The sequence below is a fragment of the Leucobacter celer subsp. astrifaciens genome (genome assembly GCF_001273835.1).
In the GTDB taxonomy this organism is placed as follows: Bacteria; Actinomycetota; Actinomycetes; order Actinomycetales; family Microbacteriaceae; genus Leucobacter; species Leucobacter celer.
The window spans coordinates 1-57062 of the sequence record NZ_JHEI01000133.1; the positions used below are offsets into that span (position 1 = coordinate 1).

Annotated in this window: 50 protein-coding genes, 2 tRNA genes and 1 pseudogene (1 of these 53 running past the window's edge); 29 read left to right on the forward strand and 24 right to left on the reverse strand. The window is 69.8% G+C overall.

The window, feature by feature from the left end:
* Window positions 1-53: 53 nt before the first annotated feature.
* On the reverse strand, window positions 54-908 hold the full coding sequence (locus tag AMS65_RS02485) for a hypothetical protein (RefSeq protein WP_157502023.1): 855 nt from the start codon (window positions 906-908) through the stop codon (window positions 54-56).
* Here AMS65_RS02485 and AMS65_RS02490 point away from each other — a divergent pair.
* From AMS65_RS02490 to AMS65_RS02520, 7 genes are read left to right on the forward strand one after another with little or no spacing between them, the layout of a single operon-like run.
* Entirely contained in the window at window positions 894-1877 is a 984-nt protein-coding gene (locus AMS65_RS02490) for a hypothetical protein (protein ID WP_241489311.1), read from the forward strand. The two genes, AMS65_RS02485 and AMS65_RS02490, sit on opposite strands and share 15 nt — an antisense overlap.
* The gene (locus AMS65_RS02495; RefSeq protein WP_053382607.1) at window positions 1877-2920 is read left to right on the forward strand and encodes an HAD-IIA family hydrolase; all 1044 of its coding nucleotides are present in this window, start codon (window positions 1877-1879) and stop codon (window positions 2918-2920) included. Before AMS65_RS02490 ends, AMS65_RS02495 begins: the two co-directional genes overlap by 1 nt.
* A 37-nt stretch (window positions 2921-2957) precedes the next feature.
* On the forward strand, window positions 2958-3152 hold the full coding sequence (locus tag AMS65_RS02500; protein WP_053382608.1) for a hypothetical protein: 195 nt from the start codon (window positions 2958-2960) through the stop codon (window positions 3150-3152).
* Window positions 3142-4062 (forward strand): TlyA family RNA methyltransferase, encoded by a 921-nt coding sequence (locus AMS65_RS02505; RefSeq protein WP_083451425.1) that lies wholly within the window; start codon window positions 3142-3144, stop codon window positions 4060-4062. Before AMS65_RS02500 ends, AMS65_RS02505 begins: the two co-directional genes overlap by 11 nt.
* The gene (locus AMS65_RS02510; protein ID WP_053382609.1) at window positions 4059-4991 is read left to right on the forward strand and encodes an NAD kinase; all 933 of its coding nucleotides are present in this window, start codon (window positions 4059-4061) and stop codon (window positions 4989-4991) included. Before AMS65_RS02505 ends, AMS65_RS02510 begins: the two co-directional genes overlap by 4 nt.
* A complete protein-coding gene (gene recN / locus AMS65_RS02515) occupies window positions 4988-6676 on the forward strand; it encodes a DNA repair protein RecN (protein WP_053382610.1) in 1689 nt (562 codons plus the stop codon). The genes AMS65_RS02510 and recN overlap by 4 nt, the downstream gene beginning before the upstream one ends.
* Window positions 6677-6706: 30 nt before the next feature.
* Window positions 6707-7966, forward strand: coding sequence for an AI-2E family transporter (locus AMS65_RS02520; protein ID WP_053382872.1), 1260 nt, complete (start codon window positions 6707-6709; stop codon window positions 7964-7966).
* Window positions 7967-8015: 49 nt separating this feature from the next.
* Here the strand turns inward: AMS65_RS02520 and map are convergent, their stop codons facing one another.
* Window positions 8016-8798, reverse strand: a complete 783-nt coding sequence (map, locus tag AMS65_RS02525; RefSeq protein ID WP_053382611.1) for a type I methionyl aminopeptidase — start codon at window positions 8796-8798, stop codon at window positions 8016-8018.
* A 73-nt stretch (window positions 8799-8871) separates the two neighbouring features.
* Between map and AMS65_RS02530 the strand changes: the two genes are divergently transcribed.
* Complete coding sequence (locus AMS65_RS02530; RefSeq protein ID WP_053382612.1) at window positions 8872-9198, forward strand: helix-turn-helix domain-containing protein; 327 nt, start codon at window positions 8872-8874, stop codon at window positions 9196-9198.
* A 67-nt stretch (window positions 9199-9265) separates the two neighbouring features.
* Here the strand turns inward: AMS65_RS02530 and zapE are convergent, their stop codons facing one another.
* Window positions 9266-10312, reverse strand: a complete 1047-nt coding sequence (gene zapE, locus AMS65_RS02535; RefSeq protein ID WP_053382613.1) for a cell division protein ZapE — start codon at window positions 10310-10312, stop codon at window positions 9266-9268.
* Window positions 10313-10850: 538 nt separating this feature from the next.
* Between zapE and AMS65_RS02540 the strand changes: the two genes are divergently transcribed.
* The 3 genes from AMS65_RS02540 to AMS65_RS02550 are packed head-to-tail and all read left to right on the forward strand — an operon-like array spanning window position 10851 to window position 14303.
* Window positions 10851-12563: a CTP synthase gene (locus AMS65_RS02540; RefSeq protein ID WP_053382614.1), complete on the forward strand. Its 1713-nt coding sequence runs from the start codon at window positions 10851-10853 to the stop codon at window positions 12561-12563.
* Window positions 12564-12573: 10 nt separating this feature from the next.
* Window positions 12574-13221: an NUDIX domain-containing protein gene (locus AMS65_RS02545; RefSeq protein ID WP_053382615.1), complete on the forward strand. Its 648-nt coding sequence runs from the start codon at window positions 12574-12576 to the stop codon at window positions 13219-13221.
* Window positions 13221-14303 carry a site-specific tyrosine recombinase XerD gene (locus AMS65_RS02550; protein ID WP_053382616.1) on the forward strand — a complete coding sequence of 361 codons (1083 nt, stop codon included), beginning with the start codon at window positions 13221-13223 and terminating at the stop codon, window positions 14301-14303. The genes AMS65_RS02545 and AMS65_RS02550 overlap by 1 nt, the downstream gene beginning before the upstream one ends.
* 207 nt (window positions 14304-14510) lie before the next feature.
* On the opposite strand, the gene AMS65_RS02555 is transcribed toward AMS65_RS02550, so the two are convergent.
* Window positions 14511-15440, reverse strand: coding sequence for a DMT family transporter (locus AMS65_RS02555; protein WP_075200828.1), 930 nt, complete (start codon window positions 15438-15440; stop codon window positions 14511-14513).
* Between the two features lie 72 nt (window positions 15441-15512).
* Here AMS65_RS02555 and AMS65_RS02560 point away from each other — a divergent pair, with 72 nt between their 5' ends.
* From AMS65_RS02560 to der, 8 genes and pseudogenes are all read left to right on the forward strand, one after another.
* Window positions 15513-16433, forward strand: coding sequence for a LysR family transcriptional regulator (locus AMS65_RS02560; protein WP_053382618.1), 921 nt, complete (start codon window positions 15513-15515; stop codon window positions 16431-16433).
* Between the two features lie 34 nt (window positions 16434-16467).
* Window positions 16468-17322 (forward strand): ParA family protein, encoded by an 855-nt coding sequence (locus AMS65_RS02565; protein ID WP_053382619.1) that lies wholly within the window; start codon window positions 16468-16470, stop codon window positions 17320-17322.
* A 14-nt stretch (window positions 17323-17336) separates the two neighbouring features.
* Entirely contained in the window at window positions 17337-18299 is a 963-nt protein-coding gene (locus AMS65_RS02570; protein ID WP_083451426.1) for a segregation and condensation protein A, read from the forward strand.
* Window positions 18292-19053, forward strand: coding sequence for an SMC-Scp complex subunit ScpB (gene scpB / locus AMS65_RS02575; protein ID WP_241489312.1), 762 nt, complete (start codon window positions 18292-18294; stop codon window positions 19051-19053). Before AMS65_RS02570 ends, scpB begins: the two co-directional genes overlap by 8 nt.
* A 133-nt stretch (window positions 19054-19186) precedes the next feature.
* Window positions 19187-19996, forward strand: a pseudogene (locus tag AMS65_RS20300) (pseudouridine synthase); the annotation flags it as partial.
* 374 nt (window positions 19997-20370) lie between these two features.
* The gene (locus AMS65_RS02585; protein WP_083451427.1) at window positions 20371-21513 is read left to right on the forward strand and encodes a prephenate dehydrogenase; all 1143 of its coding nucleotides are present in this window, start codon (window positions 20371-20373) and stop codon (window positions 21511-21513) included.
* Window positions 21498-22286 carry a (d)CMP kinase gene (gene cmk / locus AMS65_RS02590; RefSeq protein WP_083451428.1) on the forward strand — a complete coding sequence of 263 codons (789 nt, stop codon included), beginning with the start codon at window positions 21498-21500 and terminating at the stop codon, window positions 22284-22286. The genes AMS65_RS02585 and cmk overlap by 16 nt, the downstream gene beginning before the upstream one ends.
* Complete coding sequence (gene der / locus AMS65_RS02595; RefSeq protein ID WP_193787001.1) at window positions 22286-23866, forward strand: ribosome biogenesis GTPase Der; 1581 nt, start codon at window positions 22286-22288, stop codon at window positions 23864-23866. The genes cmk and der overlap by 1 nt, the downstream gene beginning before the upstream one ends.
* A 356-nt stretch (window positions 23867-24222) precedes the next feature.
* Here the strand turns inward: der and AMS65_RS02600 are convergent, their stop codons facing one another.
* Entirely contained in the window at window positions 24223-26766 is a 2544-nt protein-coding gene (locus AMS65_RS02600) for a S8 family serine peptidase (RefSeq protein ID WP_053382621.1), read from the reverse strand.
* A 283-nt stretch (window positions 26767-27049) separates the two neighbouring features.
* Here AMS65_RS02600 and AMS65_RS02605 point away from each other — a divergent pair, with 283 nt between their 5' ends.
* Window positions 27050-30859 carry an S-layer homology domain-containing protein gene (locus AMS65_RS02605; protein WP_157502025.1) on the forward strand — a complete coding sequence of 1270 codons (3810 nt, stop codon included), beginning with the start codon at window positions 27050-27052 and terminating at the stop codon, window positions 30857-30859.
* 158 nt (window positions 30860-31017) lie between these two features.
* Window positions 31018-31932 (forward strand): DUF817 domain-containing protein, encoded by a 915-nt coding sequence (locus AMS65_RS02610; protein ID WP_394324715.1) that lies wholly within the window; start codon window positions 31018-31020, stop codon window positions 31930-31932.
* A gap of 59 nt (window positions 31933-31991) precedes the next feature.
* On the opposite strand, the gene AMS65_RS02615 is transcribed toward AMS65_RS02610, so the two are convergent.
* From AMS65_RS02615 to AMS65_RS02625, 3 genes are all read right to left on the reverse strand, one after another.
* Complete coding sequence (locus tag AMS65_RS02615) at window positions 31992-32420, reverse strand: DUF4190 domain-containing protein (RefSeq protein ID WP_083451430.1); 429 nt, start codon at window positions 32418-32420, stop codon at window positions 31992-31994.
* A gap of 497 nt (window positions 32421-32917) precedes the next feature.
* Window positions 32918-34471: an MFS transporter gene (locus AMS65_RS02620; RefSeq protein ID WP_053382623.1), complete on the reverse strand. Its 1554-nt coding sequence runs from the start codon at window positions 34469-34471 to the stop codon at window positions 32918-32920.
* Window positions 34468-35169, reverse strand: a complete 702-nt coding sequence (locus AMS65_RS02625; protein WP_075200800.1) for a TetR/AcrR family transcriptional regulator — start codon at window positions 35167-35169, stop codon at window positions 34468-34470. The genes AMS65_RS02620 and AMS65_RS02625 overlap by 4 nt, the downstream gene beginning before the upstream one ends.
* Window positions 35170-35348: 179 nt before the next feature.
* On the opposite strand from AMS65_RS02625, the gene rraA reads away from it, so the two are divergent.
* Both rraA and AMS65_RS02635 read left to right on the forward strand, forming a co-directional pair.
* Entirely contained in the window at window positions 35349-35819 is a 471-nt protein-coding gene (gene rraA, locus AMS65_RS02630) for a ribonuclease E activity regulator RraA (protein WP_053382624.1), read from the forward strand.
* Between the two features lie 13 nt (window positions 35820-35832).
* Window positions 35833-36561: a lysoplasmalogenase gene (locus tag AMS65_RS02635; RefSeq protein WP_053382625.1), complete on the forward strand. Its 729-nt coding sequence runs from the start codon at window positions 35833-35835 to the stop codon at window positions 36559-36561.
* Here the strand turns inward: AMS65_RS02635 and AMS65_RS02640 are convergent.
* The gene (locus AMS65_RS02640; RefSeq protein ID WP_053382626.1) at window positions 36530-37420 is read right to left on the reverse strand and encodes an NUDIX domain-containing protein; all 891 of its coding nucleotides are present in this window, start codon (window positions 37418-37420) and stop codon (window positions 36530-36532) included. The genes AMS65_RS02635 and AMS65_RS02640 overlap by 32 nt on opposite strands.
* A 310-nt stretch (window positions 37421-37730) precedes the next feature.
* On the opposite strand from AMS65_RS02640, the gene AMS65_RS02645 reads away from it, so the two are divergent.
* From AMS65_RS02645 to AMS65_RS02660, 5 genes are all read left to right on the forward strand, one after another.
* Complete coding sequence (locus AMS65_RS02645) at window positions 37731-38168, forward strand: pyridoxamine 5'-phosphate oxidase family protein (RefSeq protein ID WP_053382627.1); 438 nt, start codon at window positions 37731-37733, stop codon at window positions 38166-38168.
* Window positions 38169-38404: 236 nt separating this feature from the next.
* Window positions 38405-38752 (forward strand): YciI family protein, encoded by a 348-nt coding sequence (locus AMS65_RS02650; RefSeq protein ID WP_053382628.1) that lies wholly within the window; start codon window positions 38405-38407, stop codon window positions 38750-38752.
* A gap of 41 nt (window positions 38753-38793) precedes the next feature.
* Window positions 38794-40086 (forward strand): RNA polymerase sigma factor, encoded by a 1293-nt coding sequence (locus AMS65_RS02655; protein WP_053382629.1) that lies wholly within the window; start codon window positions 38794-38796, stop codon window positions 40084-40086.
* A gap of 85 nt (window positions 40087-40171) precedes the next feature.
* Window positions 40172-40239 (forward strand) — tRNA-Pro (locus AMS65_RS19285).
* 13 nt (window positions 40240-40252) lie between these two features.
* Window positions 40253-40326 (forward strand) — tRNA-Pro (locus tag AMS65_RS02660).
* Window positions 40327-40555: 229 nt separating this feature from the next.
* On the opposite strand, the gene AMS65_RS02665 is transcribed toward AMS65_RS02660, so the two are convergent.
* The 7 genes from AMS65_RS02665 to AMS65_RS02700 form a co-directional block, all read right to left on the reverse strand.
* Complete coding sequence (locus AMS65_RS02665) at window positions 40556-41746, reverse strand: tyrosine-type recombinase/integrase (protein ID WP_053382630.1); 1191 nt, start codon at window positions 41744-41746, stop codon at window positions 40556-40558.
* A gap of 167 nt (window positions 41747-41913) precedes the next feature.
* The gene (locus AMS65_RS02675; RefSeq protein ID WP_053382632.1) at window positions 41914-42519 is read right to left on the reverse strand and encodes a hypothetical protein; all 606 of its coding nucleotides are present in this window, start codon (window positions 42517-42519) and stop codon (window positions 41914-41916) included.
* A gap of 5 nt (window positions 42520-42524) precedes the next feature.
* Window positions 42525-42980, reverse strand: coding sequence for a hypothetical protein (locus tag AMS65_RS02680; protein ID WP_053382633.1), 456 nt, complete (start codon window positions 42978-42980; stop codon window positions 42525-42527).
* 46 nt (window positions 42981-43026) lie between these two features.
* Window positions 43027-44868, reverse strand: coding sequence for a type IV secretory system conjugative DNA transfer family protein (locus AMS65_RS02685; RefSeq protein WP_083451432.1), 1842 nt, complete (start codon window positions 44866-44868; stop codon window positions 43027-43029).
* Complete coding sequence (locus AMS65_RS02690; protein WP_053382634.1) at window positions 44865-45401, reverse strand: hypothetical protein; 537 nt, start codon at window positions 45399-45401, stop codon at window positions 44865-44867. Before AMS65_RS02690 ends, AMS65_RS02685 begins: the two co-directional genes overlap by 4 nt.
* 81 nt (window positions 45402-45482) lie before the next feature.
* Window positions 45483-46490, reverse strand: a complete 1008-nt coding sequence (locus AMS65_RS02695; protein ID WP_083451433.1) for a DNA-processing protein DprA — start codon at window positions 46488-46490, stop codon at window positions 45483-45485.
* A gap of 123 nt (window positions 46491-46613) precedes the next feature.
* Window positions 46614-49259 carry an LPXTG cell wall anchor domain-containing protein gene (locus tag AMS65_RS02700; protein ID WP_053382635.1) on the reverse strand — a complete coding sequence of 882 codons (2646 nt, stop codon included), beginning with the start codon at window positions 49257-49259 and terminating at the stop codon, window positions 46614-46616.
* A gap of 110 nt (window positions 49260-49369) precedes the next feature.
* Here AMS65_RS02700 and AMS65_RS19290 point away from each other — a divergent pair, with 110 nt between their 5' ends.
* Window positions 49370-49993, forward strand: a complete 624-nt coding sequence (locus AMS65_RS19290; RefSeq protein ID WP_157502027.1) for a hypothetical protein — start codon at window positions 49370-49372, stop codon at window positions 49991-49993.
* A 22-nt stretch (window positions 49994-50015) separates the two neighbouring features.
* On the opposite strand, the gene AMS65_RS02705 is transcribed toward AMS65_RS19290, so the two are convergent.
* From AMS65_RS02705 to AMS65_RS02740, 8 genes are all read right to left on the reverse strand, one after another.
* On the reverse strand, window positions 50016-51509 hold the full coding sequence (locus AMS65_RS02705) for an ATP-binding protein (protein ID WP_053382881.1): 1494 nt from the start codon (window positions 51507-51509) through the stop codon (window positions 50016-50018).
* Window positions 51506-52321, reverse strand: a complete 816-nt coding sequence (locus AMS65_RS02710) for a hypothetical protein (protein ID WP_075200801.1) — start codon at window positions 52319-52321, stop codon at window positions 51506-51508. The genes AMS65_RS02705 and AMS65_RS02710 overlap by 4 nt, the downstream gene beginning before the upstream one ends.
* A 31-nt stretch (window positions 52322-52352) precedes the next feature.
* Window positions 52353-53828: an SCO6880 family protein gene (locus AMS65_RS02715; protein WP_053382636.1), complete on the reverse strand. Its 1476-nt coding sequence runs from the start codon at window positions 53826-53828 to the stop codon at window positions 52353-52355.
* Window positions 53829-53832: 4 nt separating this feature from the next.
* A complete protein-coding gene (locus tag AMS65_RS02720; RefSeq protein WP_053382637.1) occupies window positions 53833-55188 on the reverse strand; it encodes a conjugal transfer protein TrbL in 1356 nt (451 codons plus the stop codon).
* A gap of 15 nt (window positions 55189-55203) precedes the next feature.
* A complete protein-coding gene (locus AMS65_RS02725) occupies window positions 55204-55476 on the reverse strand; it encodes a DUF6112 family protein (protein ID WP_053382638.1) in 273 nt (90 codons plus the stop codon).
* A gap of 83 nt (window positions 55477-55559) precedes the next feature.
* Window positions 55560-55826: a DUF6112 family protein gene (locus AMS65_RS02730; RefSeq protein WP_053382639.1), complete on the reverse strand. Its 267-nt coding sequence runs from the start codon at window positions 55824-55826 to the stop codon at window positions 55560-55562.
* On the reverse strand, window positions 55823-56998 hold the full coding sequence (locus tag AMS65_RS02735) for a M23 family metallopeptidase (protein WP_053382640.1): 1176 nt from the start codon (window positions 56996-56998) through the stop codon (window positions 55823-55825). The genes AMS65_RS02730 and AMS65_RS02735 overlap by 4 nt, the downstream gene beginning before the upstream one ends.
* Window positions 56999-57001: 3 nt before the next feature.
* On the reverse strand, window positions 57002-57062 hold the end of the coding sequence (locus AMS65_RS02740) for a hypothetical protein (RefSeq protein ID WP_053382641.1). Its footprint extends 608 nt past the window's final position; the window shows 61 of its 669 coding nt (coding positions 609-669); its start codon lies off the right edge, out of view; the stop codon is at window positions 57002-57004.

The following is a 57062-nucleotide window of genomic DNA, read 5'->3' on the forward strand; positions in this document are numbered from 1 at the left end:
GACACCGCCGGACACCTTTTCGAGGGTCGTACAGTGAACGCCAGAGCTGGCGCTCACTGTGCGGCCCTCTTTTCATTTGTAGACTCGAATAGCTCAATAGCGCACTTCCGGAGGCACCCATGAATGATCGACCCCAGCGGGACGAATCCGCGGATCGCGGCCCCCGGAAGAAGTACGACGGCTCGAAGCGTCCCGGTTCCTCCCGCCCCCAGGGCGATCGAGGCCGGGACGATCGCCGCGGCGGCAGCGGCGATGGCAAGGGGCGTCCGCGGCCGCAGAACGAGCGGAGCGACGGCGGACGCGACGGATACTCCCGCGGCGGTGGCGGATACGAGGATCGTCGGTTCCGCCGGGAATACGGGGATCGAGACGATCGCCAGCCCCGCAACGACTCGGGGAACCGTGACGACCGTCGGCCTCGCCGCGAGTACGAGGCTCGGGACAGCAACCGCTCCCGGCGTGAGGGCGATGACCGTCGTCCGCGCAGCGACTCCGGGAACCGGGATGATCGGCGCCCCCGCCGGGAGTACGGCGACCGCGACAACAACCGGCCCCGTCGCGATTACGGGGACCGGGATAACAACCGTCCCCGGCGTGAGGGTGACGACCGTCGTCCGCGCAGCGGCGATGGGAACCGTGACGATCGCCGTCCGCGCAGCGACTCCGGGAACCGCGACGATCGGCGTCCGCGTCGCGAGTACGGCGACCGCGACGATCGCCGGCCCCGCCGTGAGGGCGAACGGCAGGGAGGCGCTCGCGGTTTCGATCGTCCGCGTCGCGATGACCGGCAGCAGTACGGTCGCGGGGGTACCCGTGGCGGTGGCCGGAGCGACCGCGGCGGGAGCAACCGCGAGTACACTGAGGCCGAGCGTCTGCAGCACGAGCTGCGACCCGTGCGCGCCGAGCACCAGGATCCGGTCATCCCCGACGAGGTGCAGGCGAAGGATCTGCACCCGGCGGCGCGCAACGAGCTGAAGACCCTGCAGGCCGATATCCAGGATCGCGTGGCGCGCCATCTGGCCATGGTCGCCCTGCTGATCGACGACGACGTGGAGCTCGCGCACCAGCACGCGCTCTCCGCCAGCCGTCGCGCGGGGCGCATCCCCGTGACGCGCGAGACGCTCGCGATCACTGCGTACCGGATGGGCGATTTCGCGCTCGCACTGCGCGAGCTGCGCACCTACCGCCGTCTGAGCGGCCTGGACGGTCACGTCGCGCTGATGGTGGACTGCGAGCGCGGGCTCGGGCGCCCCGAGAAGGCGATCGAGACCGGCCTCGAGATCGACAAGAAGCAGCTCGACACCGAGCAGCGCGTGCACCTCGCCATCGCGATGTCCGGCGCCCGTCTCGATCTCGGCCAGACTCAGCAGGCCCTGTTCGAGCTCGAGATTCCCGAGCTCAACCCCAAGAAGGCCTTCTCGTGGAGCCCGGACCTGTTCGCGGCCTACGCAGCCGTGCTCGAGGATCTGGGCCGCGATTCCGAGGCCCGGACCTGGCAGCAGCACACGAACCGCGCCGCAGCCGCGCTGCAGGATCATCTCGGTGCGCTCGACGAACTCGAGGTGCTCGAGATCCACGAGTCCCGAGAGGAGCTCGAGGAGGATCGCGAGGCGGACGCCCCGGAGGAACCGCAGCCCGCAACCCCTGAGGCCGGGGACGCCGACGAGGAGCTCGACGACGCATCCGCGAACGATGTCGCCGATGCCGATGCCGATGCCGATGCCGATGCCGAGACCGATGCCGATGCCGAAGCCGACATCACGGCTGAGGCGGCCCCCGGCATCGAGGACGACATCGCCGCGGAGGTCGACGAGCTGCTGGCCGAGGCCGGCATCATCGAGGATCCGGAGGAGCGGAAGACCGGGAAGGACGCGTAGTGGGACTGTTCGGGAAGAAGACCTCGGAGCTCGGTCCCGCCCCGATCGCCGAGCGGGAGCTGCTGCTCGCCGATCTCGACGGGGTCGTCTATCGCGGGCCCGGCGCGATCCCGGGCGCGATCGAGCAGCTCAACCGGGCGAGCGAGACGGCGCAGCTCGCGTATGTCACCAACAACGCCTCGCGCACCGACCGCACCGTCGCGGAGCACCTCAGGGAACTGGGGCTGCGTGCGGAGCCGCGCGATGTCGTGACTTCCCCGCAGGCGGCTGTGGCGCTGCTCGCACGCACCGTTCCCGCCGGCTCGCGCGTGCTGGTGGTGGGCGGTGACGGACTGGTTGACGAACTCGGCAAAGCGGGTTTCGAGGTGACCCGGAGCGCCGACGATGAGCCCGCCGCGGTGGTGCAGGGCTTCGCACCGCATGTGGGGTGGGAGCACCTCGCCGAGGCGGCCTTCGCTCTCGCCGAGCAGCCGGGCCGCGATCCGCTGCCCTGGATCGCCACCAATACCGACTGGACGATCCCCGTCGAGCGCGGGCTCGCGCCGGGCAACGGCACGCTCGTATCGGCGGTGCACACCGCGGTGCAGCGCCTGCCGGTGTTCGCGGGCAAACCGGAGACCCCCATCTTCGAGGCGGCATTCGAGCGCTTCGGCACCCGCAACGCGCTCATGATCGGGGATCGTCTCGACACCGACATCAAGGGCGCCCGTGCGGCCGAGATCCCCTCGCTGCACGTGCTCACCGGCGTCGACCGCCCGAAGCAGCTCGTCGCCGCGTCGCAGGACATGCGCCCCGACTACATCGTCGCGTCGCTCGCCGAACTGCACGAGCCGTATCCCACGACCGAGCGCCTGAAGGACGGCACGATGCGGGTCGGCGCGGCGAAGGTGCGGATGGACGGCCACGTCGCCCAGGTCGTCGCCGAGGGCGACTCGCCGCTCGACCTGCTGCGCGCAGGCTGCGCGGCGATCTGGGCCTCGGGCCTCGCGATCTACGGGCTGAAGGTTCCCGAGATCCTCTACGAGGATCACTGGCGCTCCTGAGACGGCCGACGTCGGATGCGGCGGATAGGCTGTTCTCATGAGCGGAAACGAGGGTCGCGCGGTGCAACCGGCTGAGTCGGCCGAGCCGTCCGCGGCGCGCGACGAAGACGGCCTGCTCGGGCGCATCGAACTCATCGAGGCGCAGCCCCTGACGCAGCGCGCGGCCGGCTTCGAGCAGTTGCACGACGAACTGCTCGCCGAGCTGCAGCGAGGCGATCACGGTGGTTCCTGACGCGGCAGCCGGTCCCGGTGACCCGGAACGGGATCCTCGAGAGGCCGTCTGGGGTGGCGAGCCCGAGCGGCTCGACCGCGTGCTGCCGCAGCTGGGCCTCGCCCGATCCCGCAGCCGCGCCGCCGAGCTCATCGCGAGCGGCGGTGTGCTGCTCGACGGGGTTCCCGCGGCGAAGGCCGGGGTGCGCGTGGACTCCGGATCCCGCGTCGAGGTCACCGCTGCGGACCGCTATGTGAGCCGGGCCGCGCACAAGCTCATCGCGGGGCTCGACGGGTTCGGCGTCTCGCCCGCGGGCAGGATCGCACTCGACGTCGGCGCATCGACGGGCGGTTTCACCCAGGTGCTGCTCGAGCGCGGCGCGGTCGCCGTGCAGGCGATCGATGTGGGCCGCGATCAGCTCGCTCCGGAACTCCGCGACGACCCGCGCGTGCGCCTCGTCGAGGGGTGCAACGCGCGGGAGCTCACGCCGGAGGGGCTTGCCGCCGACACCGGCATCGCGGAGCGGCCGAGCCTCGTCGTCGCCGACCTGTCGTTCATCTCGCTCACGCTCGTGCTGCCCGCGATCGCGCGCAGCGTGGCATCCGAGGCCGATCTGGTGCTGCTCATCAAACCCCAGTTCGAGGTGGGCCGGGTGCGAGACGGGGTGGTCACCGATCCCGGGCAGTGGGCCGAGGCGATCCGGATCGTGTTGCGGGCGGCGCTCGAGCTCGATCTCGTCGTGCACGGTCTCGCCGCGTCGCCGATCGCCGGCGGCAGCGGCAACCGCGAGTTCCTCGTGCACTTCGCGCGAGGAGAACGCGCGGGCGCTCAGACGCTCGATCCGACAGAATGGGAAGAGCGGATCGTGCTGCTCTGCGGAGCTCCGGCGCGAAACGCGCAGTCGAGTACGCGGACGGAGGGAGGATCATGACCACTACCCAGGGCAGCGGCGTGCGACGATTCCTCATCGTCTCGCACACGCACCGGGACGAGGCGGTAGCCGCGACGGTCGAGGCGGTGTCGGCCCTGCACGAGGCGGGGGTGCTCCCGGTGCTCGATGCGCAGGATCGCGAGGAGTTCGCGCCGCACATCGAGATCGAGCAGATCGCTCAGCTCGGCCGCGACGTCGCGGTGGACGAGCTCGAGGTCGCCATCGTGCTCGGGGGCGACGGCACGATCCTGCGCGCGGCCGAGCTGCTGCGCGGATCCGAGTGCCCCATCGTCGGGGTGAATCTGGGCCACGTCGGGTTCCTCGCGGAGATGGAGAGCTACGACCTCACGTCCACGATCGACCGGGTGCTGCGGCGCGATTACACGGTCGAGGAGCGTCTGACGATCGACGTGCGCGCCACCTGCGACGGGGAGGTGATCGCCGACACCTGGGCGCTCAACGAGGCGAGCGTCGAGAAGCGACGCCGCATGCTCGAGGTCGAGATCGGGGTGGACGGGCTGCCCGTCTCGTCGTTCGCGTGCGACGGCGTGGTGCTCGCGACCCCCACGGGCTCGACGGCGTACGCGTTCTCGGCCGGCGGCCCCGTGGTGTGGCCGAGCGTGCAGGCGATGCTGATGGTGCCGATCGCGGCCCACGCGCTGTTCGATCGGCCGCTGGTGACGGGAACGGACTCGGTGCTGAGCGTGCGCATCCTGCCCGAGAACATCGGGCCGGGGGTCATGTGGTGCGACGGGCGCCGTCGCACGGAGCTGCCGGCCGGTTCCATCGTGCAGGTGTCCCGTTCCGAGCATTCGGTGCGCCTGGCGCGACTCAACGAGGGCGTGTTCTCCGACCGTCTCGTGCGCAAGTTCCACCTGCCGGTCTCGGGCTGGCGCGGTTCGCGGCGCGAGGGCGAGGGCGTCGCGTGATCGAGGAGCTGCGGATTCGGGATCTCGGGGTCATCGCCGATGCGACGCTGCCGCTCGGCCCCGGCTTCACCGCGATCACGGGTGAGACCGGCGCGGGCAAGACCATGGTGGTGAGCGCGCTGGGCCTGCTCATGGGCGAGCGCAGCGATGCGGGCGCCGTGCGCGGCGGGGCGGCGCAGGCCCGGGTGGGCGGGGTCCTGCGCACCGAGGACCCGGTCGTGACGGGGATCGTCGAGGACATCGGCGGCGATGTGGAGGACGGCGAGCTGGTGCTGAGCCGCGCGGTGAGCGCCGAGGGGCGCAGCCGGGCGAGCGTCGGCGGGGCGAGCGCGCCGGTCGGCTCGCTCGGGCGGCTCGCGGAGCGGCTGTTCGCCGTGCACGGGCAGTCGGAGCAGCTTCGGCTGAAGTCGCTCGCGGCGCAGCGCGACACGCTCGACCGCTTCGGCGGCGAGGAGCTCGCCGCCGTGCTGAAGGAGTACCGCGGAGCGCACCGTGAGCGGCAGGAGCTCACCGAGCGCGTCACCGAGCTGACCGACGCCCGCGACGAGCGGGCCGCGGAGGCGGCGCGACTGCGCGGAGAGCTGGATGAGATCGCCGCGGTGGATCCCCAGCCGGGCGAGGAGGCGGAGCTCGCCCAGCGCATCGACCTGCTGAGCAACGTCGAGGCTCTGCGCTCGGCGACTCAGTCCGCGCACGAGGCGCTCTCGAGCGACTCGGACGACCCGATGAGCCGTGATGCCGGCGGCCTCGTGGACGAGGCCGTGCGCGAGGTCGAGCGGGTCGCCGACCACGACCAGCGGCTCGCCGCGGTGCTCGAGACGCTGCGCGGCGTCAGCTTCCAGGTGGCCGACGCGGCCCGCGAACTCGCGGCCTACGCCTCCGACCTCGATCAGGAGGGACCGGGCGAGCTCGCGGCCGCGAACGAACGGCTCGCGGCCCTGAACGCCCTGTTCCGGGTCTACGGAGCCGACTCGGTCGCGGTGATCGAGTACGCGGCCGGCGCGGCGCGGCGCCTGACCGAGCTCGACGGCGACGACGACCTCATCGACGAGCTCGCCGCGCGCCTGGAGGCGACGACGGAGCGCGAGCGCTCGCTCGCGGCGCGCCTCTCCGAGCTGCGCGGGGCCGCAGCGGCGCGCCTCTCCGAACTCGTCACGGTGGAGCTGCGCCAGCTCGCCCTGCCGGACGCCGAGTTCGTGGCGCGTGTGGCGCCGCTCGATGCGCTGGGCGCCTCGGGGGGAGACGAGGTGCAGCTGCTGCTGAGCCCGCATCCCGGCTCGGCACCCCGCCCCATCGCCAAGAGCGCCTCGGGCGGCGAGCTGTCACGCGTCATGCTGGCGCTCGAGGTGGTGCTCGCGGGCGCCGATCCCGTGCCGACCTTCGTGTTCGACGAGGTCGACGCGGGCGTCGGCGGCGCTGCGGCCATCGAGATCGGCCGCCGTCTGTCGCGCCTCGCGCGGACCTCTCAGGTGATCGTGGTGACGCACCTGGCGCAGGTGGCCGCGTTCGCGAACAACCACCTCCAGGTGGTCAAGGACTCCTCCGGCGGGTTCACCGAGAGCAGCTGCCGCAGGCTCGACGGCGACGAACGGCTGGCGGAGATGGCCCGACTGCTGTCCGGCCTCAGCGACTCGGGGAGCGCGCTCGAGCACGCCGCCGAACTGCTGGCGCTGCGCGATGCGTGAATGTCGCCGCCGAGTGCTACGCTCGCCAACATGGTGAAGTTGTTCGGACGAAGCACGCGCCGCGCCGCGAAGCCCGCTCTCGGCGATGACGCGGCGGCGAAGGCGGCGTACATCGACAATCATCCCGACGTGGTGCACGCGGACATCGAGCAGATGGACTCCGACACCCGGGAGATGTACCGCGATGCCCGCGAGGCTGCGGCGGACGCGCGGGAGGAGCGGGCGAAGGAGCACATCCGCGAGTTCGTCGTGCGCAGCCCGTTCCAGCTGGGCTTCACGGTCACGCTGGGTGTGCTCGTGGCGCTGCTGTTCGGTGCGATGGTCGATCAGCTCAGCACCATCATCATGTATGTGGCTGCGGCGCTCTTCGTCGCCCTAGGCCTCGACCCGGCGGTGCGCTGGCTCGAGCGAAAGGGCCTGAACCGGCCGCTCGGCATCGGCGTCGTGTTCGGCGGCTTCGTGCTGGTGATCGCCGGGCTCCTCGCGATCATCATCCCGATGATCGCGAATCAGATCTCGCTCCTCATGCGCAGCGCTCCGACGCTGTTCCGCGATGTCACCCAGCAGCAGTGGTTCCTCGACCTGCAGGAGCGCTTCGGCCAGTTCATCGACTTCGACGGCCTGCTGACGATGGGGCAGGATCTGGTGGGCGACCCGAGCAACTGGGCGCAGGTCGCGGGAGGCGTGTGGCAGGCGGGCATCGGCATCGCCAACGGCCTCACGGCCGGGTTGATCGTGCTGATCCTCACGCTCTACTTCCTCGCATCGCTGCGCACGATCAAGCGGGCCTTCTACTCGCTCGTGCCGCGCTCGGGCCGAGCGAAGGTGATGGACATCACCGAGCAGGTGACCAAGTCGGTCGGCGGTTACGTCAACGGCATGGTGGTGCTCGCCTTCATCAACTCGGTGCTCGGCTTCGTCATGATGACGATCGTGGGTGTGCCGTTCGCCGGCCTGGTCGCGGTCGGCGTCTTCCTGCTCGCGCTCATCCCGCTCATCGGCTCGGTCGCCGCCACGGTGCTGGTCTCGATCGTGGCGCTCTTCAACTCGCCCACCACCGCGATCATCGCGGCCGCCTACTACCTCATCTACATGCAGATCGAGTCGTACCTGCTCACTCCGCGCGTCATGAACCGCGTGGTGTCGGTTCCCGGATCGCTCGTGGTGATCGGCGCGCTCGCGGGCGGCACGCTGCTCGGCTTGCTCGGCGCGCTCATCTCCATCCCGGTCACGGCGATGGTGCTGATGATCATCAAGCAGGTCTGGGTGCCGCGACAGGAACTGCGCTAGGCGTCGAGGGCCCGGGCTCCTCGTTCCCCGGGCCTCACGGCCGCGTCCCTCACGGCCGGGTCTTCCGCGGCAGGGTGAGGATCTCGGCCCCGTCGTCGGTGATGGCGATCGTGTGCTCGCTGTGAGCCGTCCGGCAGCCGGTCGCGCTTCGGAGCGTCCACCCGTCGGCATCGGTGACGAGCTCAGCGGTGTCCGCCATGACCCAGGGCTCCAGCGCGAGTAGCAGGCCGGGGCGCAACCGGTAGCCGCGGCCGGGTCGCCCGGTGTTCGAGACGTGCGGGTCCTGGTGCATCGTCGAACCGATGCCGTGCCCGCCGAACTCGGTGTTGACCGAGTAGCCGGCGTCGCCGAGGACCGTGCCGATGGCGTGGGAGAGGTCGCCGATGCGGGCGCCGGGCCGGGCGGCGGCGATGCCCGCGGCCAGCGCGCGCTCGGTCGTCTCGATCATCCTGACGCTCTCCGGCGGTCTGGAGGCGCCCACGATGAAGCTGATGGCCGCGTCCGCGGCGACTCCGTCGTGGGAGACGGCGAGATCGAGGGTGAGCAGGTCGCCGTCGGCGAGCGGGTAGTCACGGGGTCTTCCGTGGAGCACCGCGTCGTTGACGGCCGTGCAGACGTAGTGGCCGAACGGTCCCCGCCCGAAGGACGGGGCGTAGTCGACGTAGCAGGATCGCGCCCCGGCCTCGGTGATCATGGTGCGGGCCAGGCGGTCGAGGTCGAGCAGGTTCGCGCCGACCGTGCTGCGGCTTCGGAGCGCCTGCAGGATGTCGGCGACCAGCGCGCCGGCCGTCCTGGCTCGGGAGAGCTCGTCCGGGTTCAGGATCTCGATCATGCGCCGCCTCTCTCGGGGACTGAATCTGCAATAACTATACCGGTAATAGTATCCCGGTACTAGAATCGGTGCCATGGTCAGATTGCCGCTCACCCCCGCCGAGATCGCGCGCGGGCAGCGACTCGGCGCTCTGCTGCGCCGCGCCAGGGGAGAGCGCTCGATGCTCGAGACCGCGCTCGGCGCGGGGATCTCGCCCGAGACCCTGCGCAAGATCGAGTCCGGCCGCATCGCTACACCGGCGTTCTCGACGATCGCCGCGATCGCCGCGGTGCTCGGTCTATCACTCGACGCGGTGTGGGCCGAGATCGATCTGCCCGACCCCGAGGCCGAAGCCATGCGCGAGGCCGATGCCCTGCGCGCGGCTCGCAACGTCCGGGTGATCGGCGCGCAGCGCCCCTGAGCAGCCCGGCTCTGAGGTGCCAGCCCCGGAGCTGCTCGATACCTGTGCAGCCGCTCGCCGGGTGTGGCTACGCGCCGCGCAGCAGCGCGAGCCGGCTCTCGGCGCGGAAGAGATCCGCCGGGGGATCCTCGATGTCCACCAGGCCGGCGCGGTCGGTCTCGGCGAGTACCGTCAGCGGCAGGTCGGCGTGGACCAGCACGTCGAGGAGGGCGACGAAGCGCTGACGGGCCTCCCGGCTCGCCCGGGAGAGCGGGGGAACTCCGCTCAGCACCCACGAGTCGAAGTTCGCGGTGAGATCCAGGTAGTCCTCCGCGATCGAGGTCGCCTCGAGCAGATCGGAGAAGTCGAACCAGATCTCGCTGCCGCGCGCCGCGAGCGCGTGCAGCGCACGGTGTCCGTGGAGCACCGTCGTCCGCTCGCCGGCATCGGGCAGTGCGAGCCCGGCCTCGCGGATCGCGCTCTCGTCGGACGACAGCAGCCAGCGACCGGATCCGAAGCCCGCCTCGCTGCGGGATCCGCCCGCGCGCCGGTAGTCCGCGCCCCCGTCGAGCACGCGCACGGCGAAGCGCTCGCGGATGATGCGGATGCCGGGCACGAAGACGTGATGGTAGACGGGGTTGGGCAGCAGCCCCTCCGGCTCGTAGTTCGAGGTGAGCAGGGTCGGCACACCGCGGCGGGTGAGCTCGTCGAGCAGGCGGTTCAGCAGGCTGGCCCCGCCGGGGTCGTGCACGTGCAGCTCGTCGAAGAAGAACAGCTGCGCCCCGCTCAGCAGCTCCTCGACGGTCTCCTCGATCGCAGCGCGGGCGCTCATCCGGGCGCCGAAGCGGCGCTGCAGCTCCTGGAAGAAGGTGTGGAAGTGCACGCGGCGCTTCCGGGACTCGGGCAGCGGAGCGGCCCTGAAGATCTCCGACATCAGCCAGGTCTTGCCCCGGCCGGCCGGGCCGTGCACGTAGAAGCCGGCGGTCTCGCCGCCGCTCTCCACCCGCCCCTCGAGGAAGGCTGCGACCTCGTCCAGCAGCGCGCGCTGCTCCGCGTCGAGAACGATGCCCCGCGCAGCCGCCGACTCCTCGACTGCTACGGCGATCCCCGTCGTCTCCGTGCCCGCCCGCTGCATCCCGTCTCCCAGTCCGTGCCCGTGCTCTGCGGGCGCACCCCAGCCTATGCGCCGCGCCGAGGCGCGACCTGACAGACGTCATGCCGCGCGCGGTCGTGGAGTCGCCCCACCCCGTCATCCCGCGCGCAGTCGCGGAGCCCTTCACCCCGTCATCCCGCGCGAATTCGCGGAGTCTTTCACCCCGTCATCCTGCGCGAGCGTAGTGAGTCGCAGGATCCCCAGCATTGCATCCTGCGACTCCGGCTCGTTCCTCGCCTCCGCGCAGGATGACGTGGATGGGTCGGCTCGCGAGCTCGTTCCGCGCAGGATGACGCGGGTGGGCCGGATCGCGAGCTCGCCTCCGCGCAGGATGACGTGGGCGGGCCGGGTCGCTGCGCTCGCTGCGCGCAGGATGACGGCGGTGCGGTGCGCTGGACCGGGCCCCGGCGCGTATTCTGGCTGAGGTGAGCCGATCCCGCGCGAGCGGGAGAGCGCGATCCGAGCGGGCGGGCGTCGACCGCTGTTCGCAAGTACCCTTCAAGTGATAGGATCGAAGCCCGTGGGAACAGAGCAGCGCGCGGACCGGACCGGCATCACCAAGCACATCTTCGTCACCGGGGGTGTGGTCTCCTCTCTGGGCAAGGGCCTGACCGCCGCGAGTCTGGGTAATCTGCTCACCGCGCGCGGTCTGCGCGTGGTCATGCAGAAGCTGGATCCGTATCTCAACGTCGATCCCGGCACCATGAACCCGTTCCAGCACGGCGAGGTCTTCGTGACCGACGACGGCGCCGAGACCGACCTCGATATCGGCCACTACGAGCGCTTCCTGGGCATCGACCTGTCGCAGGCCGCCAACGTCACCACGGGTCAGATCTACTCGACGGTCATCGCGAAGGAGCGCCGCGGCGAGTACCTCGGCGACACGGTGCAGGTGATCCCGCACATCACCAACGAGATCAAGCGCCGCATGCGCCTCCAGGCCGAGGAGGATCCGCGCCCCGACGTCATCATCACCGAGGTCGGCGGCACGGTGGGCGACATCGAGTCGCAGCCGTTCCTCGAGTCGGCCCGCCAGGTGCGTCACGAGCTCGGCCGCAACAACGTCTTCTTCGTGCACGTCTCGCTCGTGCCCTTCATGGGCGCCTCGGGCGAGCAGAAGACCAAGCCCACCCAGCACTCCGTCGCGGCTCTCCGCTCCATCGGCATCCAGCCCGACGCGCTCGTGCTGCGCAGCGACCGCCCGGTCACCGACGACAACCTGCGCAAGATCGCGCTCATGTGCGACGTCGACGAGAGCGCCGTGGTCAACGCGATCGACGTGCCGAGCATCTACGACCTGCCCCGCCTGCTCAACGATCAGGGCCTCGACCGGACCATCGTCGAGAACCTCGGGCTCACCGATCGTGCCGGCGACGTCGACTGGACCGACTGGCAGCCCGTGCTCGACGCGGTGCACCACCCGAAGGGCGAGGTCACGCTCGCGCTCGTCGGCAAGTACATCGATCTGCCCGACGCCTACCTGTCGGTCACCGAGGCGCTGCGCGCCGGCGGATTCGCGCACTCCACCAAGGTCAACATCAAGTGGGTGCCCTCCGACGACTGCGAGACCCCCGAGGGGGCGCGCGAGGCGCTCGGCGACGTCGACGGCATCTGCGTGCCGGGCGGCTTCGGCATCCGCGGCATCGAGGGCAAGCTCGGCGCGCTGCGCTTCGCCCGCGAGAACGGCATCCCCACCCTCGGCCTCTGCCTGGGCCTGCAGTGCATGGTGATCGAGTACGCGCGCAACGTGGCCGGCCTCGAGGGCGCCTCCTCCACGGAGTTCGACCCCGAGACCCCCGTGCCGGTCATCGCGACCATGGCCGAGCAGGTCGACATCATCGACGGCGGCGACCTCGGCGGCACCATGCGCCTGGGCCTCTACGAGGCGGCGCTCGCCGAGGGATCCCTCGCGGCGACGCTGTACGGTGCGCCCGTGGCGAGCGAGCGCCACCGTCACCGCTACGAGGTCAACAACCGCTACCGCGATCAGATCGCCGCGGCCGGGCTCTCGTTCTCGGGCACCAGCCCCGACGGCGAGCTGGTCGAGTACGTCGAGCTGCCCGCCGAGTCCCACCCCTTCTACATCGCCACCCAGGCGCACCCCGAGTTGCGATCCCGTCCGGGCATCCCGCACCCGCTCTTCGCGGGTCTCGTCTCCGCCGCCATCGATCGTCGCGAAGCCGCGCGTCTCTTCGAGGTCGACGGCGAGACGGGCTCGGAGCTCGGCGAATAGGCTGAGCGCGGTGAGCGACGTCCCCGAGCAGCTCGCAGACGAGCGCGCCGAGGTGCGCGTGATCGACAGCGAGCTGCTCGTGCGCGGGCACGTCTGGGATGTGCGCCGCGACCGCTTCGAGTTCGGCGGCACCGAATTGGTGCGGGACTACCTGGACCACACGGGTGCGGTCGCCGTGCTGGCGCTCGACGCCGAGGAGCGGGTGCTGCTGATCCGGCAGTACCGGCACGCGATCGCGCACCGCGACTGGGAGATCCCGGCGGGGCTCATGGACGCCCCGGGCGAACCGGGTCTCGGGGCCGCGCAGCGGGAGCTGGCCGAGGAGGCCGATCTGCGCGCCGAGCGCTGGGATCTGCTGCTCGACCTGTTCCTCTCGCCCGGCGGCACGAGCGAGGCCATGCGCGTCTTCCTCGCGCGGGATCTGCACCCCGTCGAGCACGACTACGTGCGCGCGGAGGAGGAGGCCGAGCTGGTGCCGCGCTGGGTGCCGCTCGCCGAGGCCGTCGAGGCCGCGCTCGACGGACGCGTGCAGAACGCCGTCACGGTGAGCGCGGTGCTGGCCGCCTGGGCCGCTCGCGGGCGCGGCTGGGAGACGCTGCGGGATCCCGAACTGCCCTGGACCGCCCGCGAGGCGTCGCGGGGAGAGCGCTCGAGCTGATGGCGCCGACCGCCGCGCAGGGCATCGAGCGCTACCTGCGGCACGTCGCCCTGGAGCGCGGGCTCTCCGCCAACAGCCGGGCGGCCTACCGGCGCGATCTCGAGGCCTATGCGGCGTGGCTCGAGGCGCGCGGGATCCGGGATCTCGCCGAGGTGGCGCCCGAGACGCTCTCGGAGTACGTCGTCGATCTGGGGCGGCCGATGCCCGTCGACGGCGCGGGTCGGGATCCGGATCCCTCCGCAGATCGAAGCACTCGGGATCGAGGGACCCCCGGAGACAGGCCCGGTCGGGAGCACCCCAAGCCCCTCGCCCCGGCCTCCATCACCCGGCGCCTCTCCACCGTGCGCGGGATGCACCGCTTCCTCTTCGAGGAGGGGCTGCTCGAGAGCCACGCCGGCAGCGGTGTGCGCACCCCCAAGCGCGCGCAGCGGCTGCCCAAGGCGCTCGCCGTCGAGGACGTGGAGGCGCTGCTCGCCGCGGCCGGCGGATCGGCGGGGGAGGACGGCGCCGGCGGCGACGACCCCGTCGGGCTGCGCGACCGCGCGCTGCTCGAGCTGCTGTACGCGACGGGCGCGCGCGTGAGCGAGGTCACCGCGCTCGACATCGACGACCTGCTCGCGGTCTCCGGCCGGGGCGACGTGTGGGGCGACCCGGAGGGCGCGCTGGGCGAGGGCGGACTGCTGCAGGTCACCGGCAAGGGCGCGAAGCAGCGGATCGTGCCCTACGGCAGCTACGCCGGTCGTGCGCTCGCCGCCTACCTCGTGCGCGCCCGGCCGCAGATGGTCGAGCGCGGGCGCGGCACCCCCGCGCTCTTCGTCGGGCCCCGCGGCGGCCGGCTGTCGCGGCAGAGCGCGTGGCTCGTGATCCGCGCCGCGGCGGAGCGCGCGGGCATCACGAGCGAGGTCTCGCCCCACACCCTGCGGCACTCCTTCGCCACGCATCTGCTGGCGGGCGGTGCCGACGTGCGCACCGTGCAGGAATTGCTGGGCCACGCCTCGGTCACCACGACCCAGATCTACACGCAGGTGACGGCCGACACGCTGCGCGAGCACTACATCCTGGCGCACCCGCGCGCGCGGTAGGGGCGCTCCGCGGGCCCCGCCGGTTGAGCGAGGAGCGCAGTGACGAGTCGAAACCGAGGGGGCTCCGGCTCGCTCGACCGGATTCGGTCCCCGCTGGTTGAGCGAGGAGCGCAGTGACGAGTCGAAACCGGAGACACCCTGGTTTCGACTCGCTGCGCTCGCTCAACCGGCGGAGGGAGCGCCGTTCACGCCGCGGTGCGACTGCGTTCACGCCGCGGTGCGACTCCGCTCGAGCTCCGCAGCGCCGTCCCGCCAGCGCTGCTCCGCGCGGCGTCCCCACAGCAGGGCGACGATGAGCACTCCGGCGCCGATGAACCCGGTGACTCCGATGCGCTCGCCGCCGATCGCCACGCCGATCAGCAGGGCCCAGCCCGGCTCGGAGCCCAGCAGCATGCCGGCGCGCGAGGCGGACGTGCGCCGGGTCGCCCAGAGCTGGCCGAGGAAGGCGAGCACGGTGCAGCCGAGGCTGAGGTAGATGAGCAGGGCCCAGTCCGTCGGTCTGAACGCGGGGGCGTGCGCGAACAGGGAGCCGCCGCCCCACAGGGTGAAGAGCACTGCGCCGAAGACGATCTCGACAGTGGTCAGCGCCGTGACGTCCGCGCTGTCGTGCGCGGTGACGCGCGCCTCGGCGACCCCCAGCAGCGCCCGCGTGACCGCGGCCAGCAGGATGAGCCCGTCGCCCGGGTTCATCCGCGCGAGGCCGTCGCCGCCCACGAGCAGCGCGATCCCGCCGAGCGCGAGCACGACACTGCCCAGCAGCGACGCGGTGAGGCGTCGCCGGGTGGCCAGGGACTCGAGGAGCGGGGTGAGCAGGATCGACAGTCCGATGATGAGGCCCGCGTTGGTCGCGCTCGTCAGCGTGACGCCGATCGTCTCCAGGGTGATCGTCGCCGCGCGCAGCACGCCGAGCAGCGATCCGGCCCGGAGCGAACCGCGCAGACTCCCGGCCCGGCGCAGGCGGTGCATCACCAGCAGCAGTGCGGCCGCGGGGAGGAACCGCGCGCACAGCACCGCCGCCGCGCTCGAGGACGCGGCGAGCTCCTGCGTCGCCAGGTAGCTGCCGCCCCAGATCGCGGCGATGCCCAGCAGCGCCAGGTCGGGGAACAGCGCGTGATGCGCCCGCACTCTGCGTTTCATGATGTCCACGATGGATCGGTCAAACGTGAAGATCAACGGGCATTGTCTTCATCCTTCTGTAAGATCTGCTTCATGGATGTGCACCATCTCCGTACGCTGCGCGAACTGCGCGACCGCGGCTCCGTCACCGCCGTGGCCGAGGCGCTCCACCTCTCGCCCTCCGCGGTGTCGCAACAGCTGGCCGCACTGCAGCGATCCTTCGAGGTGCCCCTCACGGAGCCGCGGGGCCGGGTGCTCGGCCTCACCGCGGCGGGGGAGCGGCTCGCCGACGCCGGCGGGGAGGTGCTCGCCGCGATGGCCCGGGCAGAGCAGTCGGTGGCCGGATACCTGCGTGCACGCGGCGAGCCCGTGACCGTGACGGCGTTCCACAGCGCCGCGCTGGCGTGGTTCCCGGCGTTGATCGAGCGCTCGCTCGCCGACCCGGAGGGCCCGCAGGTGCGCTGCCGCGATGAGGACGTCTCGATCGAGGAGTTCGTGCGGCTCGCGGCGGATCACGACGTGGTGATCGCTCACCGGCCCCCGGTGTCGCGGCCCTGGCCCGAGCACCGCGTGCGGGTCACCCCGGTGATCGAGGAGCCGATCGACCTCGCCCTGCACCGCGACCACCCGCTGGCCGGGCAGCAGACCGTCGAACTGGCCGACCTCGCCGGCGAGACCTGGCTGGCGGCGCACGAGGGCTTCGCGCTCGAGCCGCTGATCGTGCAGGCGCTCGCCGCGAGCGCGGGCCGGCCGATCGAGATCACGCACCGGGTGAACGAGTTCAACGTCGTCGCCGCGATCATCGCCAGAACCCGCACGATCGGGCTGCTGCCCCGCTACACGGGGCTGCCGTCGGCGCTGCGCAGCGAGCTCGTGCTGCGGCCGATCCGGGATCTGCCCATCACCCGGCACATCGACGTGCTCGCCCGGCCGGAGGCGATGGCGCGCGCGGGCACCCGGGCCGTGATCTCGCGGATCGTCGAGATCGCGCAGCTCCAGTCGGGCGCGCGATAGGATGGAGCGTTAGCGAGCGAGAGGAGGGCCGGGCATGGTGAAGCAGAAGGTCGAGCTGGGACCCACCGGCCGTCCCGACCGCGTCATCCCCGCACCCCAGAAGCTCGAGCGGCACGGCCCCGCGCGCATCATCGCGATGTGCAATCAGAAGGGCGGCGTCGGCAAGACGACCAGCACCATCAACCTGGCTGCGGCCCTCGCCCGCTACGGCCGCAGGGTGCTCGCGGTCGACTTCGACCCGCAGGGGGCGCTCTCGGCCGGCCTCGGCGTGCCGGCGCACGACGTGCCCACCATTTACGACCTCATGCTGAGCAAGGTGAAGGATCCGCACGAGGCGATCCAGCCCACCGACACCGCCGGCCTCGACGTCATCCCCGCCAACATCGACCTCTCCGCCGCCGAGGTGCATCTCGTCACCGAGGTGGCCCGCGAACAGATCCTCGCCGGTGTGCTGCGCAAGGTCGCGAGCGACTACGACGTGATCCTCATCGACTGCCAGCCCTCGCTCGGCCTGCTCACCGTGAACGCGCTCACCGCGAGCCACGGCGTGCTGATCCCGCTCGCCTGCGAGTACTTCGCTCTGCGCGGCGTCGCGCTGCTGGTCGAGACCGTCGACAAGGTGCGGGATCGCCTCAACCCCGCCCTCGAGCTCGACGGCATCCTCGCCACCATGTACGACCCGCGCACCCTGCACGCGCGCGAGGTGCTCGAGCGCGTCGTCGACACCTTCGGCGACAAGGTCTTCGACACCGTCATCGGCCGCACCGTCAAGCTGCCCGACGCGCAGATCGCGGCGAAGCCGATCCTCGACTACGCGCCGTCGAACGCGGCCTCCGAGGCCTACCTGAAGCTGGCGCGCGAACTGGTGCAGCGCGGCGTCGTCGCCTAGGGATCGAAACCGTCATGGTCGCGCTTGCAGGCGGACGCCGAGAACGCGAAGCGTTCGACCGTCCGGGTGATGCCGCTGCAGCGGCATCGGGGGAGACGGCTGACGGTGCGCCCGGTGAAGCCGGTGCGTCTGACACGTCCGGCGGGCCTGACGCCGCCGGTGAAGCCGGGGCACCCGGCGCCTCCGATTTCCGAGTCACCCTCGAGGTGTTCGACGGCCCCTTCGATCTGCTGCTGAACCTCATCGGCAAGCACGAGCTCGACATCACCGAGGTCTCGCTCAGCCTCGTGACCGACGAGTTCATCGCGTACCTCGCCTCGCTCGAGGGGCAGGGGCTCGTCGAGCTCGATCGCGCCTCGGAGTTCCTGGTGGTGGCGGCGACGCTGCTCGATCTCAAGATCGCGAGTCTGCTGCCGCAGGGCGAGGTCGTCGACGCCGAGGACATCGCGCTGCTCGAGGCCCGCGACCTGCTCTTCGCGCGGCTGCTGCAGTACCGGGCGTTCAAGCAGGCGAGCGCCTGGTTCAAGGGGCGGCTCGCCGCGGAGGAGGCGCGGCATCCGCGCCTGGTGCCGCTCGACGCGAAGTACCGCGAGCGCACCCCGGAGCTCGTGTGGCAGCTGTCCGCCGAGGACTTCGCGGCCATCGCCATGCTCGCCTTCGCGCCCCGGGAGATCCCCACCGTCGGGCTCGACCACCTGCACGCGCCGCTCGTCTCGATCCGCGAGCAGGCGGCCGTGGTGGTCTCGCTGCTGCGTCCCGTCGATGGCCGTGGCGGCGCCCACAGCTTCCGCGAGCTGATCGCGGGCGTGGCGGAGCGCGGGGTGATCGTGGCGCGGTTCCTCGCGATCCTCGAGCTCTATCGGCGGGCCGCCGTGACATTCGAGCAAGCGGAGCCGCTGGGAGAGCTGCACGTGCAGTGGACGGGCGAGAGCTGGTCGGACGAGGAGCTCTCGACGTTGGGCAATGACTATGACTGAAGCGACGGAGAACATGACGCAGCACACCGAGCCCCGGGGGTCCGGGCCGCAGGCGCCCGAATCGGGGACGCAAAAGGCTCCTTCTGGACCCGCGAAGGGGGCCGAGCCGTCCCCGATTCCGGCGCAGGGCGTGGGGGCAGATGCGGGGGACGAGGGGGGCCGGCTCGCCCGCGCCCGTGCCGCGCACTCGCTCGCGCAGCAGCTCGAGGCGCTGCTGATCGTGGCCGATGAGCCGCTCAGCGCGATGGCGCTCGCCACCGCGACCGACCGGCCCGTGCGCGAGGTGCGCGCCGTGCTCGGCGAGCTCGTCGCCGAGTTCAACGGCGAGGCTGCGGGCACCGCGGAGGGCGCGGGATCGCCGCGCGGGTTCGAGCTGCGCGAGGTCGCGGGCGGACACCGCTTCTACGTGCGCGAGAGCCTCGACCCGGTGGTGGCCGACTTCGTGCAGCAGCAGACCCCGGCCAAGCTGTCGCAGGCGGCGCTCGAGACCCTCGCCGTGATCGCGTACCGGCAGCCGATCTCGCGCGGCGCGATCGCCTCGATCCGCGCCGTCAACGTCGATTCGGTGGTGCGCACCCTGTTGGCCCGCGGCCTCATCACCGAGGTGGGGCAGGATCCCGAGACCACGGCCACGCTCTACGGCACCACGGATTCCCTGCTCGGCCACCTCGGCATCGGCGACATCTCCGAGCTGCCGCCGATCGCGCCGCTGCTCGACGACGGCTCGGAAGGATTCGACCATGAAGCGCTCTGACGACGAGGGCCTCGGCGGATCCTTCTCCGTCGACGGCGAGAACATCGAGATCGATCTCGCCGAGTTCGGATGGCCCGCGGATCGCGCCGCTGAGAGCGGGGAGCAGGACTCCGCGCCCGAGGACGACGGCCGCGTGCGCCTGCAGAAGGCGCTCGCCCACGCCGGCGTCGCGTCGCGCCGCGCGTGCGAGGCGCTCATCACGGGCGGCCGCGTCACCGTGAACGGCCGAGTGCAGCGCGAGCTGGGATCCCGCATCGATCCCGATCAGGACGATGTGCGCGTCGACGGCGTCGTCGTGCAGCTCGACGTGTCCAAGCGCTACTTCGTGCTCAACAAGCCGCGGGGCGTCGTCTCCACCATGAGCGACGAGAACGGGCGCCCCGATCTGCGCGAGTTCACGGATCAGGTTGCGGGCGGGCCCCAAGATCGCGAAGCGATCGACGGCCCGACCGGTGCCGCTACAGCGGCAGCCCAAGGAGCGCAGCGCTGGGCTGACCGCCTGTACAACGTGGGGCGTCTCGACACCGATACGAGCGGGCTGCTGATCCTCACCAATGACGGCGAGCTCGCGCACAAGCTCGCGCACCCCAGCTTCGGGGTGAGCAAGACCTACATCGCCAAGGTGCGCGGACGGATGACGGCGGCCGTGATCCAGCGCCTCAAAGACGGCGTGGAACTGAGCGACGGGCCGATCCACGCCGATCGCGCCAAGCTGCTGCCCGGGGGATCCGGCAGCTCGCACTCGCTCGTCGAGATCACGCTGCACTCCGGGCGCAACCGCATCGTGCGCCGCATGCTCGCCGAGGTGGGGCACCCGGTCGAGGAGCTCGTGCGGCGGCAGTTCGGGCCGCTGCACCTCGGCACGCTGCGGAGCGGCGAGATGCGCGAGCTGTCGGCAGCCGAGCGCGGGGCGCTGCTGTCGGCCGCCGAGGACGGCGACGCGGGGGCCGGCGGGCGCGGTTCCGGATCGAGCGCGAAGCGCGGTGCGGGATCGGGTCGCTCCGGATCGGGCGCAGGTTCGAAGCGCGACGACTCGAAGAGCCGGGACTCGAAGAGCCGGGATTCGAACGGCCGGGACTCGAAGAACCGGGGCGCCGTGACCGCCGGCCGGCCGGGCGACGGCAAGGGCGCGCGCGGCATGCGCGGCGTGGCCGCCAAGGGCAATCCGCACGGTCGCGGCGGGCCCGGCGCGACGGGCGGCGGCCGCGCGAAACCCGGGAGTTCGGGCGACACGGGCGGCGAGGCCGGCGGACGCGGGCAGAATGGGCAGCAGGGTTCTCGGAAACCCCGCACCGACGGACGGAAACGGAACGGCAGATGAACGAGTTGAGGATCTCGACCCCCGGGATCGCCCGCCAGAGCGATGGCGGGCGCGGGGCGCTCGCCGCACGCACTCGCGGCTCCGTGCACGTGATCGGCGCGGGCCTGCTCGGCGCGAGCGTGGGCCTGGGGCTGCGCGAGCGCGGCGTCGAGGTGACCCTCGAGGATCTCTCGCCGACCACGGTGGCGCTCGCCGCCGACTACGGTGCCGGGCGGGTGCGCACGGCCGAGGACGCGGCTCCGGCGCTTGTGGTCGTGGCGACGCCGCCCGACGTCGCCGCCGACGTGATCGAGCGCGCCCTCACCACGTACCCCGACGCGGTCGTCACCGATGTCGTGAGCGTGAAGCTCGCCCCCTTCGTCGAGCTCACGCGGCGGGGCGTCGACCTCACCCACTACGTCGGCTCGCACCCCATGGCCGGGCGGGAGCGGGGCGGTGCGATCATGGCGCGCGCTGACCTCTTCAAGGCGCGGCCCTGGATCATCTGCCGCGACGAGGAGACGCCCGCCGATGCGCTCGCGCTCGTCGAGGCCGTGGCGCTCGACCTGGGCGGAGTGCTCATCGAGATGACGCCGGAGGAGCACGACCGCTCGGTGGGGCTCGTCTCGCATCTGCCGCAGGTGGTGTCGACCCTGCTCGCCGCGCGCCTCGTGCCCGCGACCGAGCAGGCGATCGGGCTCGCGGGGGCCGGGCTGCGCGACACGACCCGCATCGCGGCGAGCGATCCCGAGCTCTGGGTGCAGATCCTCGGCGCCAACCGGGAGCCCGTGGTGGAGCTGCTCGACGGCTTCAGCGCGGACCTCGCGGCGTTCGCCGACGCGCTGCGCGACCCCGAGCAGACCGGCGCCAAACGGCGCATCGCCGATCTGCTCGCCGCCGGCAACCGGGGCGTCGCGCGCATCCCCGGCAAGCACGGATCGTCCGAGCGCTTCGCGACGATCAACGTGCTCGTCGACGACCGGCCGGGCGAGCTCGCGCGGCTGCTCACCGAACTCGGAGAACTGGGCATTAACATGGAAGACTTGCGCCTCGAGCACTCGCCGGGCGCGCAGATCGGTTTCGCGGAGATCGCGGTGCTGCCCGAGGTGGCGGAGCGCGCGGTCTCCGATCTCGTCGAACGCGGATGGAGGACGCTGTGAACGATGCTGCACCCGAGGCGCTGAGCACCGCCGGCGCCGCTTCGGCGACGGATCCGATCCTCGTGGCGATCGACGGGCCGGCCGGCAGCGGCAAATCGAGCGTGTCCCGCGCGGCCGCGACGCGGCTGGGGTTCGGGATCCTCGACACGGGTGCCGCCTATCGTTCGCTGGCGTGGGCCGCACTCGAGACGGGGGTCGATCTCGACGACGAGGCGGCGGTGCTGGGGCTGCTCGACGCGTGGGAGTACTCGACGACGCTGCTCGGCGAGCAGCGCATCGGCGTCGTCCTGGGCCGCCGGGTGAGCGAGCGCAGCGAGTCGCAGCCCGCGGCCCCTATCGACGTCACCGCCGCGATCCGCGACCACGCGGTCAGCGGGCAGGTCAGCCGCGTCTCGAAGCACCCGGGGGTGCGCGACCGGCTCAACGCGATGTTTCGCGAGATCGTCGCCGAGTCGGGGTTGCCCGGCGTGGTCATCGAGGGGCGCGACATCACGACGGTCGTTGCGCCGGACGCACCCGTGCGCATCCTCATGACGGCGTCGCCCGACGTACGGGCGCAGCGCCGTGCGGGCGAACTCGAGGGGCTGTCGCACGAGCAGGTGCTCGCGGACATCGCCGCGCGCGACGCGAAGGATGCGCTCGTGGTGGACTTCATCAACCCCGCACCGGGGGTGACGCTCGTCGATACGAGCGAACTGGACTTCGAGCAGTCGGTACAGGCTGTGGTCGATATCGTACGAGCGGCGCAGAACGTCGCGGAAGAGAGCAAATGATGAGCGAGCAGAATCCCGGGACGGGCGCCGAGCAGGACGGGCCCGAGGTCTTCGACGTGGCCGCGGTCTCCGAGGATGAGATCATCGTCGGCGACGACTTCGACGACGACGGCATCACCTTCGCCGAGGGCGACGAGGTCACCGAGGAGGAGCGCCTGCGCGCCATGCGCTCGAACCTCGACAGCTTCGAGCTGGAGGAGGACGACCTCGCGATCATCGGCGAGGACGGCGAGTTCCTCGGCTTCCGCGAGCCCGTCGCCGAGACCCTGCCGGTGGTCGCGATCGTCGGCCGCCCGAACGTCGGCAAGTCGGCGCTCGTGAACCGCATCCTGGGTCGCCGCGAGGCCGTGGTCGAGGACGTCCCCGGTGTCACGCGCGACCGCGTGACCTACGCGGCGGAGTGGGGCGGCACCCGCTTCAGCCTCGTCGACACCGGCGGCTGGGAGCCCGACGCCAAGGGCATCGACGCGTCGGTGGCTCTGCAGGCCGAGGTGGCGATCGAGCTCTGCGACGTCGTCATGTTCGTGGTCGATTCCCGCGTGGGCCCCACCGCGACCGATGAGCGCGTCGTGCAGCTGCTGCGCCGCACCGACAAGCCCGTCTTCCTCGTCGCCAACAAGGTGGACGACGCGGTGCTCGAGGCGGAGGCCGCGCAGCTGTGGTCGCTCGGCCTCGGCGAGCCGCACGCCGTCTCCGCACTGCACGGCCGCGGGGTCGCCGACCTGCTCGATCAGGTCGTCGAGGCGCTGCCCGAGGAGTCCGCGGTGGCGCAGCCGAAGCTGCTGGGGCCGCGCCGTGTCGCGCTGCTCGGCCGCCCGAACGTGGGCAAGTCGAGCCTGCTGAACAAGGCCGCCGGCGAGGAGCGGGCGGTCGTCAGCGACCTCGCAGGCACCACTCGCGATCCCGTGGACGAGCAGGTCGAGATCGCGGGCCGCGTGTGGACCTTCGTCGACACCGCGGGCATCCGTCGTCGTGTGCACCTGCAGAAGGGCGCCGACTTCTACGCCTCGCTGCGCACCGCGGCGGCGCTGGAGAAGGCCGAGGTCGCGGTCGTGCTCCTCGACGTGACGCAGGAGATCAGCGATCAGGATCTGCGCATCATCGACCTGGTGCTCGAGTCGGGCCGCGCGCTCGTGCTCGCGTTCAACAAGTGGGACATGCTCGACGACGATCGCCGTCGCTACCTCGAGCGCGAGATCGAGCAGGATCTGGCGCACGTGGACTGGGCGCCGCGCGTCAACATCTCGGCGCGCACCGGCCGCCACCTGGAGAAGCTCGTGCCGGCGCTCGAGACCGCGCTCGAATCGTGGGACACCCGCATCCCGACGGGCAAGTTCAACGCCTTCGTGGCCGAGCTCGTGCAGGAGCACCCGCACCCGCTGCGCGGCGGCAAGCAGCCGCGCATCCTGTTCGGCACGCAGGTGCAGAACCGCCCGCCGACGTTCGTGCTCTTCACCTCGGGCTTCCTCGACCCGCAGTACCGCCGCTTCATCCAGCGCCGCCTGCGCGAGCGCTACGGCTTCGAGGGCACCCCCATCATCCTCAACATGCGCATCCGTGAGCGACGACAGCGACGTTAGGAGCTAGGGTCGTCGCTCCGAAACAGCCATTTCTGGCTGTTTCGAGGATGCGCCGCAGTCGTCTCGACTGCGGTGAGCATGCCGAAGGCATTCCTCAAACACTTCCGTGAGCGCAGGGCCCGGCGCTCGCCGGTCCCCGCGCCGGGTTCCGTCATTCTGCGCGAGCGCAGCGAGTCGCAGAATCCAGAGCTGCGGCTCCTGCGACTGCGTTCGCTGGGCTCTCTCCGCGCAGGATGACGGGTGGGGTGTCGACCGGTCGAGCGCGCCGCGGGTTGAGCGAGCGGAGCGAGTCGAAACCGCGTTCCTCCGTTTTCGACTGGGTGCCGTGTGCGGTGCGAACCCCGGCCCGAGTCCCGCTAACGGGCGATGCGGTAGAGGAAGGCCGACATCGCCTCGCGACTGGTCGAGCGGAGAGGCTGGTACTGCCGCCCCGACGAGGTCCGTACCCCGGTGGAGATGCCCGTCGAGCCCATCCAGGCGATCTCGCGATAGAACTTGTGCGAGGTCTCGACGTCGACGAATGCGCTGCGTTTCGGGGCGGTGAACCGCTTCGCGCCCTCGGCTCGGTACAGGAACGCGGCCATGGCCTCGCGTGTGGTGGCTTTCTTGGGCTGGTACAGCAGCAGCGACCCCTGTTTCACACCGGTCGAGATCCCCCGCTCGCGCATCCAGGAGATCTCCTTGTAGAACTGGTGCGTCGGCGGGACATCGGCGAAGGAGCTGCGCTTCGGCGGCGTGTAGTCGTTCTTCGGCACATACACGCGGTAGAGGAACGCGGCCATGGCCTCGCGCGTGGTGGCCCGCTTCGGCTGGTACGCGAGCCCGGCGGGCGTGCGTACACCGGTGGAGATGCCCGCCGTCGCCATCCAGGAGATCTCCCGGGAGAACTTGGCGCCCGGCGGCACGTCGATGAAGGAGATCGGCCGGGTCCGGTCCGGCTTCGTGTCATCATCGGGTTTCGACGGAGGCTCGGGGGTAGGCTCCGGTTCCGGCACGGGTTCCGGTTCCGGCGGCAGCTCGGCGAGCGGAGGCTCGGTCGACTGCGCGACGGCGCGCGCCGAGATCGGGAGCCGTGAGGAGCGGGCCTCGCCCTGCCAGACGATCTCGCCGTGCTGCCAGGTGTCGAGCGGAGCGTCCGTGCGTGTGAGCGTCAGCGTGTAGCTGCGGGTCTGCCCGGCCGCGGTGAAGCTCAGCGATGCGGGGGAGACCGTCGCGTCGAAGCCGGGCAGGCGCGCAGCGGCGATGTAGTCGCCGGCCGAGGTCGAGGTGACGGTGCGCGTCACGGTGCGGGAACCGACGAGCTGCGCGACCGCGAGGCTCGGCTGGTTGATGTCACTGCCGTGAATCGGGGTGGCACGACTGCCCGTGTCGACCCCGAGGCCGTTGAGGAACCCGTACCAGTCCTCGACGCCCGATTCGTAGACGAAGGGTGCGTCGAGCGCCGTGTTCGGGGAGATGCGGCCCGCGCCGTCGGTGAAGTGGTCGAGATTCTCCTCGCCGCTCTCGGTGCGGGTGGGGAGCGCGGTGCCCATGATCGCCGACTTCACCTCGGACGGTGTCGCGTGCGGGCGTTCGGAGAGATAGAGGGCGGTGAGCCCGGCGACGTGAGGCGCCGCCATCGAGGTACCGCTGTCGCGGCGGTACGCCGGCGCGCCGCTCGACGCGCCCCCGGTGTCGTTGCGAGTGGCAGCCCAGATCTCGGTCCCAGGGGCGGAGATGTCGGGCTTGAGCACGTTGCCGCCGGCCGAGACGGCGGGCCCGCGCCCCGAGGTCTCGGAGACGGCGGGCGCCTCGGGATCCCGCATCAGCGTGTCGGCCGCGACCGTGGTGAGCCAGGGCTCGGTGTGGTCGACGGTGGACGGCGAGGGTCCGTTGTTGCTCGCGGAGGCGACCACGGCGACCCCGGCCGCGGCGGCTCCCAGCAGCGCGCGATCGACCGGGCCGCTCACCGTGTCGTCCTGGCCGGACCCCCGGCCCAGCGAGTAGTTGAGCACGTCGACGCCGTCGGCGACCGCGGCCTCGATCGCGGCGAGCTGATTGCTCTCGGCGCACGTGGGCAGGCCGAAGAGCCCCGGCCAGCAGGCCTTGTAGATCGCCAGCTTGGCGGCGGGCGCGACCCCGACGAGCTCCCTCGTCTCGCCCGAGATCGCGGCCTGCACGCGGTTGCCCGCCACCGTCGAGGCGGTGTGCGAGCCGTGCCCGAGCGTGTCCCGCGGCGAGCGAACGCTCGCGGCGCCCGAGGAATCGAAGTAGCGCGCGGTGATCACCTTCGTCGAGCACATGTCGGCGGTGAAATCGGTGCCCGCCACGCACTCGCCGGTGAAGGTCTGACCGTCGGCCTTGCGCATGCTGATCCTGCCGGGGGCGGAGTAGTGCGGCTGCGTCGGGTCGCTGCCGAGCTGCGGGATCGGGTCTCCCTGGAACATGGGGTTCTCAGGTGCGAAGCCGCTGTCGATCACTCCGACGACCACGCCCCGACCGGCTCCGGCCTCGCCGCCGACCTGCTGCCAGAGGCCGCCCTCGGCGTCGATCCCGAGCGCCTGGGTCGCCGTGTGCAGCACGTCGAAGCCGTCCGGGGTGATGCTGCGCACCAGGTCGCTGCCCTCGAGCTCTGCCAGCTGGCCCGCGGTGAGTTCGGCAGTGAAGCCGTTGAAGACGCGTGTGAAGCTCTGCTCCGGTTCGCTGCCGACCTCCTCCGCGAGCTGTTCATGTACCCGCTCGTAGGTCTCGGCCAGTTGTCCATTCGGCCGGTCGACGGAGCCGTCGTCGAACATCGGCCCGGCGTCCGCGGCGGCCCCCAGTACCGATACCGGCGGTGCGGCCAGCTCCACGATGTACCGTTCGGGGGCATCAGGGGCCGGGAACTCCTCGGCGTGGGCCGGTACGACCGCGGTCGCCACCGCCGCTATCGAAATCGTGGCTGTCAGGGCACATCTCAGGGGAAAACGCATCGATCACTTCGGGTCGAGGGTGGGGAGGGACGCCGGGCGCGGTTGCGCGGCGTCCGGGGCGGGGTCGGCGGGAGGGTCGATCCTGCGAATCCTCATCATACTAAGGTTATGCTAACCTTTGTCTGCTGACTGCGCCCGCTCTCCAGCCTATCCGATCGTGCACTCGCCGCCGCGGAGATGGGCCGGCTTTCGCATGCGCGCGGTCCTGTTCGAAGAGATCAGAGAGGACACCATGTCTCATTCCAGGTACGCTGCAGCTCCGAGCGCCGCAGCGGCGCCCCCGTCCGCCGCATCGCGGCGAGGACTCCGGCGCTGGACCGCCGGCGCCCTCGCCGCGCTGATGGCCGGGTCGCTGCTGCAGATCGCGGCCCAGCCCGCATTCGCCGAGGGCGAGGATCCCGGAACGCCCGCGGAGCAGCCGTACACCGCGGTCGCCTCGTTCGGCACCGGCGTCGCCCCGACCGATCTGCAGGTGAGCGCCGACGGGGGCACGGTGCTCGTCTACTCGGAGCCCGAGGCGAAGATCGTGGCCTTCGACGTCTCGAGTTGCGACTTCAGCGGGGCCGAGTTCGCGGCTGTCGACTGCCCCGAACTGTGGTCGGCCGACCTCGCCGCGGACCCCCGCGGCTGGCAGGTCGACGCGGCCGGCGAGACGCCGCAGATCACCGTCGTCTCGCAGAACGGCGCCGACGCGCAGGTGCAGCGCTACGCCGTATCCGATGGCACCGCGATCGGCGAACCGATCGCCGTCGCGGGCACGGAGGCGCACGGCGTCGCCACCGTGCCCGCGAAGGAATTCGCGTACGTCTACGGCACGTCCGGTGTCGTGCCGGTGAACCTCGCGGATGGCACCCAGCTGGACACCATCGCTCCGCGCGGCGATGGCGATGTCGCCTACAAGGCGGGCCAGAGGGCCATCTTCACCAACTCGTTCTCGACCGGAAGCGGCGCGAACACCTCCTCGAGCGGCTTCGTCTACGCGGCCTACGGCGAGTACCTGACCACCGTGAACGTGGAGACGAACACCCGCGTCGAGACGACGCGCAGGCTCACGACGCCGGCGGCGCTGTCGGACGCCGGCCCTGTCGCCGCGACGCCCAGCCGGTTCTCCGTGCCGGGCTTCTTCGCCACGGGCGGCGAGGGCACCTACCGTCTCGCGGGCCTGTCCTCCCAGCAGCTCCACGGCCAGGAGATGAACGGCGTCTACTTCTACAACGTGCTCGTCGGAGGATCGGTGTCGACCGGCGCCATCGCGCCGGTCGCGGCCGACCCGCGCGGGCTCGCGCAGGTGAACGGCGAGCAGCTCGCCCTCGCCTCCACCGCCTCCGACAACTCGGTGTCGGTGATCCCCGCTCACGAGATCCAGAACAAGACCCCGATGGCCGTCACGCACGTCATCGATCTCGATGCGCTGGGCGTGACGAGCGAGGGCACTCAGGACATCGGAGCGCTCGCCGTCTCCGAGGGCGAAGGCGGCGTCACCGCGTTCGTCGCCAACCCGGTGTCGCAGAAGATCACGGTGCTCGAGCGTCGCGACGGCGAGCTGAACCCGCCGGTCGCTCCGGAGCCCGAGCCAGAGCCCGAGCCCGAGCCCGAGCCGGAGAACCCCGACCTGCCCGAGGCGGAGACGGTGCTGAAGATCGGCAAGACGGTGCGGGGCGGATACAACCTGCTCACCGGTTCGATCGATCCCGCCAACCAGCGCGTGTGGTTCCCCTTCAACTGGAGCGCGCAACAGCAGGCTCCGGGAGCCGTCGGCTACCTCGACACGGCGACCGGTGAGGTCTCCTCGAACAAGTACCTGCTCGAGGATCTGCCGGACACCTTCAACCCGAACTACAGCAGCAGCTACTGCGCGATCTCCCTCGAGTACGTCGCGCGCCACGCGCCGATGCCGATCGAGAACATGGTGACGGATCCGCGCAGCGGCAAGACCTACGCCATCCACGGCCGCGGCGCCGCCGACCGGGCCGGGCTCGAGAGCCACTTCTCGGTGATCGATCCCGCCACCGGCGAGGTCGAGAACCACTACGGCACACCGTGGAATCCGTACTCCACGATCCTCGACGAGGCCAACAACGCCATCTGGGTGGTCTCGGGCACCGCGACCTCCGCCCCGCCCCGTCTCGGCGCGGGCGTGTACCGCATCGACATCGCCACCAACGAGGTCACCAAGGTCGACGCCCCCATCCTGACGAGCCCGGAGGAAGCCGCACTCAACCCCACCACCGGCAAGCTCTACGTGGTGAACACGGTCAGGCAGGGCGACAAGCTCGTGGAGACCACGCACGTGATCGACACCGTGACCGGCGAGCTGACGCCGGAGATCATCCACATCGGCGGCGCGCTGGTGGTCGACCCCGAGTTGAACCGCCTCTACTCGTTCAACGGCAACGTCACGGTGATCAACCTCGACACGAACAACTTCTTCGAGCAGTGGAACACGGGCATCGGCACCTCGAGCCGGGTGGTGCTCAACCCGACCACGCACGAGATCTACATGACGCACTCCGACCGGAACGCGCTCATCGTGATCGATCCGATCAACTACCGCACCACGCAGCTGGTCGACTTCACCAAGGCGGGGATCACCGAGGACGGAACGACCAGCAACGGCCGTTGCGCGAACACCGCCGGCGTGCAGGTGGATCCGAACACCAACCAGGTCTTCGTGAGCCACCCCTACTCCGACCAGATCACCATTCTCGACCGCGTGGGCGAGGTGCCCGACATCGGCGACATCCAGGACCCCGAGGGCTGGCCGATCCCCGCTCCCGAGGAGTCGACCGGCGAGGAGCCCGAGGCTCCCGAGACCGGCGACCCGGCGGAGGCGCCGAAGACCGCGGTGCAGGCCGATGCGGGCACCCTGAGCTGGGCCATCTCGGAGTACACGAAGACCTTCTCGACCCGCTTCGCGTTCAAGCCCGCCACCTTCGCGGGCGACGGCACCTTCACCTTCGCCGACGGCGAGGGCTGGTACGACGAGAAGAGCGGGCGCCTCTACGCGCAGTGGGGCGGAAGCGTGCAGTACAAGCCGTACGGCTCGATCGCGCCCGTCGAGTTCGTGTTCGCCAATCCCGAGCTCACGGTCTCGGCCGAGGGGAGAGGTTCGTTGAGCTTCGACGTGCGCTGGAACAACGGCGCGGGCAAGACCTCGGAGTTCGAGCGGGTCGAGGTCGCGACCTTCGACGCAGCGGTGAAGACCGCCGGCGGCAAGGCCACCATTTCGGTGACGCCCGACTACGCGGGACGCGAGTACGTCAACGAGGCGACGGGCAAGACGCACGCGAGTTCGTTCCCGCAGGAGTTCATCGACTTCCTGGATCCCGACATCCGCGCGTGGTGGTTCGAGAGCGGCGCCTCGCTCGATCGTTTGAAGCCGCCCACGGTGCTCGACCTGAGCTTCGCCCTCGCGACGGGCGAGCCGGAGCCCGAGCCGGAGCCCGAAGTGCCGGGCAAGCCCGCGGCGGTGAAGTTCTCGGACATGCAGAAGGGCGACAAGTTCTACACCGAGATCGCCTGGATGGCATCCGAGGGCATCTCGACGGGTGTGAAGCAGCCGAACGGCACCTTCGCGTACCAGCCGAAGAACCAGGTCACGCGCGAGGCGATGGCGGCGTTCCTCTACCGCCTGTACGCCCCGAAGAACTACGTCGCGCCGAAGGCTTCGCCGTTCGCCGACGTGAAGCCGGGCCAGAAGTTCTACAAGGAGATCTCCTGGATGTACCAGTCGAAGACCTCGACGGGCATCACGCAGGCGTCCGGGAAGCCGAAGTTCCAGCCGAAGTCGGGGATCACCCGCGAGGCGATGGCGGCCTTCATGTACCGGATCGACACCGAGAAGAAGCCGGCGGCGCCGAAGGCTTCGCCGTTCGCCGACGTGAGGCCCGGTCAGAAGTTCTACCGGGAGATCGCGTGGATGTCGCAGAGCGGCCTTTCGACGGGCATCTCGCAGGGCATGGGCAGGAAGCCGATCTACGCGGCGAAGAACAACGTCACGCGCGAGGCGATGGCGGCGTTCCTCTACCGCGCTGAACGCTGACGGGCGCGCACGAGTAACGCGGAGTCCCGAACGGCTGCTTCACTTCCGATGAAGCGGCCGTTCGGGACTCCGCGTTTCACCAGAAGTGCGAGCCGCGGCCGCCCGGCCCTGGTGCCGGCCTCGGAATGCCCTCAGACAGCACCGGCTAGCCTCGGAGGGTGGCGCCTTCCGAGACCTCCGACCCCGCTGCGGACCCGCGCCGCGGCCTGACCCGCCCCGAGGCGGCGATCGACCGCGCTGCGCATCGCCTGCTGCAGGGGCGGCCGGAGCGCGGACCGCGGCACGTCTTCGTCGAGTGCGCGGTGTTCGTGCTCAAGCAGGCGTGGGCGTGCGTGTTCGGCGCGCTGCTGCTCGCGGTGATCGTGGCCGCGCGGCTCTGGTACCCCGACGACGCCCCGCTGGCCCGCAACGACGCGCTGACGATCGCGGCGATCCTGATCCAGATCGGCATGCTGGTGTTCCGTCTCGAGAGCGGGCGCGAGCTCTGGGTGATCGTGCTGTTCCACATCACGGGCACGGCGATGGAGCTCTTCAAGACCGACGTCGGATCGTGGGCCTACGAGGCCGAGGGGGTGCTGCGCATCGGGGCCGTGCCGCTCTTCAGCGGGTTCATGTACGCGGCCGTGGGATCGTACATGGTGCGCGTGTACCGGCTGCACGATCTGCGCTTCGACCGGTATCCGAGGGTCTGGGCCACGACCCTCGTCGCCGTGGGCATCTACGTCAACTTCTTCAGTCACCACTACATCTGGGACCTGCGCTGGGTGCTGCTCGCGCTCGTCGTGCTGCTGTGGTGGCGCACGGTCATGCACTTCCGCGTGTGGCGGGTCACGCTGCGGGTGCCGCTGCTGCTGGTGTTCGCGGGGGTCGCCGTCTTCATCTGGCTGGCCGAGAACATCGGCACCTGGGCCGGGGCCTGGCTCTACCCGCACCAGGAGGGCGGCTGGGAGCTCGTCTCGCCGCAGAAACTCGTGGCCTGGTTCCTGCTGATGATCATCTCGGTGGTCATGGTGACCTGGGTGTACCAGCCGCGCCCGCCCGAGGTTCCCGAGGGATCCGCGGAGCGGGCGTAGGGGGCGCCGGCCGGAGCGGGCGCAGAGCGCGCCTGCCGGAGCGGGCGCAGTGGCGAGGATCAGGCGATGAACGGGATCGTGAAGAGTCCGAAGGCGAGCAGCGACAGCACCACCAGCGCGACGAGCACGGTGAGGGCCAGCATGACGCCGTTGAGCCAGACGCCCCAGAGCGCGAGGGTGCGCTCGGTGGTGCGGCGGCGCAGGGCGATGATGCCGAGGATCAGGCCGGTGATGGGGGCGATGAAGGTCCAGCCGCTGACCACCGAGGCTATGCCGAGCACGAAGCTCGTGATGGCGAAGCCGCGCGAGTCCTCGGCAGCGGGCTGAGCGAACTGCATCGGCTGGCCGGGACCCGACGCGTTGCCTGCGGCGAAGTCTGCTGCGGCGCCGTTCGCGCCGGGCTGCTCGACGCGGGGGATCTGCGTGGTGCCGTCGGCCTGGGCTGCGAGGGCGGTGGTGGTCTCGGGGGTGAGGGCTGCGGTGGTCATGAGCGGTGTCCTTTCGATTGAGGATCGGGGTGTTCCTTCGTGATGCCTCAACGCTACGCTCGCAGCCCTGCCGCCCGCGTCCTGCCCAGGTATCGGGATCCTCGTACCGGGGTACTACTTTGGAATCCGTTCGTGCCACGAGTGAGCGCGAATGGTTCGAGAAACCCGAGGATCCGAACCGTTCGCGCTCACTCGATGATGGGGTACCCCGGTTCTGGACCCCGGGGGCCGGGCCTCGTGCGCCGGCTGCCCCGATCCCGGCCCCCGATGTCGGTCTGGACTCCGACACTTCGCTCGGCTCTCACCGTTCTTTCGGATCAGAGCGCCCGATTCGATCCGAAAGAACGGTGAGAGCCGAAGCGTCGGGGTGGGCAGGGAGCAGGCCGGGCGAGCGGAGGGCGAGCGGGCAAGGGCGCAGGGCGGTCGGGTAGGGAGCAGACCGGGCAGCAGGGGAGCCGGGGTGCGGCCGGCGGAGCCGGCGCGAACCGATCCCGCGCCTAGTGCGACACCCCGGACACGTCGGTACCGCGCGGCGTCATGAAGAACACGAGCGCCGCGACCGCGAGCATGATGATGCCGCCCGCGATCCCCGTCGCCTGCAGCGAGTGGGTGAACGCCACGCCGGCCTCGTGTGCGAGCGCGGGCAGCTGCGCTTCGGCCGAGATCGCCACCGCGGCCCCCAGCGACGCCTCGGCCTGTCCGGCCAGTTTCGCGTCGAGCCCGGCGAGCGCACCCGAGGCGATCAGCTCGGCGCGGTAGAGCAGCGCCGAGATGCTGCCGAGGATCGCGACGCCCAGCACCGCTCCCAGCTCGTACGAGGTCTCCTCGAGGGCGCCCGCGTTGCCGGCCTTCTCCTCGGGGGAGCCGTGCATGATCATTGCCGATCCGATCGCGAGGGATCCCGTGCCGGCGCCCACCAGGGTGAGCGCGATGAGCACGGTGAGGGTGCTCAGCGTGCCCGGCTGCAGTGCGATGATCAGCATGCCGACGCCCGCGAGGCCCACGCCGCCGGCCAGCACGGTGCGCGCGCCGATGAGCCGGGCGAGCGGGGGAGCCGAGAGCGATGCCACGGCGCCCGCGATCGCGATCGGGAACAGACGCACGCCGGCCTCGACGGGCGAGGCGCCGTCGACGAGCTGCATCCACTGCGCGATGAGCAGCAGCGCGGCCGCCATGGCGAACATCGACCCGAGGGCCGCGACGATGCCGGCGGAGAACTCCCGGTTGCGGAAGAGCCGCAGATCGAGCAGCGGGGAACTGCTGCGCACGCAGCGGACGATGAACCACCCGAGCAGGGCGGCACCCGCGGTGAAGGCCGCGAGCGCCTCGGGGACGAGGAAGCTCGCCTCCTTGCCGAAGGTCTTGATGGCCCACACGAGCAGCGTCATGCCGACGAGGGAGAGCAGCGCGGCCAGGGCATCCCAGCGGCCGGGGTTGGCGACGCGCGACTCGGGCAGGATGATGATGCCCGCGATGATGCCGACGATCATCAGCGGCACGTTGATGAGGAACGCCGCGTGCCACGAGAAGTGCTCGAGCAGCACGCCGCCGATGAGCGGGCCCACGGCGGCGCCGAGGCCCGAGACCGCGGCCCAGATGCTGAGCGCGGTGGCGCGCTCCTTCGGATCGGTGAAGATGACGCGGATGAGCGACAGCGTGATCGGCATGATCATCGCGCCGCCCACGCCGAGCAGCGCCCGGATCGCGATGACGCCCTCGGCGCTGTTCGCGAACAGCACGAGCAGCGATGCGGCGCCGAAGATCGCGTAGCCGAGCAGCAGCATGCGCTTGCGGCCCCAGCGGTCGGCGATCGCGGCGAACGAGACGAGCAGGCCCGCGAGCACGAGCGAGTAGACGTCGATGATCCACAGCTGCTGATCGGATGAGGGATGCAGCTCGGCCGCCATCTCGGGCAGTGCGATGTTGAGGATCGTCATGTCCATCGTGATGACGAGCAGGCTCGCGGTGAGCACGGCCACGGCTGCCCAGCGCCGGCTGCGGCTGAGGGTCGTCTGCGCTGGGGTGGCTGCGGTGTCGATGGGGGCGGTCATGATCTTTCCTGTGGTGAGTCGGTGGGGGTCGGGTCTGTTCGGGGTGCGTCGGCTGCGGGGCCGGGATCCGGATCCGGATCCTCGCCAGGACCGGCAGCGGTGTGCTCGGCGGCGGGATCCTCGACGGGCATCGTGGCGAGGGCGCGCAGCACCCCGGTGATCTCGTGGTGCTCGAGCGGGTGCTCGTGCAGGCCCGCGTGCATCGTGACGCCGTCGAGGTAGACGGCGATCGCGGAGGCGCGCTCCCGGCCGATGTGCGGGGTGAGCATGTCGGTGAGCCGGTCGGTCCAGCGGAGGGCCAGGGGGCGCAGCCGAGGGTCGGTGACCGCGGTGGTCATGAGCGCGATATCGGCCTGGAGCACGCGGGTGTCGCGCAGGTACTCCAGGAACTGATCGACGGCGAGATCGGGGCGCGTCACGAAGTCGGCGAGATGCGGCTCCATGCGCTCGAGCTCCTCGTCGATCTCGTCGGAGAGCTGCTGCAGGGCCGCCTCGCGCAGCTCGTCGATCGAGCTGAAGTACTGCGTGGTCGAGCCGAGGGGCACCTGCGCGCGGGCGGCGATGGCGCGATGCGTGAGGGCCGCGGCGCCGTGCTCGACGATCAGCTCGGTGGCTGCGGCTAGGATCGCGCGGCGACGGCCCTCGGGATCGCGTCGCCTGCGTGCCGGCTTGGCCGTGAGGTCGGTGGAATCCGACATGGTGCGCTCCCGTCTGTCGATCGCACGCGAATGGACATGTGTACATGTACTTTTGTACAGTAAAGGTGCGTGGAAGGCAAGTTTTCCTCCCGTGGCTCGCCTGGCCCGTTTGTCCGAGGATCCGGGTAGCGTTGTTCCCACCAGGGCCCCAGCGCCCGGGTTCGGAGGGAGAATCGACGATGTCGCAGATCAGCACTGCAGACCTGTACGACGAGCGGGGGGAGAAGCTGCAGTCGGTATCGCTGCAGTTTCAGAACATCGGCGGCATGAGCGGCTTCAGCGGCCCCGTGCGCACGGTGCGATGCTTCCGTGACAACGCGCTGCTCAAGGAGCTGCTGAGCGGCCCGGGCGACGGCGCCGTGCTGGTGATCGACGGCGGTGGATCCCTCGAGAGCGCGCTCGTGGGCGACGTGATCGCGAGCCTCGCGGTCGACAACGGCTGGGCCGGGCTCATCGTCAACGGCGCGATCCGGGATCGCGTGGCGCTCGGCACGCTGCCCTTCGGCGTGAAGGCGCTCGGGTCGAACCCCGCCAAGTCGAGCAAGACCGGCGAGGGTGAGGTCGATGTGCCCGTGGAGATCGGCGGCGTGGTGTTCCGGCCCGGTGCGGCCGTGTGGTGCGACGACGACGGGATCCTCGTCGAGCCCTGACGGACCGCTCCCGATGACGCCCCGCTCCCGCGCGCTGCTGCCGTTCGCGCCCTACGCTGTCGTGTCGGCGGTGCACGTGGTTGCGCTCTTCCTGGAGCTCCCGATCCACGCGCCCACCAAGCTGCTGCTCATGCCGGCGCTCGCGCTCGGCGCGCTCTGGGCCGCGGCGCGGCCGGTGCCGGGGCTGCTCGGCGAGCGCGGGACGCGGGGCGCGATCGTGCTGCTCGTCGCCGCGATCGCGTTCTCGTGGCTCGGTGACGGCGCGGCTACGTTCTTCCCGATGTTCGACGACGAGCTGCCCATGATGCTGCTCTGCTTCGGCCTTGCGCACGTGGGCTACGTGCTGCTGATGTGGCGGGCGGACGGGGTCGCCGTGCGGCGCTTCCCCGCCTGGGCGCTCGTCTACGTCGGGGCTTACGCGGCGCTGATGGCGCTGCTCGTGCCGCACACCGGGTCGCTCACCGTGCCGGTGATGATCTACGGCCTGCTGCTCGTGGCGACCGCGGCAGTGGCCTCGCGCTGCGGAGCGGTGATCGCGTGGGGCGGGGCCTGGTTCCTGGTGTCGGACGCGATCCTCGCGTTCCGCATCTTCGTGCCGGAGGTGATGCCGGCGTGGACGAGCGGCGCGGTGATGCTCACCTACACGCTGGGGCAGGGGCTCATCGTCGCGGGCATCGTCGCGGCGCTGCGCCGGCGTCGCGCGGCCGCGGTCACTCCGGCAGCAGCTTCAGCAGCTTCTTGACGCCGCGCGTGGTGGCGCCCGCGGCGTGCGCGCGCGTGCGAAGCTCGGCGTCGCTCGTCACCACGGCCACGGCGCGGCCCGCGGTGGCGGCTGCTGAGGCCTCGGCGACGATGGTGTCGTCACCGAGTTCGGGCGCGTCGACCACACGCACGTGCGGGCTGCTGTCGATGCCGCGGGCGACGCCCTCGGCCACCATCACCCACTCCGGATAGGCGCGGTCGATGCCCGAGACGAGGGAGTCGGGAAGGCCGACGAAGCCGGCGCGGATCCCGCCCTCCTGCACCGCGAGCACCTCGAGGCGGTCGCGCAGGCGCTCGGCGGCGGCGCGACGATCCTTCCACCAGCCGTCGGGCACGCTGCCGATCACGTTCGCCGCGTCGACCACCACCGTGGGGGACGCGGTGAGCAGCGGACGCAGCAGCCGCCAGCTCGCGGCGAAGGCCGGGTGCAGCGGGCGCTCCTCGACCTCGTCGACGTGCACCCACTCGAGCGCGTGGCTCTCGGGGTCGGTGATCCTCGGGATGAAGGGCGTCGCGACTTCGGCGACGAGCGTGGTGTAGGTCCAGCCGCCGCGATCCAGCACGTGCGTGTAGCGGGGAGCCACCGCGTGATCGGGAACCCCGGCCTCCTCCTGCGACTCGCGGATCGCGCCGTCGATCGCGGCTTCGCCCTCGTGCCGGGCTCCGCCGGGGATGCCCCAGGTGTCGCCGTGGTCGCTCCAGGTGACGCGGTGCTGCAGCAGGATGGCGTCGAGCGCGCGGTCGTGCGCGAGCAGGCCGGCCGCGCCGAAGCGCCCCCAGTAGCGTCCGCCATCGGCTGCGGTGACCCAGGCGTCGCCGGGATTGCGGAGGTCGCTCATGGTTTCAGCGTAGCGGGGCGGGGGGTCGCCGTGCCTGGGCATTGCGTGGGGTTGCGCGTGCAGGTGCCCGCCGGTTGAGTGCTGGATCCGCCGGTCGAGCGACGAAGGAGCTGGTCGAGCGACGGAGGAGCTGGTTGAGCGACGGAGGAGTCGAAACCGCGGGGTTGCGCGCTGGCTCGCCGGTTGAGCGACGAAGGAGTCGAAACCATGGATCGGGGCGTACCAGTGCCTGGGCCCGTACGGGAACGCCGGCGCCGGCCCCCGATCCCGCGCTCTTCCCTCTGCTGCACGATCGCGCAAGAATGAAGGCATGAGCGAGAACGAGAAGTCGAGCGCGGTGCTGTCGGAGAACGAGTGCTGGGTGCGGCTCGGTACGCAGGAGGTGGGGCGCCTCGTGACCAGCGTGGGCGAGGTGATCGACGTCGTGCCGATCAACTTCGTGCTCGACGGGCGGTCCATCGTCTTCCGTACGGCGGCCGGCAGCAAGCTGGTGGAGCTCACGATCAACAGCTCGGTGCTCTTCGAGGTCGATGAGGTCGGCGAGACCGAAGGCTGGAGCGTGGTGGCGCGGGGTACCGCGCGGGCGCTCGAGCAGGAGGACGAGGTCCTGGCCGCTGAGCGGCTTCCGCTGCGGCCGTTCGTGTCCACGCTCAAGCCGACCTTCGTGCGCATCGACATCGAGAGTCTCACGGGGCGCGCCTACGAATTCGGCCCCGAGCCCCGGCGCGAGGATCAGCAGGAGGGATAGCGCGTGTGCGGCGGTGACCGCCTGGCGGGCGGGTGCGGCCGATCCCACGCGCCCCGTGCGTCTCATACATCTCGTGCATCTTGCGTAACTCGTGCATCCCGCGCGAAAGATTTTTCTGCGCGCTGTCGATCCCGGCCGATCCCGTTCGTCACTCTCATGTCGGACCGCTCGGTCCGGCGTTCCGATCCCGCCCGATCTGCACCGCGCAGGCGGCGGAGTGAAGCCCAGGAGGAATCATGAAGTACGCACTGCTGCTCATGGGACACGTCGATGATCCGGCGTGCGGCGAGGACGGGGGCGCGAGCCCCGAGGAGTTCTTCGCCTTCGACCAGGAGATCACCGAGGCGGGGGTCGTGGTGACCTCGTTCGCGCTCGAGGATCCCGACCAGGGGGTGAGCGTCGGCAGCGATGCGCAGGGGGAGCGGGTCGTCTCCTCCGGACCCTTCGCCGAGGTGCGGGAGTTCGTGGGCGGCGGCTACATCATCGAGGTGGCCGACATCGACGAGGCGATCGCGTGGGCGCGCAAGAGCCCGGCCTCGGCGCCGGGCGGGCACGTGGAGATCCGTCCGCTCGCGCCGTATTGAGCCCGGGATGTTCGGCCGGTCGTCTGTTTCGGCGGTGACGCATGACGTCGGATGAGGTGCGCCGGGCGCTCGCGGAGATCGACCGCGACGCCCGCGCCCGCATCCTCGCGACGCTGGCGCGGCGCTTCGGCGACCTCGACCTCGCCGAGGACGTCACGCAGGAGGCGCTGGCGCAGGCGCTGCTGACGTGGCCGAAGACGGGGGTTCCCGAGTCTCCCGAGGCCTGGCTGAAGACGACGGCCAAGCGCAAGGCGCTCGACCTCGTGCGGCGCGAGAGCGTGCTGGCGCAGAAGCTGGCGCGGCTGCGCATCGAGGAGGAGCGCGCGCCCGTGCCCGCGGGCCTCGAGGATCCCGCTGCTCTTGCTGCTTCGCGGGAGCTCGATACCGTACCCGATGACCGCCTGGGGCTGTTCTTCGCCTGCTGTCACCCGGTGATGAGCCCCGAGGATCGGGTGGCGCTCACGCTGCGCTTCGTCGGCGGGCTCAGCACCGCGGAGGTGGCGCACGCGCTGCTCGTGCCCGTGGCGACGATGCAGCAGCGGATCGTGCGGGCGAAGAAGCGGATCCGCACGCTCGGGGTGCCGTTCGGGGAGCCGCCGCGTGCGGAGCTGCCGGCGCGGCTCGCCGGGGTGCAGAAGGTCGTCTACCTCATGTACGCGGAGGGTTTCGCCCGATCTGGTGGGGCCGGGCACGTGCGCGACGATCTGACCGCCGAGGCGATCCGGTTGGCCCGGGTGCTGCGGGATCTGGTGCCCGAGCTCGCCTCGGCCGAGACCACGGGGTTGCTCGCGCTGCTGCTGCTCACGGAGGCGCGGCGGCCGGCGCGCGTTGATGCGGTCGATGGGCGGCCGGTGCCGCTCGCGGAGCAGGATCGCGAGCTGTGGGATCGCGAGCTGATCGCGGAGGGTCTTGTGTTGGCTGAGGCGGCCGCGGGATCTCCCGGAGCAGGGTCCTATGCGATCCAGGCGGCGATCGCGGCGGTGCACGCCGAGGCTGTTTCGTTCGGCGTCACCGACTGGGATCAGATCGCGGTGCTCTACGGGATGCTCGAGGCGCACGAGCCGGGGCCGGTGGTGCGGCTGGGGCGCGCGGTGGCGCTGGGGCGGGCCCGCGGACCGGCCGTGGGCTTGCGGCTGCTCGACGCGCTCGCCGCCGATGCTGTGTTGGCTCGGTTCCGACCGTTCCATATAGCGCGTGCCGTGACGCTGGAGGAACTGGGGGAGTTCGCTTCGGCCGCTGTGGCGTACCGGTGTGCGCTGGAACTGCCGGGCAACGAGGCCGAGGACGGCTTCCTGGCCGCCTCGCTGGAGGAGATCGGCGGGGTCTCGCGGTGACCCCGGCCACTTTCGCGACATGGTCATTTGCGCGGCCGGAGTATGGGTAAGATAGAGGGGTTGCTTCGCGAAGGCGTGGTGGCAACGGGCTGTGGCGCAGCTTGGTAGCGCACTTGACTGGGGGTTAAGTGCAGTAGCCTCTCGCCAGCCCAAAATAACTAAACAACGGGTTGTGGCGCAGCTTGGTAGCGCACCTGACTGGGGGTCAGGGGGTCGCAGGTTCAAATCCTGTCAACCCGACGAAAAAGCCCTGATGAGAAGCCATTTCTCGTCAGGGCTTCTCTCGTTTCTGGTGGGCTCCGGCGCGCTTCAGCCGACGCGGAGCGGTGCGCGAGCAAGAGCCCGGCGGCTCTCGCCGATTCTGCTGGTGAAGGATCTAGTGGGCCATCTAGTGGCCGCTAGTGGGCCAAATCTCGGGGCACGGCGATGCCCCGATCCCTTTCGCAGCCAGGGATCGGGTGACTGCTCGCTATAACTGGGGTCTTGTGGGCTTGACACTCTCCTTCCGTTTGGCTGAGTTCGCGAGGAAGCGGTTGGCGAGTTTCGCTGCTTCTCCCAGGTGCCGGTGGTCGGGGTGCAGATATCCCTTGGTCGTCTCGATTGACGCGTGACCCAGGATGCGCTGCAGAACGTGGAGCGGCACGCCGGCGTCCGCAAGCCACGTCGCGCCGGTGTGTCTAAGTCCGTGCCGAGTCAGGCCCGGCATTCCGAGCCCGGCGACGAGTTCTTCCCATTTCGTCGCGTCGCGTACCGTGGCCGTGGTCAGGATCCCGCCTCGGGGGCCGCGCAGCAGCGGCTCGTCGGGCTTCTTGCCTGCGGAGAGGCGGATGAGGATGGGTTCGAGCGGATCGAGAATGGGGACGTAGCGTTCCCTTCGACCTTTGGTCTGCTTCGTGACGAGACCGCCTTTGCCGGGGTATACCTGGCGTTCGATCGTCACGATCCGGTTCTTCCAGTCGATGTCGCCGACTTCGAGCCCTGCGACTTCCGAGCCTCTTGCGGCGAGCATGGCGCAGAGCATCACATGGTCCGAGTAGCTCTGGTGCACCGCAGCGCACGCCTCTGCGAGCCGGTTGAGCGTGTCGAGGTCGGAGATCGCGTACGCACGGAGCGAGCCTGGTGCTAGGACTGAGTCTTTGTGGAATGTGCGTCGGGAGCGGTTCTTCGCAGGGTTCGACGTGATGAGTTCGTCGCGCACGGCGACATCGAGCACCCTGACGAGCGGCCCGATGGTGTTCTTGATCGTCGAGGGACTGTACTCGTTTTCCCATCTGTCGATGGTGCGGTCGATAAGGCCAGTGGTGATCTTGCTGACTTTCAGGTGTCCGAGCGCGGGAAGCACGCGGAGCCTGAGCCCTGCGTCGTAGTAGGAAGCGGTGGAGGTGGGATCGAGGCCCCGCTGCCACCGGTCTCCGATCGACTTCACGTAGTCGGCGAAGGTGATGAGCGCATCGGTGCCTGTCTCGGTTGCCTGCTGCATCCGTTCGAAAAACTCCTCCGCTTGCTGCGTGGTTTCGACGAAGACCGACCGGCTGGGGCGTTTCCTCGTGTGGGGGTCTGTCCATCTGACGCGTGCGAGGTAGCCCCTGCCTCGGTTCTCGATGCTGGTCGCGAGTTTCGCGCCGATCGGGGGAACCTGGTGATTGTGCGGGTCAGCCATCGCGGGTCTCGCGTTCGAGGACCCAGGCACGTACGGTGGGCGGGTTGTAGCGTGCGATCGTCCCGACCTGCACGAAGGGCGGGCCTTCCCGTTCGCGTCGCCACCGGGACAGCGTCGCCTGGGATACGTTGAGGAACTCGGATGCCTCACGCGAGTTCCACAGCGGCTCAACCTGGTTCGTTGTCGCGGGCACGATCAGCCGCCTGCTTGGCACGAATGAAGTCATCCTCGATGTCCTGGCGCGACTGCACATCGGCTGCGACGAACGCGATGAAATCTTCCATCCGATTCGCGATCACCTCATCCTCGATGGGCGCTTGTGGTGCTTCTCCTGGCCAGATGGTCTGCCGGGTCGGGCGGTCACGGTCGATGCGGGTACCGCAGGTCGCTACCCATTCGCGGAGGCGTTCGCGGGCGAGTGCGAAGTCGGTGTGCCAGGCAATCGGACCCGAAGCGTCCTGCTCCGGGTCGTAGCTCGCGATCCAGTGCAGATGCAGAGCGGAGAGCTCCCACACGAGTTCGGGATGCCGATACCAGAAGGGCGGGATCACCGAAGCGGGCAGGCCATAGGTGCGGCGGATCTGGTCGACCCACTGGTTCAGTGCCAGCCATTCTGCCTCTGCGTCACCGGACGAGAGCAGATTCCAGTTGATCGGTCGAGGTGGCTCCGGCAGCGCAGTGCTGGCCATGACCAGGTCGTAGAGGTCGTCTTCTTCGAGTTCGGCATCGAGGTCGTCGCCGAGACTATCCTCAGCGCGAGGAGCGTCGTTCATCTCGCTCACCGCCCCAGCGTCTGAGCAGGGGTGGGCTGAGCTGCCCGGAACTCGACCGGTGCCGCAGCGTGCCGTGTTTCCTTCACCATATTCGTGCGGCGCCGTGGCTTCCGTTCCACCTGATAACGATCGCGTGTGGTGTCGAACAGGAGCTTGACGGCCTGGAACTGGCGTTCCTCGACACTCTGCCCGCGGTGCTCGTAGTTCCGCGTCTTGAAGCCACCGATGGCCACCACGTCGTCGCCCTCCACGAAGTCAACGATCGCCTCCTCAGCTTTCTCTCCGAGCAAGACGAGCTTGATATACCTCGTGCCGAGGAGCGTGAGACTGCCATCTGCCTCGTCTCGATACTGCTTCTGTCCAAGCTGGCCGATGAACAGTGCGAGCCCATCGGAGAGACGCTTGAGCTGAGGAGCCCGGGAGAGGTAGCCCGGGAGAGCCGTCTTGGTACGCAGTTCCATCGCTTCGTCCTTCTCATTTCACGGTCCCGCTTGCTGCGCGACATCTCTACGGGCCAGGTGCGCTCCCCGTGCCTGCCGGATCATCTGCAGACGGCGTACCTGAACCGGTCGCGGCATCCCGGTAGCGGAGTTGCGCCTCGACCGTGCGCCGGTCAGCGACGAGCTGCTTGCCGTCGGCACGCTGGGTCCAGCGGCGCAGCCGTGAGACGATCGGGGGCGCCGCGCGCAGCAGCACAAGACCCGTACCAAACGGGAGGCGGCGGATCGCGTCGGGTGGCATGACCGGCACCCGGCGGATCGAGCGCTGTGCCGATCGTGAGCCGTGGTCGCCGACCGTCGTGGAGTCGGTGATCTCGTCTCGCTCGCCGATGAGCGTCGAGAGGTCTTGGAGGTCGCGACTGTTGGAGGCGCCGCCGAGGATGATCTTCACGATCGCGGCATCCCAGATCGCGGATGCCGCGTTGTCCGACCATTGCTCCCGCGCTTGCGCAAGCGACTGCAAGACGGGCATCGTCGTGATCCCGGTGCCGCCTCCCTCGGCCATGAGCGTCGGCAGCGATGGCAGCGGGCTGAGGTTCGCCACCTCATCGAGAGCGAGCAACAAGGACGGGTCGAGCCTCGCCCCCGGGCTGCGAGCGGCCAGGCGGCGGGCTGCTTCTACGACATCTTCGATGAGCGCCGCAACCAGCGGGGCACTGTTGTTCGCGCCGGCGGCAGTCGCCAGCAAATAGAGGGTGCCCTTCTGCTCGAGGAATGATTCGGGGTCGAACATCTCATCAGGGCCCGGGGTGACGGCATCGAGCACGCGCGGGTCGGCAAGGGCGGAGAGGGCAAGTGAGACGCCCTGCCAGATCGAGTCCCTGGTGCGCGGGTCGGCTTCGAGCATGGCCTGCAACGCCTCGGCCCACCCACCGGCAGCGCGCGGGTGCGTGCCGAGAATGGAGACGGCATCGCCCGCGGAGGCAGGGTCGAGCGTCCACCGGAACAGATCCGCTGGTTGCCGACCATCGAGCGCTGCAGCGTGCAGCAGGCATTGGAGCGCGACGCGAGTCTTCGCCTCCCAGAAGTCACCGCCCTCGACGCCCCCTTTCCCGAGCTCAGTAGCCGAGGCAAGGCCCGCAGCCCGGATCATTGCCGTCAGTGGCGCGTCGCATCCACGGACGGGCGACCAGCGCAGTCCGGCTGGGATGCCTGCTGCGAGGCCTTGCGGGTCGAACACCGCGACTGGGCCGATGCGTTCGCGCGCACGGATGGTCGCGGTCGCATTGTCAGGCCGCGTCGAGGTGGTCACCACGGCGCCTGGGGCGGAGAGGATCGAGTTGATGACGATATGCACACCTTTGCCGCTTCTGGGCGGCCCGATGAGCAGGATCGAGTCTTCGACCGAGGCCCACACCTCGACTCCGCGCGACGCCCCTACCCGGTACCCCACGTCGGCCGGTTCCGGGTGGTCGAGGGAGGGGCGCAGGTTGCCTGCGCGTGCGAGTAGGGCGCGCGGAGATCCGGCTCTGGCGACTTCGGCGCGGGTGGCGATTCCTGCGATGCGGTACGGGTCCATCTCCTGGCGCCGGCCGTGATGCCGGATCGCCGACCACATCCACCAGCCGGCCGCTGCGGCGGCGAGGATCAGCACGCCCGCGACGAGCCAGTAGACGATGGGGTTCAGGCCTGGCGCATCGAGTGCGGTGGCGGGGTCGGCGGGGTGCAGGAGCACCCCGGCACCAGAACCGATCCCTCCGTTGGGCTGCATTGATCCGGTGAGGAACGCGGCGACGCTTCCCGCGCCCCGGAGGATCGCCGCCAGGATCGCGAGCGCGGCAAGCCCGACGAGTGCGGCGTTCGTGAGCTCGTCGCCGAGACTGCCTGTCGGACGGATCGGGGAACTCACTGCGGTTGCCCAACGCAGACCGTCGCCGAAATGCGGCCCAGCAGCACCGCTTCGCCCGTGGGCGAATGCTCAAGGTAGCGGGAGTCGATCAGTGCCCGTGCGATCCCGTCCGGCCCCGATTCGGCGTGCGCGATGATGATCGCCACCGCGACCTCTTCGCCGGGGATCATCCCGGACCCGGCGAACTGCATCAGACGCGGCGGCGGGGCTGGCTCCGCTGGGGGCGCGGCCTGCACGGAGGATTCAGCGGCTGGCGTTTGCGGTTCAGCCTTGCGGGGTGTGCGTGGGGTGTAGAAGTCGGTGATGGTGCGGCCGTCGGTCTCGATCACGTCGACGCGGAGGGTGCGGCCGGTCTGCTGGCTGATCGCGTCGACGATCGCGGGGAACGACGCACGACGCCAGGGCGGCGAGAACTCGGGCGGCAGGTACGGTGCCCCATCGACGGTGACGGTCATGTTGCCGTCGTCTGCGACGACGATCCGCACCATCACGGCCGTCGGGTCGGTGTGCTTTGAGTGATCGCGTTTCGACATGCGGGGATCTCCTTCGGGAGGGCTTGAGGGCAGAGCTCGGCCCTGACGCGCCGCACGCCAGGACCAAGGGCGGAAAGGGGTTCAGAGCGCGGCCCTGCCCGTCGAGCGGCCGGCATCCGGGGCGGCTCGGCGGGCGGCCTGCTGATAGGCGGGCGGGAGACGGAACGCCGCTGGGTCCGGGTCGAGCATCGCCTCGACGTCTCCGGTATTCGTGACGACTTCGGCGAATCCCTCGGCAAGGAGCAGGTGGCATCCAGACGATGCTGCCGAGGTGATCGGGCCTGGCACCGCGCCGACGCGGCGACCGAGATCGTAGGCGCTGACTGCGACCCGCAGGCTTCCCGAACGCGGGCCTGCCTCGGGAACCACGGTCGCCCCGCTGAGCGCAGCCATGAGGCGGGCGCGAGCTACGAAACGGTCCTTGGTCGGGGCGAGTCCGGGTGGCACTTCAGAGAGCAGGAGCCCGCCGCCGTCGGTGATGCGCTGGAACAGCGAGGCGTGCGCGGCTGGGTAGGGGCGGTCGACGCCGCCTGCGAGTACCGCGATCGTCGACCCGGACCGGACTGCGGTCGCAGCACGGTGCGTTTCGGCGTCGATGCCGTAGGCTCCGCCGGAGACGAGGATGCGCGGGGACTCGGCCAGTTGCTCGGCGAGTTCGTGGGTGACGTGCACGCCGTAGGCGGTGGCTGCGCGTGCGCCGGTGATCGTCACCCGGGAGGTGAGTGACGAGGTGAGCAGTTCCGGGTTCCCCTTCGCCCACAGCACCAGCGGTGCCGAAGATCCGAGGTCGGTGAGGTCGGCGGGCCAGCCTGCGCGCCCGGGCGTGAGCAGCCTGAGTCCGCTTCGCTCGGTGAGGGCGATGAGTTCGTCTGCGAGGGCGTCTTTCTGCCGTGCTGCGGCTTCCTGCCGCCAGCGGATGCCTTCGAGCGGGTCGACCTGAGCGGGGATCGCCGCGCCCGGGTCTCGGATCAGCGCGAGGGTCTCGGTGAGGCCGATGGCCTGGACGAGTTTCCCGGTGACCGGGTCTCCCGGGTCGGTGAGCGCTGTGAGCGTCATGCGCGTGATCGTGTCTTCCGTGTAGTCGGTCACCGTCGCCTCCTGAACCGTGTTGCTGTCAGAGGGCAGGTGCGCCGGGCAGGCATGACGAAGCGGGCGGAACTGCAAGACCTGGGGTTAGGGTCTGCCGGTTCCGCCCGCTCAGTGGGAGGTGTCTTAGTTGTTCATGAGTTCTTCGATGCCTTCGTCCTCCTCTCTGACGTAGCCGCCCTGCTCTCGGGAGAGCGCGAGTCGGCGCCCGAACCACAGCGTGAACCCGGCCGCGAGCAGCGCAACGGCCCCGCCTGCGGCGATGAGCCACGGGAACCCGGACCCGCCGGTGACCGGGAGCTCAGGCGGGAGCTTCGGCAGTTCCGGCGTCTCAGGCGTTGGCGGTGCTTTCGGCGGGGTGTCGGTCACGACCGTGGTCTCGCCCGGTGCGCCGCAGCGCCCTTCGGCGAGCACCTTGCCGTCCTTCCCGTAGAGGGTCTCGACCCAGTAGACGTGACCTGCCCGGTCGACGCTCGTCTTCCCGGAACGGTAGATGCCGGCCTGGGTGACCGGGATCTTCTCGGAGGTGAAGAACGGGACATCGCACACCGGCTCAGCGTCCGGGTCGTGAGGGCCGTAGGCGCGGAACACGAGATACGAGTCGTCGGGGATCTTCGATCCCTGGACGAGCGCGGCATCGTCGAACTCCTCGCCGACGCCCGCGACCGGGGTGGCCTGCGTGATGACCGACAGCGGCTGCTGGTCGTCGGGAACGTAGAACCGCTCCCAGATGTCAGCCGGGGAACTCTGGAAGGGCTGTACCCGGTCGTCGCCCGCGAAGGTGGTCACCACGACGTAGTAGCCGGGGTTTTCCGGCTGGATGCGATCGTCGTCGGTGTAGCCGATGTCGTAGACGCCGTTCTTCGCAGGCGTGCTGATCGTCGTCAGTACCGGCGCGGTCTCGAGGTCGAGATCGTCGGTGAGTTCCGCGTCGGTCTTGAACGGGCCGTAGACGGTGTGTGTGAGCTCCTTCTCATCGGGGCCCCAGTAGCCGTCGCCCTCGAAGTCGGGGTGATTGTCGGGGAACCCGGAGACGGTGATGCGGTCGAAGGCTCGGCCTCCGGCGTGCACGTTGTACTCGCGCACCTCGGAGGTGATCGTCAGCGGCCAGCGCACCGAGTGCGACTCGATGTTGATGCCGTAGTCGTCCTGCCAATCGGAAGCGATGTAGGGGCGCACCCACTCGGGCTGCGACGCCTTCTTTACCTGCCACACCCAGGTTACGAAGCCCGCATCCGGGAGGATCACCTCGGGCGACTCGTAGGTGCCCGGCCCCGTCGCGGTGACCTGCACCGTGCCGATCGGCGCCGCACCCGCCGGAATCTGAGCCCCCTGCGCGGGCGGAAGGGTGCCGGGCACCTGATAGGCGGTGCCCTCGAAGACCACTGGGATCAGATCGCCGTTGTGCTGCAGCCACCGGCCATTGCTTGACTCGACGGTGATGGTGTCGGTCACGGCATCGCCGGGTTTCACGAGCCGGCCGTTCGCCTTCGACACTGCTTCGGGCTGGAACGGGGTGATCGAGGTCTCCGCGACCCGGCCGAAGCGGTCGGTGAACGAATCGGTGAGGTACTTCGCGTTGCCGCCTTGCTGCTGCTTGTCGATCTTCCACACCCACGTGTAGAAGCCCGACTCTGGGGCGGTGAGGGTGCCGGGCGAGACGTAGCTGCCGGGATGGGTGAGCGTCAGCGTCTCGGTGCCGAGCACGGGTGCGCCCTGCGGGGGCGCGTTCGCTTCGGCAGGCTGCGCATCGAACGGCCCGTACAGGGTGCCCTCGGCGAGCACCGGCACCGGGTTCCCGTTCACCTTGATCCAGGAATGCTTCGTCACAGACACGGCGAGCTTGTCGGTGAACACGTCACCGGCCTGCACGAACTTCGCCGAGACGACCGTCTCGATGACCGGCTGGAAGTCGAGCGGGATCACCGGGGACTTCGCGGTCGCCGACAGAGGTTCAAAGGAGGCGGCCGCGAGAATGCGCTGCTCGCCGGGGGTGTAGAAGAGATCAACGCCCGCCCCGTAGCCGATCGCGGGCGCCTGCATGGCAGCCGTGATCTGGTAGTCGGGGGCCGACACGGGCGGGGTGCCAACGATCTGATGCGTGCCCGCGCCGAGCGTCGCGGTGGCCGACCCGTTCGCGAAGGTGGCATTGGTGAGCGTCACCGTGCCCGTCGCAGACGCCGGGTTCGTGCTGACCGTGACCTGCCCCTGGTACTGGTCGCTCATGCTGATTGACAGCGACACCGACGGGTTCTCAACCGCGTTCGCTGCCGCAGCATCACGCATCCCATTCAGGTTCGCGAGCACGGTGCCCTGCGCGGCCGCTGGCACGCGGGTGATGAAGTGCGCATCCCCACCACGGCCGGCGTAGTTGCCGTGATCGGCGACATCCCAAACATACATCTGCACCGCAGCCGTCACATTCGGGTCCTGTGACTCGCCCCAGCGGCCCATGACGTAGTTGAGACGGGCCAGCTCAGTCGATGTGAGACTGTCGAGGGTTGTCTTCAGTTCGGGATGCTGCGTGTTCCCCCACGGAGGAACAGCGTCGAGGTCCATGCAGTAGGCCTGCCGACCATGCGCCGAGAACGACCCTAGCCACAGATCCTCGTTGCCGTAACCAATGCCGAGTGTTGCGGCTTGAGCCGGGGTTGGACCGAAGAACAGGCCTCCGAAGAGCATGAGCAGAATCGTGAGAAGCGCCCCCGCACGGGCGGCGGAACGGCTGGGCGGTCTCGCTACGCCGGGCGGCACGAGCACGGTATTCGACATGGGGACTCCTGACTGGACGATGGAAGACCACCGCCAGGAATGACGGCAGCCAACAGTCAGGTGCGCAGCTCATAACCTTCCTTGACGGTGGTCTCGGCTAAGAAGGGCATATGGATCCACTCGATATCGCAACCAAAACAGGTGCTACCGTGAATACGGTTCTCGACACCCTTAAGCAGGAATGGCTACTCAACCTACTGCTGTGGATTCTCCTGATCGGAGAGCTAAGCGCTATTTTGACCGGACGCAGTCTTCAGGTCATCTCTAGTGAAGTACTTGTGCGTGACCTTGGCTGGAACCTTCTCGAACCAGTGATCAATGGCAGCGCGCAAACCCTAAGGGCGCTTCTGGGCTACGAATGGATCTGGATCAGTGCGCTCCTGATGCTCGTCATCCTGGCATCTGGTGTGCTCGTCTCGTTTGGAAAGGACGGAGCGCGTCTGCCTCACATGACGATCGAAGAGCTTGCTCCGTTGAATCTGATGCTGAGATTTACGATCCTCGTTACGTTTTCGGCATTCACTGGAACCGTGGTCGCACTATTAGCAGTTTTGGTTTGCGCAGCACTGGTCTATGCGTTTGGCGCGGCAAGTGGGAGTAACGCTGGACAAAGGTCGGTTGGATTCGTCTTTGGCCTGGCGACGATATGCATACTAGGTGCACTCACGCTTCTCGGGCCGTTCGTTCTTGCTACCCGAACGCTGTGGCAAGCGAGTGTCCAGCCGTTGAGATGAATTCTGTCCGTGTGCAGATGTTTTAAAGCATCCGTGCACGAGTGTCGAAGAGATCCAGTTCGGCGGGGTGAAGCTGGTGCTGCACGACGAAGCTGCGGTCTTTGATCTTCCAGAGGCCCTGCCCGATGCCGAGGCCTGGGAGCAGGGATCGCTCGGTGCCGGTGAGGCCGAGGGTTTGTGCGGTGACGCCGAGTTGGTCGGATTCCTGCCGGTAGACGATGCGAGTCTCCGCGTTCGCGAGGAGCGACGACGCAAGGCCCCGCATCCGCGATCCCTGGTCACCGACGTTCTCGAGGTCCGAGAGCTTGTGGAAGACCAGCAGGTTCGCGAGCCCGTAGTGCCTGGCGAGCCGCCATTGCGCATCCATGCGGGCGAGAAGACTCGGGTAGGACATGAGGCGCCACGCCTCGTCGTAGACGACGAAGCGTTGCCCGCCGGCCGGGTCCTGGAGCGCGGCTTCCATCCACGCGGCCGCGCAAGTCATCAGCACCGCGAGCAGTGCCGAGTTTTCGGCCACTCTTGAGAGATCGAGCGAGAGCATCGGGAGGGTGGGATCGAACTTCTCGGTGCTGGGGCCGTCGAACATCCCGGATAGGTCGCCGGCGACGAGCCTGCGGAGTGCGTGCCCGACCATGCGGCCGTCTTCGGCGAGCCGGCCGTCGGGGTCATCGGCTTTCGCGGGTGCGAGGATGCGGTCGACGACCATTGGCAGGATCGGCACTTCCGCGCATCGCACCGCATCGGCGAGGGCAACGTCGATCGCGGTGTGCTCTACTGGCGTGAGGCGGCGGTCGAGCACGGTCTCCGCGAGCGCCCCGATGAGACCCCGACGACGGGCTGCGACCTGTGCTGCCCAGTCCTCATCCGGGATGCCGGCCGCCCGGTAGCCCTCATCTAAGGGATTCAGACGAGTCTGGAGCGAGGGACCGAGGACGATGGCGCGGCCGCCAACGGCGCGGGCGACGGCGGTGTGTTCGCCTTTGGGGTCGCCAGGGACGTAGACCCGGCGTCCGAACGGGATCGCCCGCGTGTAGAGGCTCTTGGCGAGTGAGGATTTTCCGCTCCCGACGATGCCGGCGAGGATGATGTTCGGGGCGGTGATGACCCCTTGCTTATAGAGCTGCCATGGGTCGTATACGAAGGAGCCGCCCGAGTAGAGGTCTTGCCCGATGAAAGTTCCGGCTGAGCCGAGCCCGCCTTCGGCGAGGAACGGGTAGTGCCCCGACAGAGTGGCTGAGGTGTCCTGGTGGCGCGGGAGGCGGAACCGGCCAGGCGTGCGCAACGCTGCGGGCCCGTCCTCGCCGGCCTTCGGCAGGTAACGGGTTGCGCGGCGAGCTTCGCGTTCCTCGTCTGCTTGGGCTCGGGCGGCGGCGATAGCTGCGGCTCTTGCTTCGGCTTGGAGGCGGGCTGCGGCTTGCGCGCGGGCGCGGCGGTGCTTGCGCAGTTCCCCTTCCGGGCCGACGAGCACCGATGTATGGAGCCGCCTGGGCTCGGCCTCGCCTGGTTCGTGTCTCATCGTCTGAGGCCCCACGCGGCGGGGTGGTTCACATAGTTTTGTCGGTTGATCGTCGGGGTGCCGAGACGTTCCCGCCGCGCCTGCCGTGAGTCCGCAGCAGCACCGTCGCGCTCGGGGGTATCGGCTAGTGCGGCGTGACGGGCGTCTGCGATGCCGAGCAGAACGGGGCTGGGCAGGCTATCTTCGGCACGGTAGAGGGCGACGTGCCGGTGGTCATGGTTATAGACCAGGGTGTAAGCGTCGAGCGTAGTCACGCGGTCGAGCTGCGCGATGGGCGCTAAGTCGTAGACGTATCCATTCTCGAGCGCGGCTTCGACGGTCTCGTCACCGTAGTCGTAGCTTGCAAGTTCGTGGATCGCGGCATCCGCGCCCCTGGATTCGATCAGGTCGAGCGCATGGTCGGCTTCGCCGCTCTGCAGGAACACCACGTTGATGAGCCGCGAAGGAGCTTCGCTCGCCTGAACGGTGGGCTGCCAGGCGATCCGGCCGGCCGCCGCCATGCCCGCGTCGAGCCGCCGCTCTGCCTCGCCGATGAGGGCGGCGGCCTGGCGAAGTTCGGCCGCTGCGGTGAGCGCATCTTGTCTGCCGGCGGCACGATCGCCGGCGTCATTCGCTGCGCGCCCGCGGGGGTCGGTGTGGCCTTTTGCGAACTGGTTGAGCACCTGTTCGAGGGATCGCACCGCGCCGAGCAGGTTGCCGAGCATCCCGTACATGCTCTCGGGCTGGTCGAGAACGATGCTCGCGTGGGCGAGGCCGCGCATCGCTTCGTACATCTCGGCCGCGTCGGCGGCAGGGTCGGTGAAAGTTGGCATGATCGGGACTCCATTCGAAAGGGTGAAGCGGTCAGATGGATCGGCACAGTGGCAGTGCCGCTGCGGTAAAGGCCTGGGCCTGCTGCCCGACGAGCCTTCTCGTTTCGCACGAGGCCTGGATCGCGGCCTGTTCGATCTGCGACGCGGCAGCATCGAGCTCGCTCGCGGTCGGCGCCGAAATGGAGACGAGACCGACGACGCGCAAGACGCCGTGCCCTGCGGTGAGTTCCGATTCCTGTTGCAGGACGTCGCTGTACTCGGCGGAGGCTTGCGTGTCTTCGACCTGGCCGATCTTCCGCCGTTGCGCTGCGTCGGCGATCATCTCGGTCTTCTTCTTCCGCAGATCCCGCGCTGCCTGATCCGCCCGCACCGGGAGGTAATGCAGGGAAAGGGAACGGAGGACGCCGCCAGTAAGAACGAGCGGGGCAAGGAACCCGGGAAAGGTCTGCGCACGGGGCCACTCGCTGATCCACAGCACCGCGTGATGTGCGCTGTCGGAGCGCAACCGATCCCACGACTCGTTCACCGCGACCGGGCCAGCGATCGCGAGATCCCGGCCCAGAGCGCCATGCCGTTCCAAGGCAGGGCCCGCAGCGGGATCGTAAGCGGTGCGGAGGATCAAGGCGACGTCGCCCGGGGTGAGCCAGCCGTTCATGTGCAGCTCGGCGCTGCGGAGCGCGGTCTGGAACGACTGCATCTCCTGACGCAGCACCGCGGCCGCGCCCTTCATGCCGCCGCCTGCGGAACGGATCTGTCTGGCGGCGGCGCGCATGTCTATCGACAGCGACACGGTGGTGGCGTGGCGCTCGCCTGCGGGGCCGGCCCGCTCGATGAGTTCGCGGTAGGTGGTCGCCGCCCAGGAGCCGTCGTCGGTGCCATGCTGCCGCCACCATTCGGTGAGCCCGGACCCGGAATCGGGGAGGGTGCGCTCCATGACCTGAATACGGGCGATGCGACCTGAGCGGCAGGCGGCGGCGAGCACGCGACCCCAGCCGGTGACGCGGCGCTGCTGCTCGGCGGGGTCGAGGAGCACGAATGCCGGGTGCTGCACCCCGCACACCGCGGTGAGGGTCTGCGCGTGCGGGTCGTGGATCATCGCCGCTCCCGTTTCGGGGTCTACCCATTCCCGGAGTGCCGCCATGTCTCCGGGGAGCGCGAGCGTGCCTGCGGGGCGGGGCTTCACGACGCGTCTGCGGTAGCGGGTCTGCTTTGCCCGGGTGCGGAGCATCCACCGGGTGACGATGGGAGCCCATTCGATGAGCTTCCGCCCGCCAATAGGCACCCAGGCGACCGCGATGAGCGACGCCCACGCGGGCGACGACCATGCAAGGCCCGCACCTCCGTTCGTGTAGAGGCCCGCGACGACAATGAGCAACGCGACAGCGAGGACGATGAGCTGCGGAAGGGAGAGGCCGAGGAGGATGCCGCGGCGCGTGAGCCGGGAGAACTGCACCGGCCGCAGCTCGAACCTCTCCGACGCGGAGGCCGTGGACGCGTGCGAGGTCATGGGGTCATTCCTTCCCGCTTGGCGCGGGCGGGGTCTTCGGCGTTGCCGGTGGGAGCACTGCGGGCGGCTGCTGCACCGGCGAGCTCGTCGGTGGCGGGGTCGCCTGCTCAGACGCGCTGCCAGCGTGAGAGTCTGCGGCATTCCCGATCGCTCCGCCGAGCTTCGGCCCCGCAGTCGCGGTCTCCTTCACGACGATCGCCCCGGCCACCACCGCAGCAGCGGGCCCGGCTGCGGCAGCACCCCCCGCGGCACCGCCGCCTGCGGCCGCACCACCGGCAGCTCCGCCAGCACTGGCAGCACTCCCGCTGCTTGCGGCGGCGCTGCCGCCAGCCGCAGGAGCCGCATGAGCCGGTACTGAGGCTGATGCAGGGGCGGTCTTCGGTGCGGTCGTGCCTGGGTCTGCGCCGTCGAGGACTTGCTTCGGTGCGGGACCGGATGGTTTCGACGGGAGCGGGACCGGCCGGTTAAGGGCGCTTTTCGCTTCCTGCTCCATAGACGCGGCCTGGTACATATCGAAGCCGACGAAGCTCAGGAACTTATACGCCATGTACGGTGCGAAGGCTGCGACGAACAGCAGCACGATCCCGGCAATCGGCTCCGATAGCGATTTCAGGTCGAGGCTGATGGGAGCGGCGACCTGGGCGGTGGCGATCAGGAAGATCACCACGATCACGAGCTTCGACGCGATGAGCGCGACGACGAAGGTCGCCCACTTCCCGAACCAGCCGCGCGAGGCCTCCCAGGTGAGGCCCGACAGTGCGATCGGTCCGAACACGATCGCCACCAGCAGCAAGGCCTTGCGGATGAGGAGGGAGAACCACAGGATGAAGATCGCCGCGATCATCAGGCCAGCAAGGAAGATCGTGAGCAATGCGCCTGCGCCGCCAGCGACCGAGGTGATGGTGACGGCGCCGATGAGGAGCGCGAGCCGGTCGCCCATGCTCTCGATGGTCTGCCCGGTGGCCTGGATGATACCGACGCACAGCTGGTCGGTGATCTCGAGCAGAAGCGCGGTGCAAGTAATGAGCACAAACGACCCCAGCACCGATTTAGCAACCCCGGTGGCGGCGCGGGTGAGTGCGGAGGGGTCGCGGCGGGCGAGCCCTGCGATGAGCTGGAAGCAGAAGAACAGCAGCGTCACGAGCACGGCGATGCCGAACAGGATGTTGTAGACCTTCACGTACCCGTCGCTGGTGACATCGACCGAGGTAGTGGTGGAAAACACCTCCCACATGCCCTGGAACAGGGTGGAGACGCCGAGGCCCATCGCCGACGCGATCCACCCGAAGAAGAGCCCGGCAGGTCCGTCACCGATCGTCGTGCAGACGGTGGAGATACCGGGGACGTCACAGATACTCACCGGGATCACCGCCCGTTAGTTGACGGCCTGGCCGACAGTCCAGAAGAAGTTGATCAGCGTGACCGCAGCACCGCACAGCACCGCCGCACCACAGGACACCAGCACGCCCGTCTTACCCCGCGAGGCAAGGTGCGGATTGGAGGAGTTCGCGCCGAAACCCCACACGATCGCGGAGACGATGAGCGCCAAGACGCTGAGGATGAGGCCCATGGTCATGACGGCGCCGACGATGTCGCGCAGTTGCGCGATCCCCGGAAGCCCGTCGCTATTCGGGTCGATATCGATCATGAGGTGCTGCTCCTTGCCGGTCGGTGGATGGACGCGAATCGTCCGACAGACAGGTGCACCAGCGAGTGACGACAGCGACGGAATCAGAGGGTGTCGCCGATGGTGAGGAGGAAGTTCACCCATGCAACCCCGGCTCCCGCGAGCGCGGCAGCTCCGATTGCGACGAATACGCCGACGCGTGCTTTCTGCGCCGTGTACGGGTTCCCGGCTGATGACGACACCGCCCACACGATCGCGGAGACGATGAGGGTGAGCACGGCGCCGATGAGGATGATCGTGAGGAGCGCGCCGATCACCGAGGCGAGCTCGTCGGATGCGCCGACGCCGCCGAAGTCGGGAAACACGTTCATGCGGCGCTCCCGAAGCTCGCGCGGCACCCGACCGCGGTGGTCGTGCCGTCGCTCGGGACGGCGCCGTGCCCGGCGAGCCATTCCATCGCATTCACGGGAGGCTGGCCCTGCCCGCCGGGGTGGATTTCGAGATGCAGGTGCGGGCCGGTCGAACGGCCAGACGAGCCGACATCGCCGATGTGCTGCCCTGCAGCGACCGTCTCGCCGGCCGTGACGTAGATGCCGTCGCGCCACATATGCACGTAATAAGAGGCGACGCGGGCACCCTTGACGGTGTGCTCGATGATGATGAGCCCGCCCCAGCCTCCGAACTCGGCTACCGCGACGCGGCCGTCGGCGACGGCGAAGATCGGGGTGCCGTCGGCTGCGGCGAGATCCGAGCCGGAATGGAACTCGCTCTCCCCGGTGAAGGGGTCGGTGCGCCACCCGAAGCTGTCGGTGCTCGTGTAGCTGCCGTCCGGGAGCGGGAACACGATCCGCGAGGTCTCCGGCAGCTGCCCGCCACCCCCGCTGCCACCGCCGGTACTGCCGGGTGCGGTGGTGGTGAGGGCGGTGAGGATCGCCTCGGCGACGGGCTGCCAGTTCCGGTACCGGTCGGGATAGGCGCTGACCTCGACTGCCTGCGCCGCAGCTCCCGGGTCCATGGACTGCCAGCCGGGAATGTCGAGCAGGCCGCGCGGCGAGGGGTAGTTCGGTCCGTTCTTCCCGCCATAGAACGCTTGAGCCTGATAGCTCGGGTTCATGAGCTCGGCGACCGTGCCCCAGCCTGCGGCGGGGCGCATCTGGAACAGGCCCAAGCTGTCGTGATCTGAAGCGTCACCGTCGTTCGGGAAGCCGGCCGATTCGGGGTAGGCGCTCGTGTTGGCGAGCATCCGCAGCCGAGATTCGGTGAGCGCCGCCATCAGGGCAATGCGCACGCCTGCTTGCCCGACACCGGGGATGCCGGCCCCGGTGGTGATGATCGTCGCCGCGTGGGTGAGCTGCCGCTTGTCAAGCGTGACCGGGGTTCCGCCGGCGGTCGTGGCGGTGAGGCTGTCGGGGATCGGGCCGACGACCAGGGAGTTGTTCAGGCAGAATCCGGCCGGCCCCATGAACGCGCCAAGGCCGACCAGCGCGGACGAGGGGCCGATGCAGAACAGCACCAGCAGGATGACGAGCAGCTTCTTTGCCATGGGCTACGGCATGGGGGTATCGATGGTCGAGAGCCGCAGCAGCCGGCAGGAATCACCGGTCGTG

What these genes read in the sequence shown, in the direction of transcription:
- AMS65_RS02500 (WP_053382608.1), top strand. Translation starts at nt 2,958, where the DNA reads ATGAGCGGAAACGAGGGTCGCGCGGTGCAACCGGCTGAGTCGGCCGAG.
- AMS65_RS02510 (WP_053382609.1), top strand. Translation starts at nt 4,059, where the DNA reads ATGACCACTACCCAGGGCAGCGGCGTGCGACGATTCCTCATCGTCTCG.
- AMS65_RS02520 (WP_053382872.1), top strand. Translation starts at nt 6,707, where the DNA reads ATGGTGAAGTTGTTCGGACGAAGCACGCGCCGCGCCGCGAAGCCCGCT.
- map (WP_053382611.1), bottom strand. Translation starts at nt 8,798, where the DNA reads ATGATCGAGATCCTGAACCCGGACGAGCTCTCCCGAGCCAGGACGGCC.
- AMS65_RS02530 (WP_053382612.1), top strand. Translation starts at nt 8,872, where the DNA reads ATGGTCAGATTGCCGCTCACCCCCGCCGAGATCGCGCGCGGGCAGCGA.
- zapE (WP_053382613.1), bottom strand. Translation starts at nt 10,312, where the DNA reads ATGCAGCGGGCGGGCACGGAGACGACGGGGATCGCCGTAGCAGTCGAG.
- AMS65_RS02550 (WP_053382616.1), top strand. Translation starts at nt 13,221, where the DNA reads ATGGCGCCGACCGCCGCGCAGGGCATCGAGCGCTACCTGCGGCACGTC.
- AMS65_RS02555 (WP_075200828.1), bottom strand. Translation starts at nt 15,440, where the DNA reads ATGAAACGCAGAGTGCGGGCGCATCACGCGCTGTTCCCCGACCTGGCG.
- AMS65_RS02560 (WP_053382618.1), top strand. Translation starts at nt 15,513, where the DNA reads ATGGATGTGCACCATCTCCGTACGCTGCGCGAACTGCGCGACCGCGGC.
- AMS65_RS02565 (WP_053382619.1), top strand. Translation starts at nt 16,468, where the DNA reads ATGGTGAAGCAGAAGGTCGAGCTGGGACCCACCGGCCGTCCCGACCGC.
- AMS65_RS02570 (WP_083451426.1), top strand. Translation starts at nt 17,337, where the DNA reads ATGGTCGCGCTTGCAGGCGGACGCCGAGAACGCGAAGCGTTCGACCGT.
- scpB (WP_241489312.1), top strand. Translation starts at nt 18,292, where the DNA reads ATGACTGAAGCGACGGAGAACATGACGCAGCACACCGAGCCCCGGGGG.
- AMS65_RS02585 (WP_083451427.1), top strand. Translation starts at nt 20,371, where the DNA reads ATGAACGAGTTGAGGATCTCGACCCCCGGGATCGCCCGCCAGAGCGAT.
- cmk (WP_083451428.1), top strand. Translation starts at nt 21,498, where the DNA reads ATGGAGGACGCTGTGAACGATGCTGCACCCGAGGCGCTGAGCACCGCC.
- der (WP_193787001.1), top strand. Translation starts at nt 22,286, where the DNA reads ATGAGCGAGCAGAATCCCGGGACGGGCGCCGAGCAGGACGGGCCCGAG.
- AMS65_RS02605 (WP_157502025.1), top strand. Translation starts at nt 27,050, where the DNA reads ATGTCTCATTCCAGGTACGCTGCAGCTCCGAGCGCCGCAGCGGCGCCC.
- AMS65_RS02615 (WP_083451430.1), bottom strand. Translation starts at nt 32,420, where the DNA reads ATGACCACCGCAGCCCTCACCCCCGAGACCACCACCGCCCTCGCAGCC.
- AMS65_RS02620 (WP_053382623.1), bottom strand. Translation starts at nt 34,471, where the DNA reads ATGACCGCCCCCATCGACACCGCAGCCACCCCAGCGCAGACGACCCTC.
- AMS65_RS02625 (WP_075200800.1), bottom strand. Translation starts at nt 35,169, where the DNA reads ATGTCGGATTCCACCGACCTCACGGCCAAGCCGGCACGCAGGCGACGC.
- rraA (WP_053382624.1), top strand. Translation starts at nt 35,349, where the DNA reads ATGTCGCAGATCAGCACTGCAGACCTGTACGACGAGCGGGGGGAGAAG.
- AMS65_RS02635 (WP_053382625.1), top strand. Translation starts at nt 35,833, where the DNA reads ATGACGCCCCGCTCCCGCGCGCTGCTGCCGTTCGCGCCCTACGCTGTC.
- AMS65_RS02640 (WP_053382626.1), bottom strand. Translation starts at nt 37,420, where the DNA reads ATGAGCGACCTCCGCAATCCCGGCGACGCCTGGGTCACCGCAGCCGAT.
- AMS65_RS02645 (WP_053382627.1), top strand. Translation starts at nt 37,731, where the DNA reads ATGAGCGAGAACGAGAAGTCGAGCGCGGTGCTGTCGGAGAACGAGTGC.
- AMS65_RS02650 (WP_053382628.1), top strand. Translation starts at nt 38,405, where the DNA reads ATGAAGTACGCACTGCTGCTCATGGGACACGTCGATGATCCGGCGTGC.
- AMS65_RS02655 (WP_053382629.1), top strand. Translation starts at nt 38,794, where the DNA reads ATGACGTCGGATGAGGTGCGCCGGGCGCTCGCGGAGATCGACCGCGAC.
- AMS65_RS02665 (WP_053382630.1), bottom strand. Translation starts at nt 41,746, where the DNA reads ATGGCTGACCCGCACAATCACCAGGTTCCCCCGATCGGCGCGAAACTC.
- AMS65_RS02675 (WP_053382632.1), bottom strand. Translation starts at nt 42,519, where the DNA reads ATGAACGACGCTCCTCGCGCTGAGGATAGTCTCGGCGACGACCTCGAT.
- AMS65_RS02680 (WP_053382633.1), bottom strand. Translation starts at nt 42,980, where the DNA reads ATGGAACTGCGTACCAAGACGGCTCTCCCGGGCTACCTCTCCCGGGCT.
- AMS65_RS02690 (WP_053382634.1), bottom strand. Translation starts at nt 45,401, where the DNA reads ATGTCGAAACGCGATCACTCAAAGCACACCGACCCGACGGCCGTGATG.
- AMS65_RS02700 (WP_053382635.1), bottom strand. Translation starts at nt 49,259, where the DNA reads ATGTCGAATACCGTGCTCGTGCCGCCCGGCGTAGCGAGACCGCCCAGC.
- AMS65_RS19290 (WP_157502027.1), top strand. Translation starts at nt 49,370, where the DNA reads ATGGATCCACTCGATATCGCAACCAAAACAGGTGCTACCGTGAATACG.
- AMS65_RS02705 (WP_053382881.1), bottom strand. Translation starts at nt 51,509, where the DNA reads ATGAGACACGAACCAGGCGAGGCCGAGCCCAGGCGGCTCCATACATCG.
- AMS65_RS02710 (WP_075200801.1), bottom strand. Translation starts at nt 52,321, where the DNA reads ATGCCAACTTTCACCGACCCTGCCGCCGACGCGGCCGAGATGTACGAA.
- AMS65_RS02715 (WP_053382636.1), bottom strand. Translation starts at nt 53,828, where the DNA reads ATGACCTCGCACGCGTCCACGGCCTCCGCGTCGGAGAGGTTCGAGCTG.
- AMS65_RS02725 (WP_053382638.1), bottom strand. Translation starts at nt 55,476, where the DNA reads ATGATCGATATCGACCCGAATAGCGACGGGCTTCCGGGGATCGCGCAA.
- AMS65_RS02730 (WP_053382639.1), bottom strand. Translation starts at nt 55,826, where the DNA reads ATGAACGTGTTTCCCGACTTCGGCGGCGTCGGCGCATCCGACGAGCTC.
- AMS65_RS02735 (WP_053382640.1), bottom strand. Translation starts at nt 56,998, where the DNA reads ATGGCAAAGAAGCTGCTCGTCATCCTGCTGGTGCTGTTCTGCATCGGC.